Here is a 57,123-nt window from a genome sequence, read left to right as displayed (position 1 = left end):
TGTGCACTCGCCTTGGCGCAGGGCTTGCACGGCGAGGTGCACGCTCACCAGCGATGACGAACAGGCCGTGTCGACAGTGAGAGCCGGCCCCTCGAAGCCGAAAGCGTAGGCGACCCGGCCCGACAGGACGCTGCCCGCGGAGCCGATGCCCCAGTAACCCTCCAACTCGCCGGGGCCGGACCGCGCCACGCTCTCGTAGTCCTGGCCGCTGCTGCCCACGTACACGCCGGTCCGCGACTTCTTCAGGCCGCCGGGGTCGATGCCCGCGTTCTCCAGGGTCTCCCAGACGGTTTGCAGGAGCAGCCGCTGCTGGGGGTCCATCGCCAGGGCCTCGCGGCGCGCGATGCCGAAGAACTCCGCGTCGAAGTCGGCGACCGGGTCGAGGAATCCGCCGGTGCGGGCGTAACTGGTGCCGGGCTGCTCGGGGTCGGTGGAGAAGAGGTTGTCGAGGTCCCAGCCCCGGTCGCGGGGGAAGTCCGCGACGACGTCGCGCCCGGCGGCCACCAGGTCCCACAGGTCGTCGGGGGAGGTCACGCCGCCCGGATAGCGGCAGGCCATGCCCACGACGGCGATGGGGTCATCGTCGGGGTCCGGGCCCGCGCCGGCGTCCGCTGCTTCCGCCGCCGGGGCGTCGTCCTCGGGGTGCGCGAAGCCGAGCAGGCCGAGCAGGTGCTCCGCCACGGCGGCCGCCGTCGGGTGGTCGAAGAGCAGGGTGAGCGGCAGTTCCAGGCCGGTGGCCTGGCTCAGCCGACTGGTCAGCTCCACGGCCGCCAGGGAGTTGTAGCCGTAGTCGCGGTAGGCCATCTCCGGGTCGATGCCGAGCGGGTCCGTGCCCGCCAGGCCCGCGGTCTCCTCGCGGACCAGGTCGAGCAGGGCCGCCGAGCGGCGGTCGGCCGGCAGCCCGGCGAGGCGCCCCGCCACGCCCTCGGCAGCCCCGGACTCCCCGGCCCGCAGGTCCTGGTCCGGCTCTGATCGCCGGGTCCGCTCGTCCATCGGGTCAGCCATGCCGTCCTCCACGTCGTCTCCCTGCGCCCCCGCGCCTCGCCGCCGCTCCCGTATACGGGATACGGCCACAGAGTTCCGTCGTCCGCCCTGGTGGGAGGCCGTCCTCCCGCTGGGAGGCACTCCTTCGGGGAGCCTCCTACGAGGAGGTGGCCTTGCCCGTCAGCAGGAAGGACCGGATGTGCGCGCTGAGCTGTTCCGGCTGGTCCTCGGGAATGAGGGTGTAGCTGTCTTCGATTTCGACGAGCTGGCCCTTGGGCAGCAGCTCGGCGAGCTTGCGTCCGTGCTCGGGCGGCATCACCTTGTCCTCGGCGGCCCACACCACGAGAGCGGGCCGGTCGAAGTCGCGCAACTTTTCGGCCCAGCCGAGAAGTTCACTCTTCGACGGCACTCCGAGCACGTACTTGCGCAGGTCGCGGCGGACCTCCTTGGAGGTCCACAGCGGTTCGAACCAGCCGTTCATCACTTCGTGCGGGACCGGCCGCTTGCTCATCCAGCCCCAGGTCATGGGCAGCCGGCGCATCGGCTTCCACTTCAGCAGCTTGAAGGCGAGGTTTATGCCGCCCGGCAGCTTCGCCGAGGTGAAGAGGTTGCTTCCGGGTACGCCCGGCGGGAAGTTGTCGAACGCCTCGCACGAGGTGATGACGAGGCGCCCGATTCGCTCGTCCCTGCCCTCGGAGACCAGGGCCTGCGCACCGCCCCAGTCGCTCATCACCAGCGTGACGTCGCGCAGGTCGAGCTGGTCGAGGAACTCCGCGACCAGCCGGGCCACGCCCGCGATCGACAGGTCCGCGTCCGGCTTCATCGGCCGGCGGTGACCACCCAGCGGCAACGTCGGTACCACGCACCGGAAGTCGGAACGCAGAGGCGCCACCACGTTCCGCCACAGAGAGCCGTCCATCGCGACACCGTGCAGCAGAACCACGACCGGCCCCTCACCGCCGGTGTCCTGATACTCCACCGTGCCAGCCGAAAGGTCTACCTCAGCCATTTCACATCTCCTCGGAGCTGTACGGGTTCGGGAGGTCGCGAAGGGATGCTCGCACCGGACGCAACACACGATGCCCAGTTGCGCGGTGCGGCAGCCGCCGGACAGGTGAGCCGGGGCAAGCAAAACATCTCGGACTCATTTTCGCCAGCAACAACCAGGCCGAGAACGATCATTGCCCTTAAGGGCAATAGTCGGCCGGCGGACGTCTGGGTACTGTGGCAACTCCCGTGCCGGAGCCGTCCGCCGCAAGATGAAGGACGAGTGCACGGACGAGATACGCCGTGCGGCTTCAGCCCGCGCCCCAGAGGTCATTACTCCGGAATCTCGCCCCCGATTTCCTGGCGCAGCGGCCGGATCGTGGGCTCACAGAACCCCGGTCATCCCATCACCGTACACCGGAAAGGCTGTTCCGTGATCACTGCTGAAGAAGTGTGCGTCCGCATTGCCAAGAAGCTCGGCAGCAAGGCGAATTCGTACACCCTCAACGAGGACACCGCGTTTGACTCCGTGGGCCTGTCGAGCCTGCAGATCGCCGACATCGTCTACACCATCGAGGACGACTTGGAGATCGAATTCGACGAGAGCAAGGCCGCGAGCGTGAAGACGGTTGCGGACCTGGTGAAGCTCGCCGAGGAAACCCAGCAGGGCAGCGCCGCCGCGTGACGGCCATCGATTACCAGGGCGCCACCGCGGAGTCCATCAAGCATCATTACGACGTCTCCAACGACTTCTTCGCGCTGTGGCTGGACACGGACCTCACGTACACATGTGCGCTGTGGGACGAGGGCGACACGCTCGAAAGCGCCCAGAAGCGCAAGCTCGACTACCTCATCGACGGTGCGCGGGCGGCCGGCGCGCGCCGCGTCCTCGACGTCGGCTGCGGCTGGGGAAGCCTGCTCGAACGGCTGGTCCGCGCGCACGGCGTGCAGCAGGCCGTCGGCCTCACCCTCAGCGACAGCCAGGCGGAACGCCTGCGTGAGCTGGCACTTGAGCGCACCGAGGTGCGGGTGGAGAACTGGCTCGACCACGAGCCCGCCGAGCGGTACGACGCGATCATCTCCATTGGCGCCTTCGAGCACTTCGCGCGCACCGGCCTGTCCCGTGCCGAACGGGTCGCCGCGTACCGCGAGTTCTTCGAGCGCTGCCGCGCCTGGCTGCCCAAGGGCGGCAGGATCGCGCTGCAGACGAACATCAAGGGAAACAACGTCCAGATGGACAAGCAGACCGTGCGGGACCTGCTTTTCATTGTCGACATCATTTTCCCGGAGTCTGAGATTCCGGCGCTCTCCGAGGTTCTCGAATCGAGCGAGAAGCGCTTTGACGTCGTCCATCTGCGCAATGACCCGGATCACTACAGCCGCACCTGCCAGGAATGGTTCGACCGGTTGCGGGCCAACCGCGATCAGGCCGTGAAGGTGGCCGGCGAGGAAAACGTCGCCAACTACGAGCGGTATCTGAGTTCCACGGTCGGCCATTTCAGGAACCGTCATCTGGGCCTGTCGAGGATCGTCCTCGAAGCCGTGTGACCGACAGCTCCACCGGCGGGTCCTCTTGAGGAGCACTCATTTGAACGCGTACAAGCATGTCGTCTATTGGCACGACACCGAAAAAGTCACCATCGAGGCTCCTCTCCGGGAACGCGTCGACTGCGACGTCTGTATTGTCGGCGGCGGTTTCACGGGACTCTGGACCGCCTACTTCCTCAAAGAGGCAGAGCCCGCGCTCGACATCCGCATCGTCGAGGCGAACCACTCCGGCTACGGCGCCTCGGGCCGCGCCGACGGATTCGTCACGCCAACCATCGGCAAAGACATCCAAGCTTTGGTGAAGGAATTCGGGCTCCAGCGCGCGCTCGAGGCATCGCAGGCGGTCGGCCGCTCGATCCTGGAAATCGGCCGGTTCGCCCGCAAGAACCGCGTCGACGCGGAGTACGAGGCCAACGACTACCTGATGGTGGCCACCGACGCCGCCCAGCTCAAGCGGCTGGAACACGACCGCGCTCTCGCCGAGCGGATGGGCGCCGCGCAGGCGGAGATCCTCCCGCGCGAGGAGTCCCGGGCCGTCATCGGCTCACCCGCGGTGCTCGGCAGCATGCGCACCGGCGGCGCGCTCGTGAACCCCTTCAAACTCTCCCGCGGCATCGCCCGCGTGGTGCGGGAGAAGGGCGTGACGATCTACGACAAATCGCCCTGCCTGCGCGTGGAACCGGGAGTGCGGCCGACCGTCGTGACCGCCGGCGGGCAGGTCAAGGCCGACAAGGTCGTCCTGGCCACCAACGTCCACATGGACGCCTTCCCGCCGTTCCGCAGGAAGGTCATCCCGATCTGGACGTACGCGATGGTGAGCGAGCCGCTCTCCGACGCGCAGCTGGGACGCGTGAACTGGGAGGGGCGCGAGGGCCTGGTCGAGGCCAAGTCACTGCTGACCTGCGCCCGCTTCACGCACGGCAACCGCATCATGTTCGCCGGCGGCCCGACCCCGTACTACTACGGCAGGGACAAGCGGCAGCGGAACATGAACCGGCCCGAGGTCTACCGGGAGATCCACCGGGAGTTCTTGCGGTTCTTCCCGATGTGGGGCGACGTGGAGTTCAGCTACGCGTACGGCGGGACCGCCGATGTCGTCCGCGACTTCGCCCCGCACTTCGGCAGGCTCGGCGGCGGCAACATCCTGTACGGATACGGCTATTGCGGCAACGGCATCGCGGCCACCCACACCGGTGGCAAGGTCCTGCGCGACCTCACGCTCGGCAAGGACACGGACTTCTCGCGGCTGCTCTTCGTGGACGACGAGCGGCGTAAGCCGCCCGCCGCCTTCCCGCCCGACCCGGTCCTGTTCGCCGGCGCCCGTGCCGTGGCACGGCTGATGGACTGGAAGGACTCCCGCGCATGAGCCGTACCGTGAGCGGCGCGGAAGCTCGCCCCACCGTCCTCCTGACCGGCGCGTCCGGGGTCGTCGGACGCTCCCTCCTGCGGGAGCCGGACGGCCCGCGGTTCGTCGTCGCCACCCACAGCACGCCGGTGCCCGAGGCCGGGGACGCGCGGTCGGTGCGCCTGGACATGACCGCGGAGCGCTTCGGCCTCTGCGAGGACAGCTACGCCGCCCTCGTCGCCGAGGTCGATGTCGTCATCCACTCCGCGGGCCTGACGGAGTGGGGCCTGCCCGCCGAGGACTACCGCCCGATCAACATCGAGGGCACCCGACGGGTTGCGGAGTTCGCCGAACGGGCGGACGCCACCGTCCACTTCATCAGCACGGCGTTCGTCGCCGCGCTCGCGGACACCGCGCCCGTGCCGCTCGGCCCGGACAACGTCTGCCGCAACTACATCAGCTCCAAGCGGGAGGCGGAGCGCGTCCTGCGCGACAGTGGGGTGAGGCACACCGTCTTCCGTCCCACCAACCTCATCGGCGACTCCACCACGGGCTGGACCTCGCAGGGCCAGATCGTGCAGCTGATGTCGGACTGGCTGAGCCGCGGCAGGGCGCCCTTCGTCCCCGCGCACCCGGGCATCCGGATGGACTTCGTCCCGCAGGACCTGCTGTCCAAGGCGGTCCTGCGCGCCATCGAACTGGGCGACGACGCGGGCGAGTTCTGGGTGACGTACGGTCCGGAGGCCATGGACCTGGAGTCCTGCCTGCGGGTGCTGGCCGAGCACGCCGCCGGGCGCGGGCGTTCGCTGAAGCCGCCGCCGGTGGTGAACGCCGACGAGCTCGCCCCGGACGCCATCGAGAACACCGCCCCGCGGACCCGCTCCTACCTGTCCGTCCTGCGCGACGTCAGCGAGGTCACCCGGTGCAGCGGCGGTGTGCTGCCCACCTCCATGCCCGAGCTGCGCGAACGCTATGGCATTCCACAAGTCGACGACACGACGGCTTATTCGAAGAGCTTGGAGTACGCGGCGGAGCACCTCGGCTAGACCGGACGGCCGGGTCACGCGGCCGGAGTGAGCGGCCGGTCCAAGCGGCCGGACGAACGGAAGGACATGCTGTGAACGAGGACTGGAACTCGCCTGACCTGCGCGGCAAGGTGGCCGTGGTCACCGGCGCCAGCCGTGGCGTGGGCCGCGGCATCGCGCTCGCGCTCGGCGCTGCGGGCGCCACCGTGTACGTCACGGGCCGCAGCACTCGGGACGGCGCGCGCACCGAAGGACTGCCCGGCACGGTGGACGACACCGCCGAGGAGGTCACCGGGCGCGGCGGCAAGGGCATCGCTGTGCGCTGCGATCACGGAGCGGCCGCGGACAACGAGGCGCTCGCCGCCCGTGTCCAGGCCGACCACGGCAAGCTGGACCTGCTGGTCAACAACGCCTGGGGAGGCTACGAACGCTCCTCCGAGGTCCGCTTCGACGCGCCCTTCTGGGACCAGCCGATGTGGCGCTACGAACTTTTCGAGACGTCGCTGCGCGCGCAGTACGACGTCACTCGCAGGCTCGTCCCGCTGATGCTGCCGCAGCGGAGCGGCCTGATCGTCGGCATCAGCTTCTCCGACGGCGACATCTACCTCGGCCAGGCCGGCTACGACGTCTTCAAATCGGCGTCCGACCGCCTGTGCCGGGGCTTCGCCGCCGACCTGCGCAAGAAGGGCGTTACGGCGCTCTCCCTGCACCCGGGCTTCGTCCGTACGGAGCGGGTGGAGGCGGCCTGGGAGGCGATGGGCGACGGCCCCGCGTCGGTGGTGCACTCCCCGGAGTACGTGGGGCGGGCGATCGCGGCCCTGCTTGCGGACCCCGAGGTGGTGGAGCGCACGGGCAAGGTGCTCAGCACCGGTGACCTGGCGGTCGAGTACGGCTTTGCCGACGTGGACGGACGGCAGCCGCCGGCGTTCCGCCTGGAGGGCCGGATGAGCCTGGCGACCCGGATGCACCGGTTGAACAAGGTGGTCAAGTCGGCGGCGGAGCGGTAGAGCGGCCGACTCGAAGGTGTCCTGCCCGGCACGCTGTTCATCCCGTCCATCTCTGCCGGGCTCCGCGGCCACGTCTCCCACGCCGGCCAGTCGTCCGGACGTGAGCCGCGCGCTCCAGTCATTCCATCAGCAGTCGGGAGGTACGTATGGTGGGGATCCGTCCCCGTCCCGCGGGACCCTGGAGACGCAGGGCGACGGCCGCGTGACAGCCGTCGGGCGCGGGCACGTCGAGGAGGGCCCAGCCGTCGGGCCCGGGCGGTGCCCAGGCTGGGGCCAGTGCCGCGGCGAGGCCGACGTGGTGGGCGCCGACCCCGCCGGGCAGTCCGGTGCCCATCCCTTTGAGGAACGCTTCCTTGCGCACCCAGCAACCCAGCAGCGCCTCCTGACGCACCGTCGGATGCAGGGTGTCGAGGGCGCGCCGCTCGTCGGGATGCAGGCGCCGGGCCATCCGTTCGAGGCCGCCGCCGACCAGATCCAGGGACTCGATGTCGGCCCCGACCGGCGAGGCGGCCAGCGCGTAGAGCGCGATGTCCCCGGCGTGCGAGAGCGAGAAGTGCACCCCGGGGTGACCGGCGGCGGCGGGACGCCCGTGCGGCTTCTCGCAGCCGGGCATCCCGCACCGCTCGCGGACGAGGGTGACGTCCTGTGGCGCGGTGCCGAGACGGACACCGAGCAGCACGCGCAGCCCCACATGGGAGGTGACGAAGCGCCTGCGCGCCGCTGGGTCCTGGAACCCGGCGGCACGCTTCGCCTCTTCGGGGTCGAGGATCCCGGAGCGCGCGGCGGCTGCCGCGGCGTGGTCCGGAATCCACAGCGTCCACACGTCGACCGCGTCGGTGCTGTCCGCCGTGCCGAGCGGATCGTCCGTGTCGGTGTCGTGAGGTCCGGGCGGCCCGCCTGCCGCCCCTGCCGGAAGGGACTCAGTCATGAAGGTGCCACTACGGTCTGTCGAGGTCCTTCGGATCGGGCCGGAGGTCGTCCGACCACTCCGCGGAGAGGAGTGCGGCCTCCACCCGGGACCGCAGCCCCAGCTTCCTCGTGATGCTGGTCAGATGGGCCTTGACGGTCCGCTCTGCGATGCCGAGCCGGCGGGCGAGCTCCCGGTTCCCCTCACCGTCCGGCAGCACGCTGAACACTTCGAGCTCCCGCGGCGTCAGCACCTGCAGGACGGACCCTTCCACCGATGCCGGGCGGCCGCCACCGCCCCCTATTCGTCTACCGACGCCCCCGCCGACCTGAAGCCTCTCCCCGTGCATGCGTTCTCCAACTCCTTGAGGAAGTCGTCACCGCGGGAGGAACGGGACCGATCTATTGCACACAACCGCTATTCCCCCTTCGACCCGACAGGAAATAAGACAGCACCCGAACCGGCCGACCGCTGTTGTGACGTGCATCACTCGCACTGTACCCCCATGGTGAGGGCCGCCAGTCGGAACTGGATTCCACGCACATGCGCGTCGGTGCGTCCAGGGAGCGTAAGGCGAGGTGGTGCTCCGTTCAAGCCTTCTTCGATGAATTCGGTGGTCGCCATCATAATTGGTCAAGCGCTCAACTGCCACTGCTGACATGCGGGTTCGCCGTGGCGGGTGGCTCGGTCCGGCCCCGCGGTGGTGGTCGCCGAGGGGCGGACGCGCGCCTTTCGGCCTTCGTGCGGAATTCTCCGCAGGGGTGGCGAAAGGCAATCCGCACCGCAATCCGGCCCTTCAATCAGTCCTCCCTCCTCTGGTTCGCGGCCGGGTGCGGAGTCGGATGCGGGTAAGGAAAACTCTTCGTCAAGTGGAATTGACGGCTCCGTGCAAAAAACGCCGCCTGTATTCAGGGTCCCGGAGGGTCGAATTTTTGATGCCCGACGGACCATCCGCCGTCGCAGACAGCTAGAGGTGACCGTATGTCGTCCAATTCATCCGCTCTGACCGGTTTCGGCGCCGCGGCTGGTTCCCGGATCGCGGCCGTCGCCGGCGTCCGCCCCGAACGGGTCGTCGGCAATGAAGAGCTGGGCAGGGGCCTCGGCGTCACGGCCGAGTGGATCGAGCGACGGGTGGGCGTCCGTGAGAGGCGGTTCGCCGGAGCGGAGGAGACCGTCACGGGGATGGCGGCCGGCGCGGCGGCCAAAGCGCTCTCGACGGCGGGTCTCGCTCCCGCCGACATCGATCTGCTGGTCCTGGCCACCTGCTCCATGCCGTCGCCCATGCCGGGCGGCGCGGCATCCGTCGCGGCGCTCCTCGGCGTCCCGCGCATCGCGGCCTTCGACGTCAACGCGGCCTGCGCGGGCTTCTGTTACGCCCTCGGCGTCGCCGACGGCCTCATCCGCTCCCGCACCAGCCGCCGTGCCCTGGTCATCGGGGCCGAGCGGATGACCGACTGGGTGGACCAGGGAGACGTGGACACCGCCACCGTCTTCGCCGACGGGGCCGGTGCCGCGGTCGTCGTCGCCGCGGAGCGGGCGGGGATCCACCCGGTGGAGTGGGGCGGGGATGGCGACAAGGCCGGGCTGGTCGCCATCCCCGACCGGCACGGCAGCGTGACCATGCAGGGCCAGGCCGTCTACCGCTGGGTGACCTCGGAGCTGGCCGCGGTGGCGGCAGCGGCCTGCGCACGCGCCGGGATCGCCCCGGCCGACCTCAAGGGTTTCGTAACGCACCAGGCGAACCTGCGGATGATCGAACGCCTGGCGACGAGCCTCGGCGCCACGAACGCCGCCGTGGCCCGGGACATCGTGGAGACCGGCAACACCTCGGCGGCCTCCGTGCCGTTGGCGCTGTCCCGGCTGATCGACCTCGGCCAGGTCCGGCCCGGGGACGCGATCCTGCTGATGGGCTTCGGTGCGGGCCTCAGCTACGCGGCACAGGTCATCGCCTGCCCCTGACGGGAAGCGAGGCGGCGCGGGCTCGTGCGCGTTTCGCGGAGTGAGCCGTCCAAGAGGTCGGATCACGGCGACCGCACAGAGCCGCGGCAGGCGGCACCCGGCGAACCTTCACCGCCTCCGCCCGCTTCGTGCTCTGCCGCGGAGGGGACTCGCCTCCAGCTTCGCCGTGGCGACCCTCGCCTCCTGGATTCGCCGGGTTCCTGGCCGGCGCTCCGATCGCCGTGGTCTCCCGCCCCCAGCAACGCCCCCCTACCCCCTCACCGCCGCACGTACCGGAGCCAGCAAGGCGATGTCGTCGGTGGTGACGGTGAGGTGGGTGGCGCCGGCGGCGTGCCAGGCGTGGGCGAGGGTGCGCCAGGTGGCCGGTTGGCCGGGGGTGGGGTGGAGGCGGGCTTCGATGCCGAAGGTGGACCAGTCGCGGCCGGCTTCGGTGACCGCCGTGCGCAGGTCGGCGATGAGTGCGCCGCCGCGGTTGACCCGGTTGGCCAGCAGGCCGGACATGGTGAAGCCGTCGGCGAGGGTGGCGATCCGGTGCAGGGAGCGGGGTCTGCCGCCGGTGCGCAGGGTGCCGCCGCCCAGCCAGAGGGGGATCGGGCGCGGCCGGGGGGTGAGGGTGACGCCGGAGAACGCGATGTGCTCGCCGGCGAAATCCGCCGCCGGCCGGGTCCACAGCAGGCGCAGTGCGTGGATCTGTTCCTCGAACAGTGCCGTGCGGGCGCCCGGGGCGACGCCGAGGGCGGCGGACTCGGCGGGATCGGAGCCGATGGCGATGCCCAGCCGCAGCCGGTCGCCGCTGAGGTGGGCCAGTTGAGCTGCCTGTTTGGCGGCGAGCACCACCGGGCGGTGCGGCAGGATCGTCATCGCGGTCGCCAGCTCGATGCGGGTGGTGACCGCGGCCAGGAACGCCACCAGCGTCAGGCTCTCGTAGGCGGGGGCGCTGGACACCAGGTGTTCCGGGACGGACAGGTGGTCGTACCCGAGGCTCTCCGCGGTCACCGCGAACTCGCGGAGTCCGGCGGGTGTCAGGGTCGTCGGGACGGTCCAGCCGAGGCGGAGGGTCATTTGCGGAAGCTCTCCGGGTCGGCGGCGGAGATGAAGACCGCGCGCGGGCGTTCGGCGGGCAGCAGCTGGGAGTTGAGGAGGCGGCGTACCGCTTTCTCTCCGCCGGGGAGGGAGTCGGTGACCGACAGATGGACGTCGAGGACTTGGGTGCCGCCCTCGTCCACCACCTTGGGCACGCAGTGCACCACCCCCGGGATGGCGTGCGCGGCCTGCCGGACGGTGTTCAGCGAGACCTTCTCGCCGCGCAGCACCACGAAGTCCGACAGCCGTCCGTGGAAGGTCAGATAGCCGTCGTCGATCGAGAAGGCGTCCCCGGTGGCGATGGTCCGCGGTCCCAGCAGGACGCGCTCGCTGTGCTGCCCGACTCGTCGCAGCAGTACGGTGCCGGATTCGACCAGCAGCTCGCCCACCTGGTCCCGTACCTCGCGCAGCGACACGCGCACCCCGGGCAGCGGGCGGCCGACCGATCCGTACCGGTGCGCGGGTTCGGCGTGCGCGGCCAGTGTCGACACGCGGGGCCCGGCCTCGGTGAGCCCGTAGGTCAGGTACAGCTCCGCGGACGGCCGCGCGGCCAGCAGGTCCGCGACCTCCGCGGGCGCGAGCCGGTCCCCGCCGACCGCCAGCGCCCGCAGCCCGCGGGGGAGGTGCCCGGGGTCGGCCAGCAGCCGGCGGGCGATCGTCGGGGTCACCGCCGAGTGGGTGATCCCGCGGGCGGTGACCGTGTCGCGGTAGGCGGCCGGCGAGAACGGCGGTCCGTCGAGCACCAGCCGCGCCTTGGTCACGTACGCGGCGAACGCCTGCGCCACGAGCGCGTAGGAGTAGTACAGCGGCAGGTTCACCAGCAGTGTGTCGGCGGAGGTGATGCCGGTGGCCCCGGCGTGCAGGCGGGCGTTGTGCAGCAGCGAGGACACCCGGTGCACGCACGCGCTGAACATCCCCGAGGTGCCGGAGGTGGACAGCAGGATCTCGCCCGGCCGGTAGCGGGTGGCGGGGTGCCCGGTCGGTACGGCGGACGCACCGCCCACCGGCACCCGCGGCCCCGTCCCGGTCAGCCGGGTGGTCACCACCACGCCGGCCCCGATGTGCCCGGCCAGTGCGCGGACCCGCTGCCACGGCGTGCCCGGCGGTACGGCCAGCGGCACCAGGCCCAGCAGCAACGACGCGAGCTGCACGCGCAGCAGCTCGACTCCGTTGGCCAGGCAGAGCACGACCGCGGCGCCCGGTGCCAGGCCCAGTCCGGCGAGGTCCGCCAGCACGTCGTCCACCCCGGCCGGTGCGCGGTCGTCCCGGCCGGCCGGGACACCGTCGACCCGGGTCAGGAAGCCGGCCACCCCGGAGGGGGTGAGGCCGTTCACCGGTCCGCCCCGGCGCCGGTCAGGACCAGGCAGCGGCACATCTGCCCGTCTCCCGCGGTGGCGTACAGGCCGGCCAGGAGCACGTGCCGGGCGTGGCCGTCCGCGAGCCATCCGCCGATCACCGTGAACGCCACGGGGGCGGCCTCGTCCGGGTGCGCCGCCAGCAGCAGCGACGGGCCGCGCAGCCCGTGGCGCAGCGCGGGCAGCCCGGCCAGCACCCCCGGATTGGCGCCGGCGAAGCGCAGCGGCGACACCCGGGACCTCGGCACCGAGGCGGCGATGCGGCGCATCGTCCGCTCGCTCCCGGTCGCGCTCATGACCACGATCCCGGTGTCGTCGGCGGCGTCGAGCACGGGCTCGGCGCAGTCCGCCAGCGCCCGGTCCACGGTCTCGGCGACCAGCCAGGCCGCCGGGTCGGCGTAGAAGGACGGTTTGTTCACCGCGTGGTCGGCCGGGTCCTCGGCGACCACCGTCGCCGAACCCAGCACCCGTGTGCCCGGCGGCACCTGCGTCACGCCCTCACCCCTTCGAACAGCAGACACGTGTTGAACCCGCCGAACCCCAGCGTCAGGCTCAACCCGGCGCCGTCGCCCACGGGTTGCGCCGAGCCCGCGGCCAGCCGCAGCGGTGCCGCGGGGTCGCGCAGCCCGAGGACCGGTGGCACCCGCCGGTGGCGCAGTGCCAGTACGGTCGCCACGGCCTCGATGGCCCCGGTCGCGCCCAGGCTGTGCCCGAACGCCCCCTTGGTGGCGAACATCAACGGACCGTCGTCCCCGAACAGTTCCAGCAGGCTGCGCGCCTCGACCTCGTCGTTGAGCGGGGTCCCGGTCGCGTGTGCGCTGACCACCGCGACATCCGCGGGTGCCAGGCCCGCCGAGGCCAGGCAGCGTTGCATCGCGCGCACCACGGCGCGCCCGGACGGGTCCGGGGCGGTGAGCCCGGCGGCGTCGTTGGCCGCGCCGGCGCCGCGCAGCCGGGCGTACACCCGGGCGCCGCGCTCCCGGGCGGAGTCGGGGTGCTCGATCACCAGGAAGGCCGCGCCCTCGCCGAGCAGCATCCCGTCGTGTGTCCGGTCGAACGCCCGCATACCGGTGGGACTCATGGTGCTCAGCGCGGAATGCCCGAGCCGCTTGGCCTCGGTGACCACGTCCACCCCGCCCGCCACGCAGATGCGCCGCTCGCCCGAGCGCACCAGGGCGTGCGCGACGGCGATCGCGTCCGACCCCGCGGAGCACGCGGTCATGACGCACACCGGTGTACCCGGATGCCCGATGCCCGCCGCCGCGTCGTCGGCCCAGGCGTGCAGCGTCGGCTCCGCCTCGTCCAGGGAGGCGCCGAAGCTGGTGCCCAGCACCAGGCCGACGCCGGGGTCGGCCGTGGCCAGACCGGCGTCCGCGAACGCGGCGGCGAGCGCCCGCCCGGCGAGCACCCGCTGGCGTTCGCCGGGCGGAGTCGCGTACGGCACCGAATCGATGACGGCCGCGACCGTGTTGCGCAGTGGATGCGGCGAGCCGACGGGCGCCAGACCCGAGTCGCCCGCGCACAGCCGTTCCCACACCGCCTCCCGGTCCCGGCCCAGCGGAGTGTCCCAGGCCAGTCCGGTGATCACCGGGGTCACCACGGCCGGGCCCCCGCGGGATCGACCTTCGCCCGGCTCATCGCACCGCGGAACCCGGCGACCGACCGGCCCTCCACGGTCACCGCGGCGGAGAAGGTGAAGGTGTGCCCGGACAGCCGGTCCGCGCGTACATCGAGAACGACCTGGTCGCCGGGCACGACCGGGGCGAGGAAGCGGGACTTGACCGTGCCGACCAGGGTCACCTCGTCGTCGGCGAGCGGGGCGCTGCTCAACTGGTAGAGCAGCACGCCGGACTGGGCGAAAGCCTGCATGGTGTGGCTGCCGGGCAGGATCACCCCCGGGGTCAGACCGCGCTCGGGCAGATGCCCGGACAGCGCGCCCATCTCCGCGGAGACGGCGAACATACTGCGCAGGAACACACCGGGCTCATGGTCCAGCACCCGGTCGATGAACAGCCGGGGATGGCGTCCGCGCACCAGGGCGGCGATCGCCGAGATCCCCAGCGGCCGGGCCGCGCGGACCGCTGCGGGAGGGGGTGCCGATTCGTTCGTGTGCCGCATCCGGGACGATTCCTCTCAGGGCCTGTCGCAGCGGCGCCGGCAGGGGCACCGCGCGCCGGGTGTCGGGGTCGACGGCGGCGAAGACGAGGGTGCCGGTCACCAGCGGGGTGCGGTCGCCGTCCCCCTCCTCGCGCAGCAGATCCACCGCGAGCGTGAACCAGGCCGCGCCGACGTGGCCGACCCGGGTGTCCGCGACGATCACGTCGCGGTACACGGCGCTGTGGAGATAGGTCACCCGCAGGTCGGCGGCGACCAGGTCGACGCCCGCCGCGCCGAAGGCGGTCAGACCCGCGCCGTGCGCTTCGAGGTGCTCGGTGCCCGCGGTCTCCATCAGGGAGGTGTAGCGGGAGAAGTGCACGATCCCGGTCGCGTCGGTGTCGACGTGCTCGACCCGGGTGCGGAACTCCGCGCTCACCACAGCGACCGGGCGCCCGCCGCCACCCGCTCCGCGATCTCGGTGGCCTGCGCCCCGTCGGCGATCAGCGGCAGCACGATCCGCAGGGTGGGATGGACGTAGCGCCGGCCGCCGGATCGTTTCCCCGCGCCCGCCATGAACTCCGCGTACACACCCGCCTCGATCAGTGCCCTGCGCAGCGCGCCGATCCGGTCCGCCGCCGCGGCGGTCAGTTCCACGCCGAGCATGACCCCGGTCCCGCGGACCTCGGTGAACACGTCCGGGTGGCGGTCCACCAAGGCGGTGCGGAGGAGTTCGGCCAGGTCCACGCCGACGTCGGCCGACCGCCGCAGCAGCCCTTCGGCCTCGATGTGCTCGATACCGTCACGGATCACCGCGCAGTTCAGCGGCCGCAGATCGGAGGTGGTCACGGCGCCGGAGGAGCGGACGGCCAGATCCTCGCGGGCGATCACCATCGAGGTGGACACCGCGCCCATGCCCAGGTATTTGCCGATGACGGTGATGTCGGTGGGCACCGGCCCGTCCGCGTCGCGCATGGCGAACCAGCTGCCGGTCTTGGCGAACGTCAGCACCTCGTCGGCGACGAGCAGCACCCCGTCGGCCGCGCACCGCCGCGCGAGGTTGCGCAGGTAGCCGGGTGGCGGCAGGAGGATGCCCGCGTCGCCCTGGATCGGCTCGACCACCACGGCCAGCAGCCGGTCGGCGGACGCGGCGAAGTACTCGGCCAGGGCGTCCGGGTCGCCGAACGGGATGTGCTCGACCCGGACGCCGTACGGGCCGGCGGTGTCCGTCGCGGGCAGTCCGGCCCGGTAGTGCCTGCGGTTGAGCAGCTGCACCAGCCCACCGGTCCAGCCGTGCCAGGCGCCCTGGAACGCCAGGATGGTGTCGCGCCGCTCCTTGCCCGGACGGTGGCGCAGCCGCCGGCCGTCGAACCGGGACTCCAGTACGAGCCGCAGCGCCAACTCGTTCCCCTCGGAGCCGGAGTTGCGTCCGCTGACGTGGTACCGCCCCGTGGGGAAGTGGCCGGTCCACAGCCCGCCGGGGCCGAAGAGCCGGTCGAGGAGTTCCGCGCGTTCCAGTGAGCCGAGTTCGTCGGTGACGTTGCCGACCCCGGTGCCGCGCGCCAGCGCCGCTCGCACGACCGGGTGGGCGCCGCCCAGGGCCGCGCTGGCGTAGCCGGCGCCGGCGTCCAGCAGCCGCAGCCGCCTGCCCCGGTGTTCCGGGCTCAGGTCGACCACGTCGAGCTCCAGGCCGCGCCCGCCCACGCAGGCGAACGGCAGCCGCGCCGCCCCGTAGTGGTTGAGGTGCAGGTCCGTGCCGCGCGCCAGCACACCGGCCGGGTCCCCGGTGCGGTCGTCGCGGGTGACCGGGACCGTGCTCACGCGGTGGTCGGGGACTGGTCGGCCCCCGACAGCCGCTCGACCAGGGCGAGTACATCGCCGAGGGTGGACAACTCCCCGGCGGCGACGGCCTCGTCGGGGATGTCGATGCCGAACGCCTCCTCGCACTGCACGCGCAGCTCCACGAAGCCGAGCGAGTCCATGCCGTAGCTCTCGCGCAGGCTGTCGTCGAGCTGCATCTGGTCGACCGGCACCTCCACGAGGACATCGGTACGCAGAATTCGTTTGATGGTCTGCAAAGAGTTCACCAGAACTTTCCCCTCTGGGTGGGTTCATCTCTGGGTGGGTTCATCCGAAAGGCCACGGCCGGACGTTCGGTGCGTGGAAGAGGCGGATGGGATCGCGGCAGCAATGGGGCCGGAAGCGAGCCGGTGCCCGCCGGAAAAAGGCGGCGCCAGCCATTCATGCCTATCGACGTTAGGTGAGGTTTTATCGCCTGTCAACGTGGCCTCCGATTTTACTTATCATTCTCCTTTCGGTGTTGGTGCCGAAGGCGTTTGTGCGTGAGTTCGCGGTATTCCGGCCGTTTGTGGACCATGGCGGAAATGGCCGGGGGAGAGATTCCCACAGACTGCCGCTTTGCGCCCGTGAACTGGCCTTTCGGGCACTTCCCGGGGGTGGCCGAATCAATTTTTCCGGTCGACCGATTTGTGCCTTTTGTTCCATTTGACCAACATCTCCGTCTGGCGAAGATGTTGCTTGTGGTGCCGAATCGCCCCGGCCTAGCCTTGGCTCGTCTATTTGCCTGCCGGGTGGACGCGGAGTGCGGGACGAGCAGGCAACCGGGTGCCCGACACCGTCGCTCCCCGTACCCGGAATCCCCTGCGATTCACTGCAAGCGCATTATGTGATTGCGCTGCCTTTTCCCTCTTTCCGGTGACCGAAGTCCGCCCGAATGTACGGTCGTCGGCAGACTCTTTCGAAGGAGCCTCGAAAAGTCATGAGTGTCACCCCGGACGCCCTGCGCGGCGTCACCCTGTTCGTCGGCGGCCCGATCCAGCACGCCCTGGTGCCCGGCGGGATGGCGGCACCGATCCGCGACTGCCTGAGCCTGGCCATCGACCAGGCGCGGCGGGCCGGCGCCACCGTGCTGTCCGCGCACGTGGCCGAGCGCTTCGGCGCCGACACCGCGCTGTTCACCCCCGAGGAGGTGTCCGTGCGCGACTACACATGGATGCGCGAGTGCGATGTGTTCGTGCCGGTACTGCCGGTGCTCGACGGCACCCTGCTGCGCACGGACGGCACGCACATCGAACTGGGGTGGGCCAGCGCGCTGGGCCGCCCCATCGTGGGCATCACCGACCAGCCCTTCGCCGAATCGGCCAGCCACCTCCTCAAGGGGCTCGCCCAGGTCGCCGTCGCCACGTTCCTGTCCGCCACGGAGCTCGCCGCGGGCCCGGAACCGCTGGTCGACGGTGTGCTCACGGCGCTGGGCCGGACCAGGACAGCGGTCTGACGTGGCGGCCGCGACACAGGTGCTGGGGCTGGACCTGGCCAATCCGGTCGTGGTCGGCTCCGGTCTGCTCACCGACCAGGAGCGCAACATCCGCAAACTGCTGACCACCGGAGCGGGCGCGGTGGTCACCAAGACCATCCACCCCAACCCGCCAGCCGGCCTGGACGAGCGCATCATCCGGCTGCCCACCGGCATGATCAACAGCACCACCTACTCCAAACGGTCCGTCAGCCACTGGATGGACATCCTGCGCGGCCTGGCACGGGACCGGCTGCCGGTCATCGCGTCGCTGCACGCCGACACCCCGGCGGAACTGGCCGAGTTGGCGGCCCGCGCGGCGGCGGCCGGCAGCCGGGCGCTGGAACTGGGCATCTCCTGCCTCAATGAGGAGGACGGCCTCCACGACACCCCCGAGCGGGTGCACGCCTACACCGAGGCGACCCGCGCCGCGGTCCGGGTGCCGTTCTCGGTCAAGCTGGCCAGTGGTGAGGGCCTGCACGACCGGGCGTTCGCCGCCGCACGGGCCGGCGCGGACGCGGTGACCATCAGCGACACCCTGCCCGCCGCCGTCGTACACCCGGAGACCGGCGACCTCCGGCTCGGCGGCGTCTTCGGCTACTCCGGACCGGGCATCAAACCGCTCGTGCTGGCCTCGCTGTGGCAACTGCGCCGAACCGGGTTCACACTGCCCGTACTGGCCTCCGGCGGTGTGCAGTCGGGCCGGGACGTGCACGACTACCTGGGGGTCGGCGCGGTGGCGGCCCAGGTGTACACCGCGCTGCACACCGACATGTACCTCACGCTCGCCCGGATCGTGACCGAGACCGCGGGCCCCGGGAGCACCGGCCGCGGCGCCGGACCCGTCACCGAAGCGGGCCGGTCCGAGCGGGTGCGGTCATGACCCCCCGGTCGGCCGGGCCGCAGCTGTGCGACCTGAGCAGCGCCGAGATCCTGGCGGCCACCGCCGGGCGGACCGTGGTGTGGCCGGTCGGGTCCATAGAGCAGCACGGCCCGCACCTGCCGCTGTCCGTGGACACCGTCCTGGCCGACGCATTCGCCCGGCAGATCGCCTACGAACTGACCGCCCTGACCCTGCCGGCGCAGTCCATCGCGGCACGGTCGCTGCCGCAGAGCGGAGGCGGACTGGCCTTCCCCGGCACCGTCCATGTGCGCGGCCAGTCCCTGCTGGCCTTCCTGGTGGACGTGCTGGAGTCGCTGTGCGCCCTGCCGTGGCACCAGTTGCTGGTCGTCAACGGCCACTTCGAGAACGAACCGTTCCTGTTCGAGGCCCTCGACGAGGTGGGCCGGCGGCCGGCGGCCGCGGGCAAGGAGTTCATCGCGCTGAGCTGGTGGAGCCTGGTCGACACGGAGTGGCTGGCCGGGCGGGTGCCCCTCTTTCCGGGGTGGCACGCCGAGCACGCGGGGATCACCGAGACCAGCCTGATGCTCTACCTCCGTCCGGACCTGGTCTCGGCCGCCCGTCCCGACCACACCGACCCGCCCCGCCCCGGGGTCTACCTGCACCCCGTCGACGTGACCCGCACCACCAACCAAGGCGTCCTGTCCAGCACTTCGGGTGCCACCGCCGCACTGGGCCAGGACCTCTTCTGGCACGTCGTCTCGGCCGCGGTCGACCTGGTGACAGAGGGCAGCGGACTGCTGCGCGAGGAGCGAACATGACCACACCCACCCTCTGCGTGAGCAACGCCGTGGACACCCTGCGCGACTTCGCCGTCCGCGCCGACGGCGTCGAGGAACTGCTGTCGGAGTGCTACGCCCAGCAGGACCAGGCCCTGTACTGGGGGCCGTTGGACAAAATGCTCATCACCTACGAGCCGATCGGCGACCTGGACTGGCAGCGGAAGTTCCTGGAGATCGACGGCGTGGTGAACCTCAGCCCGGCGGGCCGGACCGGCTCACTCTTCGCCGACACGCTCGCCGATCCCGGGCTGATGGCCGCCGTGGCCGCCCACGCGGGGCCGGGGCGCAGGCTTCGGCTGATCCCGCACACCACCACCGCCGACCTGTGGCGGTTCGCCGAGACCCTGCGCACCCGGTACGGCATCGTCGTCGAACTACCGGAGAGCCCGCCGCGGCAGGACGTGCGCGACCTGCTGGACACCAAGACCGGCCTGCGCGACCTGGCCACCGACCTCGGTATGACCGACGGGCCCTGCCGCATCCCGCCCGGTACGCACTGCACCGGGATGCGGGAGGTGCCGGCGGCGGTGCGGAGCATGCTCGCGACGGGCACGCCGTGCATCGTCAAGGCGGACCGCGGGGAGGCGAGCCTCGGACTGCTGATCTTCCGCCCCGGCGCCGACGACATCACCGAACGCCTGGCCGCGAGCACGTTCTACGGCGAGGAGCCGGTGGTGGTCGAGGAGTTCCTCGACGGCGACATCACCTTCCCGTCCGTGGAGTACATGGTTCCCGAGGACGCCCCGCCCCACCTCTGCTACACGACCGACATGCTGTTCGAGGGCGCCACCCACCTGCGCGGCAACGTCACCGCGCGGGAACTGCGCGACGAGTGGTGGTACCGCCCGCTGACCAGGGGCGGACTCCGGCTGGCCGGGGAGATGCAACGGCGCGGCTACCGCGGGCGCTTCGGCATCGACGCCATCGCCCGCGACGGCGTCGTCTACATGCACGACCTCAACGCCCGCCGCACCGGGTCGAGTCATGTGCACGAATTCGGCGCCCACCTCATCGGCCCCGGCTACCTCGACACCCACGCGGTCGGCAACTACGACTTCTACGGCCTGCCGGCCGGGCTGGAGCTGCCGGAAGTGCTGCGCCTGCTCGGACGGTTGGTGGCCTCACCCCGGCACGCCGACCGGGGTGTGGTGCCGACCGAGCTGACAGACCTGCGAACTGGCAGACTGAGCTGCATGTTCTACGCCCCGAGCCTGGCCGAGTTGCACGAACTGATCGTCGGAGCCAGGGCGGCTCTGGACCTCGGCCGGTGACCAGCACGCTGCCCGTGGTCGGGGCGGCCCGGCGCTGGCTGGTACTGACCGTGGTGCTGCTGTGCTTCCTGCCGGCCGCCATGGACGTCACCATCCTCACCATCACCGTCCCGACCCTCGCCGACGAACTGCACGCGTCCCCGACCGAACTGCTGTGGACAGTGGACGTGTACTCGCTGCTGATGGTCGGACTGGTGCTGGTCAGCGGGCCGTTGGGCGACCGGATCGGACACAAGCGGCTGCTGCTTGCCGGGCTCGCGGTCTTCGGCGCGGCTTCGGTGCTGTGCGCGACGGCACCGGGACCGCAGGCCCTGATCGGCGCGCGGGCGGTGCTGGCCGTCGGCGCGTCGATGATCATCCCCGCCACGCTGGCCCTCATTCGGCAGACCTTCGGCGACGGCCGCGACCACGCGGTGGCCATCGGGGCGTGGAGCGCGGTCGCCGCCGGGGCGTCGGCGCTGGGACCGGTGGCGGGCGGCTTCCTGCTCCAGCATTTCTGGTGGGGCTCGATCTTCCTCGTCAACCTGCCGGTCGTGGCGCTGGCCATCCCCACCGTGGCGCTGCTGCTGCGCAACGAGGTCGAGTCCGAACGGCAGCCCTGGGAAGCCACCTCGCCGCTCCTGTCGATCGTGGGGTTCCTGAGCAGCGCCTACGCCATCATCGCCTTCACCCACGACGACGTCGAACCGCCGGAGGTGGTGCTGCCGGCCGCGCTGGGCCTGACCGCACTGGTCCTGTTCGTCCGGCGGCAGCGGCGTATGACGCACCCGATGCTGGACCTGTCCCTGTTCCGGCTGCCCCCGCTGCGCGCCGGGGTGGTGGCCTCGGTGCTGCCGGTGCTGGTGATGGTCGGCTTCGAACTTCAGCTGGTGCAGTACCTCCAGTTCGCCGAGGGCCTGTCGGCGGAGGCCGCCGCGCTGTACCTGATCCCGATGCCGGTGGCCGCGACGGTGGCGGGACCGGCGGGCGGATTCATCCTCTCCCGGCTGGGACGACCGGGCGCGGGCGTGCCCGCCGGTCTGCTGCTCGCGGTGGCCGGGTACGTCCTGGTCGCGTCCGGCACGGTGGTCCCGCTCGGCCTGGCCCTGATCGGGTTCGGCCACGGCCTGGTCCAGATGGTCGCCTCGAACCTGATCATGGCCACCGCGCCCTCCGCCCAGGCGGGCGCGGCGGCGGGCATCGAGTCCGTCGCCTACGAGGCCGGCGCCGGCCTGGGAATCGCCGTCTTCGGCACGGTCACCACCGTGGCCTACCGGCTGTTTCTCCCCCCGGGCACGTCGTCCTCCCCGCTGAAAGCGGGTGACTCCCCGGAAACGGCCCAGGCACTGACCGAGGCGTTCCACACCATCACCTGGCTGGCCGCCGCCCTCACCCTGGCCACGATCTTCCTGGCCGCCCAGAAAGCTCCGGCTGTTGACGCTCCGCCTGCGGGGGTCTGAGGAGGTTTCCGGGGGCGGCCTGGGTTTTCGTCATGCGGGTGACGGTGACGGTGACGGTGACGGTGACGGTGGCGGGGGAGCGGGCGGGGTGTACGAGTTCCGTTAGTGCTGTGACCGGGAAGGTTCGCCGGGGTGGTGGCTCGCCTCGATAGCCTGCACGGCGTGATCAACTCATACGCGAGTTCTGACGATGCTGCAGTCGCGATAGCCGGGGCGCAGGCCGGCGCGGATGTGGTCCGTGACATGTACGGCCAGTGGCTCAGCCGCATCGAAAAGGGTGCCGGGGACTTTGCCACCGCCGCCGATGTCGAGGCCGAGAAGGCGATCCTCGGTGTCATCCGTGCCGCGCGGCCCGAAGACGCGGTGCTCGGCGAAGAAGGCGGGCAGCAGGGTGCCGCCGACGCTGTGCGCCAGTGGTTGGTGGATCCCCTGTGCGGCACGCTGAACTACGCCGTCGGCAACATGCTGGTGGCCGTCAACGTGGCGCTGCGCGATGGGCCGGCCGCAGTGGCCGATCCGTTCAGCGGCGAGGTTTTCTTCACCGACGGGGAGACCGCCCGGGTGCGGCATGACGGGGCCGACGACGCACTACTGACGCCCACGCCCGCTACGCGGTTGGTGGACGTCAACCTGGATCCGCCGTTCCCGGGTGCGCCGGGATTCCGGGCGGTGGATCTGCTGGCCCACCCTGAGTTCGTCGAGCGTTTCCGGCCGCGGGTCGTGTCCACGACGCTGGCGCTGGCCTGGGTGGCTGCCGGCAAGCGGGCCGCGTATGTCACCGATGGCGGCAACCTCTCCAGGAGTGTGCATTTCGCGGCCGGCATCGCTCTGTGCCGGGCTGCCGGCTGCGTTGTCACCGGCATCGACGGCACCCCGATCGGTGCGGCAGGCCGCGGGCTTGTGGTCGCCGCCGACGACGAGACCCACGGGCTGCTGATGTCGATGATCCGCAGCCGAAGCTAGCGCTGTGCTCGCATGGGTTTCGCCGGGCTGGGTCAGGCTGCGACTTGGAGGGGCTTGCCGCCCCGGCGGATGCCCTTCTCGCTGCGGATCCGGGCACGTTCACGGCGTTGAGTAGCGAGGACGTCTGGGTGGCGGGGCGTTGGCGTTGCGCCAGCGCAGGCAGGCGTGGAGGGCTTGCGTCCGGGCGGTGTGGCTGCGGTGGTGGGAGTTGGCGACGGTGAACTGCCGCAGCGGTCCGAAGTGAGCCTCGATCGGGTTAACCCAGGACGCGTAGGCCGGGGTGAAGCACAGGTTGACGTTGTTCTTCTTCGCCCAGCGGCGGATGTCGGCGCCTCTGTGCGCGGACAGGTTGTCCAGGATCACGTAGATCGGGGCGCCGTCGGGCCGGGTGGTCCGGATCGACTTCAGCGCGGCCGGGGTGTTCGCGGCACCCTTCTTGCGGCGGTTGACGTCCTACCGGGTGTCGTCGCCGATCGAGTAGCAGCCGTGGAAGTAGCGCACCCCGTGGGTGCGGTGGTAGGGCGCGGGATGCCGCTCCGGGTGGCCTTGCTCGGACCGGCACGACCCGGCAGTCGGTCGGATTCCGAGCGGCCCGAACTCGTCGAACGCGAACAACCGGTCCGGGAAACGTTCCCGCACCTCCTCGATGCGGTCCAGCTTGGTGCCGCGCTCGGGGTTGGGCGATTCCTTTCAGGTCTTGGTCCGTTGGAAGGTGACGCCGCGGCGGGCGAGCAGGCACCGTAACGCCTCGCGGCCGATCCGGATCGCGCGGTCGTGCGCTTTCCGCAGGCAGACGGCGAGTTTGCGCATGGACCAGCGGGTGAAGGGCCGGCCGAGTTTGGTCGGGCAGGTGGTAGCCGCGAGGAAATCCGCTACCGCTACGACGCCGACGGCGACAAACTCCGCACTCACGGCAGTACCACCTTCTACCTTCCGGGCGACAACGAACTCTGTGATAATTACGGCGGCTAATGCCACCTGCACTCATGGAGGCAAGCTGAGACTGTGCACTCTCGCCCTCGCCGCAGTGCAAGCTCTTGCCTGTGCGTGCCCGATGAATAACCGGATAAATGGAGCATGCGATATGAGAAATATGCCGCCATGGCGATACCTGTTACCCGGTATAGCCCTCACTCTGGCGGTCTTCTTCCTGTGCAGGTCGCTGCCGAGTCCACTCAATGTCGTTGTCCCGATCTTCTGCGCAGTAACCCTTGGGATCGCGACCCGAGAAATCTGGAGGTAACGCTGGGATGCTCCCAGCTCCGCCCCTGTTTCCGGTCGAAGGCATCGCGCACTCTTCCTTGTCGGTGGACTTTACGAGATGATGGGGGAGAGGGGTGAGGTTTTGTTTCTTATTTTTACAGGAACGGCCGCGTTTATTGCCGGCCTGGCGCTACTCGTGAACTTCAAGGGAGTGTCCGACCGGCTGTTTGAATTCATTTCGCAAACCTACTGGACAGGTTCGGGCGGGCCCGGGGTGCTTCGGGTGGTTGGCGGTGGGGGCGTGCTTGTGGGTGTCGTTCATATCGCGGGAGGGGTTTCTGCGGTCCTTTGAAAAGGTGGGCAGAAGAGGGGCGGTTCGCCATCGACAGCATCACGTCCCTGCCGCGGTGGCCTGCGGCGTCTGGGCGGCAATCAATAGCTCGGCTGGATGAAGTTGCCGAATATGGAATGGGTTCCGACCGCCGCCTACCTCAAAAATGCCGTCTGCGCCGGCGCCGCTGGCGGTTTTAGCTCCTTCCTGAATTCGAAAGCCGGGTGCTGCTCATGATTCCTCAGCCAAGGTCGGCTAAAAGGGGCGGCGGTGGGATTATCGTCGCACGCCGTCGCTCAGGCGAGAGGCACCTCCGCAGGGCCGGTACCGTGGTCGTGGCCTGGTTGGCGATGGCTTTCTTCGTGCCGCTCCTTGTTCTGGTGGGGCTCGGAATTTCGGATCAAGGGGTGTCGGCTCAAGCTTTTGCGCTCTCGTTCGCGGCTACCTTCTGCGGGATATGCGCAAGAGCCTCTCTGCATCCGCGACTGATCTTGCGGGCGGACGGCACGCTGGAGAATGTGGGAGTTGTCGTTTCACAGACGACCAGCTGCGCCGGCATCCATAAGGTTTCCTTGCAGCGTGGAGGCGTCGTGCTGCACATGGATGAGGGGGAGCAATGGGTTTGGTCATTCTCGCCGAGCCTCTTCGGCAGGAGGTCGGGAAGGCAGGCGAGGAGCGAGATCCTGCACTGGGCGCAATCGCGTGAAGTTACCGCACACCGCACCGTAGTTACACGCCGTTCTCACGCCTTCTATTTTAGTGACATTCTGCTTGTTGCGTTTCCGCTTTGCTTCATCGCAGCGGCCCTCGTCGGCGGCATCTGAGGGGAGGCCCCGGAGAGCGCGGCGGCTCCGGGGATGAGGGTTCGCAGGGGAAGCCGGTACGGAGCAGGTCTTGGTGTTTCGCGCCGTCGGGGATGGCCTCACCGAGTGCGGATTCCCCGCCTGTGCGTGCCCATTGGCCCCGTCGCTCGGCGAAGGGGCCCGCCCGCGACCGGACGGTCGTGAGCGGGCCCCTGTGGGTGGCGGATCCGGCTACTTCTTGAAGCCGTAGTCCATCAGCTTCTTCGCGTCCGCCGTGCGGTGGGCCACCGTGGAGGCGGTGAGGACGGTGCCGATGACGGTTTTGCCGTGCCGGGTGGCGGCGAAGACCAGGCAGTACTTGGCCTGCGGGCCGGAGCCGGTCTTGACGCCGATGGCGCCCGGGTAACTGCCCAGCAGTGTGTCGGTGTTGGTCCACGACATGTAGCGGTAGCCGCCGTTCTTCGTCGTGACCTTTTGCTTGGTCGACTTCGTCTTCACGACCGCACGGAACGTGGCGTACCGCATCGCGCTGCTGGCGAGCTTCGTCAGGTCACGCGGCGTCGAGTAGTTCGTGCCGTGGCCGATGCCGTCGAACGAGTCGAAGTGCGTGTTCTTCAGACCGAGGCTCTTGGCCGTGGAGTTCATCTTGCCGATGAACGACTTCACGCGCGCGGCGCGCGTGGACCCGGAGCCGAAGTGGTCGGCCAGCGCGTACGCGGCGTCGCAGCCGGACGGGAGCATCAGCCCGTACAGCAGCTGGCGGACGGTGACCTTGTCGCCGACGATCAGGCGGGCCGACGACGCGGTCTTCGAGACGATGTAGTCGCTGTACGCCTTCTGGATCGTGACCTTGGAATCGAGTTTGAGGTTCTTCTGCGCGAGCACCACCCGGGCCGTCATGATCTTGGTGGTGGAGCCGGTCGAACGACGGGTGTCCGCGGCCTTGGTGAAGAGGGCTTTCCCGGTGCCGTTGTTCATCACGAAGCCGCCCTTGGCTTCGATCGTAGGGGCCTTGAGCGTGGCGGCCTGCGCCGGAGCGGTGAACGCCCCCGCCGTCAGGACGGCTCCCGCGGTGACGACGACCGCGGACGCGCGGCGGATGCCCGTAATGCCGATTTTCAAGATGAAAGCTCCAAATACCCTTGCTGTGCGGGGACATGAGAGTGCGGAGACATGAGAGTGCCGCTTGCCCATGAGACACCTGAAACGGGTCCGCGGATGTACATCGGGGGGCGTATTTTCATCTGAACCGGTGAATGTGGCGGCTTGGCCGAACGGGTGCTCGGTGGGCCGGTCGGTCGGTGTCCGTGGCGACGACCGCCCCGGGTCGCGGCCCCGGGGTGAGGGCGCCGAGTTCCTCGCGCGGCGCGGGGGGTGAGGGTGAAGCGGGTGGTATGCCGGAACTGCCCCGTAATGCACCGGAGTTGCTCGATCGCTCGGGGCTGCCCTCGGGCGGTCCCGTGGCGGAGGGCTTGCGGTCCCGGCCATGCGAGGCGGGGCCGACCGAGGCAGGAAATCGAGGCCGGCTCGATCGAGGCAGTGGGCGCAGGCATCGCGACCGACGCGTGCTCCGAGACGCCAGACGGTGCACGTACCGTCACCACTCAGTCGCGCTGAGCGTCCGCCCCACGCGAGAAAAATGCGCAAAAAAATGGACAATAAGGTCTTTTCCTCGGGCGTGCTCGGGAGTAGCGTATGAAGCAGCCTGCGGGGCGAGCGAGGGAGCTCAATCGGAGCGGCGTGTTCGCACCAGGGGACAGCGGTTCCCTTGAGCACGAACGGAGATTGGGCTGAGAGGCCAGAAGGTCGGGGAGACCGGATGGCGACCTCCACCACCTGATACGGACAATGCCGTCGAAGGAAGCCCACCTCGCAGGTTTCGTGCTGTTCGGCAGTGAATCCGGACAACTGCCCTCGTCTTCGGTGCGGCGCACCGAGGACGGGGCAGTTTTTTGTGTGCCGCGACCAGTCGGGGCCGTTCCGCCGCTGCCTAGGGTTCCCTCACTCGGCGGCGGTGTGCCGCTCCCTCGGAGGTGACCATGCCCAGCACCCCAGGCACGGAGACGAGACGGTCGCGAGCCGGCACGGCACGGCCGGCGCTCGCCGCGGCCACGGCGCTCGGCCTGGTCGCCGCCGTGGCCGGCTGCGGCGGCGGGCAGGCGGCCGCCGGTGGCGCGGCGACGGTGGTCGTGGCCATCGCCACCGATCCGGGCACTCTCAGTCCCACCACGGCGCTGGCCAGTACCGCGCTGGCGATGAACGCCTTCGCCTACGACACGCTCGTGCACCTCGGCGCCGACGGTTCGCTGATTCCCGGGGTGGCCGAGAAATGGTCGAGCACGTCCCACAGCGCGCGGTTCACCCTCCGTTCCGGGGTGACCTGCCAGGACGGTTCGGCGCTCACCGCGACCGATGTGGCCGCCGAGTACAACCACATCGCCGATCCGCGCAACCAGTCGCCGATGCGCGGTATCTCCGTCCCCGTCACCGCGGTGGCGAAGGCCGACGAGGCGACCCGGACGGTCACCGTCACCACGACGAAGCCCGCGCCGTTCCTCGTGCAGATGACCCGGCTGCTGCCGCTGGTCTGCAAGGAGAGCCTGGCGAAACCGGCCGCGCTGGCCAAGGCCACTAACGGCAGCGGGCCCTACCGGCTGACCGAGGCGGTGCCGGGCGACCACTACACCTACGTCAAACGGGACGACTACTCCTGGGGCCCCGGGGGAGCCACCGCCGCGGACCTCCCCGGCAAACTGCTCTTCAAGGTCGTCGCCAACGAGTCCACCGCGGCCAATCTCCTGATGGCCGGGCAGATCAATCTGACCGCGGTCAACGGTGCCGACCGGGAGCGGCTGGACGCGGCCAGGGTGCCGAGCCGGAGTATCGAGATGCTCTTCGGGCAGTTCCTGTTCAACGAGGCCGCCGGCCGTCCCACCGCGGAGACGGCGGTACGCAAGGCGCTGGTCGCCGTACTGGATCTGCAGCAGCTCGGGAACGTCGCCATCGGCGGCCGCGGCAAGCCCGCCACCGGGATCGGCGAGACCGGCCCCACCCCCTGCACCGGCGACTCGGTGACCGGAAACCTCCCCGCCCATGACCCCGCACAGGCCGCGGCCGCCCTCACGGCCGCCGGCTGGGCGAAGCGCGACGGCACCTGGACCAAGGACGGCCGGCCGCTCACCGTCCGGCTCACCTACCCGACCGCGCAGGGGCCGCAGGTCGCCGCGGCGATCGAACTGGCCGTCCAGCGGTGGACCTCCTTCGGGGTGAGCGCCTCGGCCCGGCCCACGGACTCCGCCAGTACGGTCAGCACCCTCAGCGGCGGGGACTGGGAGGCGGCCTGGGCCCCCATCGCGGTCAACCTCCCCGACCAGCTCACCCAGTTCTACGACGGGCCGCCACCGCCGCGCGGCAACAACTTCGGCGCCGTCGACAACCCCGACTACCGCCGCCTCGCCGCACAGGCCGCGGCCCGGCCCGGCGCCTCGGGCTGCGCCCTGTGGAACGCCGCCGACGCCGCCCTGGTCAAACGGGCCGACGTGGTGCCGTTCGTCAACAGGCCGGCCCGGTACTACGGAAAGGGCGTCACCTTCCAGGTGGACGGCGGCGGTATCGTCCCCAGCTCGCTGCGGCGGAGCGCCGGCTGATGGCCGCTGCCGCTCCGCGCCCCCTGCGCCTGCTGCGGGCGGCGGTCCGCAGCCCCTGGTGCGGATTCGCGCTGCGCCGCACCTGGCGGCTGGTGGTGTCGCTGGCCGCGCTGGTCACGGCCGCGTTCGCGATGATCCACCTGATCCCCGGCGACCCCGTACGGGCGGCGCTCGGCACCACCGCCGATCCGGCTCTGGTCGCCGCCCGACGGCATGCGCTCGGCCTGGACCAGCCGCTGCTGCACCAGTACGGCGATTTCGTCGGCCATCTCCTCCAGGGCCGGCTCGGTGACTCCATCGGCGCCCAGATGCCGGTCTCCCAGATCATCGCGACCCGCCTGCCGGCGACCCTGGAGATCGCCGTCCCCGCCTTCTGGCTGATCCTGCTGCTCGCGATCCCGGTCGGGATGACGGCGGCCGTGCTGACCAAGGACGGCCGGCGCCGCCGCGGCGAGCTGGCGTTCACCACCGTCACCGGTGTGCTGGGCGCGGTGCCCGAGTTCCTGCTGGCGGTCGGCCTGGTCGCGGCGTTCGCCGTGGCGCTGCCCGTCTTCCCGGTGGCCTCGCAGAGCGGCCCGGCCTCCTACGTCCTGCCGGTGCTGGCCCTCACCGTCGTCCCGGCGGCGACCCTGTCGCGCATCGTCCGGGTGGAGACCCTGCGGGTGCTCGGCGAGGACTACATGCGCACCGCGCGGGCGAAGCGGCTGCCGGCCCGGCTGCGCTATCTGCGGCACGCGCTGCCCAATCTGCTGACCTCCTCGCTCACCCTCGGCGGTCTGCTGTTCAGCTCACTGCTGGCCGGCACGGTGCTGGTCGAGCACGTCTTCGCCTGGCCAGGACTCGGCACCACCATCGTGCAGGCCATCACCGAGAAGGACTATCCGCTGGTCCAGGGCGTGGTGCTGGTCTACGGGACGGCCGCGCTGCTGATCACCTTCGCCGTCGACGTGGCCGTGGCCGTCGCCGACCCCCAGTCCACCGTCCGCGGGAGTTGACGATGTCCCAGGAAACGCGGTCCCCGCAAGCGCGGCCCCGGGAAGCGGGCACCGCGCCACGGCACCGACGCGCGCACACGCTGCGGACCCCGGTCGGCGTCACCGCCCTGACCGGCTGCCTGCTGGTGGCGCTGGTCGCGGTGCTCGGACCGGTCCTGCTCGGCACCCGGGCCGCCCGGATCGACACCGACGCGATCAACCAGGCGAGCAGCGCCGCCCATCTGCTCGGCACCGACAACCTCGGCCGCGACATCGCCGCCCGGGTGGTGGTGGCGACCCGGCTGACACTGGAACTCACCCTGCTGGCCACCGCGATCGGGACCGTCGGCGGTCTGTTGCTCGGCGTCGCACCGGCGGTGCTGGGCCGCCGCGCCGGCCGGCTGATCACCGCGACGGTCGGGGTGCTGGTGGCGTTCCCCGGGCTGCTGTTCCTGCTCTTCCTCGCCACGGTCTTCGGCGTGGGGAGCACCGGCGCGGTCTGGGCCGTCGGGCTGGCGATGGTCCCGCCGACGGCGCGGCTGGTGCAGAACCTGACGGCGTCGGTCGCCGGCGCCGACTACGTCGCGGCGGCGCGGATCCTCGGCGTCGGCCGGTGCCGGCTGGTGGTCCGGCATCTGCTGCCCAACATCGCCGAACCGTCGGTGCTGTACGCCACCCAGGCGGCCGGCGGCATTCTGGTCGCCTTCTCGGGGCTCTCGTTCCTGGGACTCGGCGTGCAGCCACCGCAGTACGACTGGGGGCGGCTGCTCAACGAGCAGCTGAACCGGATCTATGTGAACCCGGTCGCGGCACTCGCACCCGGCCTGGCCGTGGTGCTGACGGGGCTGATGTTCGGCCTGGTCGGCGAGGCACTCGCACAGGCCGGCGGCCGGCGGGCGCCCCGGCCGCGGCCGGCGGCGCCGCGACGAGCGGTGACCCCCGCCCGGGAAGCCGCCGCGGACACCGTCCCGGACGCCGCCGACGGGTCCCTGGTCCAGGTCCGCGATCTGCGGGTGACCTTCCCCGGCGGCCGGCACGCAGTCCGCGGGATCTCGCTGGGCATCGGCGCGGGCGAGGCCGTCGGCCTGGTCGGCGAGTCCGGCTCCGGGAAGAGCCTGAGCGCGCTGGCGCTGGCGGATCTCGTCCCCCACCCGGGCCGCACCGGCGCCCGCACCCTCCGCTTCGACGGGCACGATCTGCGGGCGGACCCGCGGCTGGGCACCTCCCTGGCCATGGTCTTCCAGGACCCGATGGCCGCGCTGAACCCGGCCCTGCGGGTGGGCCGCCAGCTCGCCGAGGTGGCCGAGGTCCACCTGGGCGCGACCCGCGCACAGGCCGCGGCGCGCGCCGCCGACCGGCTCGGCGCCGTCCGCATTCCCGCGCCCGAACGCCGGGCCCGGCAGCGGCCGCACGAGTACTCCGGCGGGATGCGGCAGCGAGCCGTCATCGCGATGGGGCTGATGGGGCAGCCGAAACTGATCATCGCCGACGAGCCGACCACGGCACTCGACGTGGCGGTGCAGCAGCAGGTGCTCGACCTGCTCGCCGAGGTCCGTGCCGACTCCGGCGCGGCGCTGCTGCTGATCTCCCACGACCTCGCCGTCGTCGCCCAGGTCTGCGAGCGGGTCCTGGTGATGTACGCGGGGCTGATCGTCGAGGACCTCCCGGTCACGGAACTGGCCCGCGGCGCGGCCCATCCGTACACCCGGGCGCTGGTGGGCGCGGTCCCGACGATGACCACGGACCCCGGCACGCCCCTCGCGACCATCCCGGGCCGCCCGCCGGAACCGGGCGAGGACGGCGGCGGCTGCTCCTTCGCACCGCGCTGCGACCGGGCCCGCGAACGCTGCCACGCCGCCGCCCCCGAACTGGCCGGCTTCGGCACCGGCCGCCGGGTCGCCTGCTGGTACCCGGTGGGCACCACGGCGGGCGCGTCCGCCGTCACCACGTCACCGGAAGGGGAGACGGCGTCATGAGCTCACTGGAACTGCGCGGAATCACCGTGCGCTACGGCCGGTTCACCGCCGTCCAGGACGTCGATCTGCTGGTGCCGGAGGGCACGGTGACCGGTCTGGTGGGCGGGTCGGGCTCCGGCAAGTCGACCCTCGGCAAGGCCGTCGTCGGGCTGGCCCCGCGGACCGCCGGCCGCGTACTGGTGGCCGGCCGCGAGACGGACCGGCGGCGCGGCCGAGGCCCCGTACAGCTGGTGTTCCAGAACCCGTACGCCTCGCTCGACCCCCGTATGGGCATCGGCGCAGCGGTCGCCGAGGCGCTGCCCGGACCGGCGGCGCCCCGATCCCGGCCGTTCCGCGGCACCCCCGCCCGCGCCCGGCGCGCGGCCCGGGACGCGGAGGTGGCGCGCTACCTGGAACTGGTCGGGATCGACCCCTCGCGGGCGGCGCTGACCCCGGACGCGCTCTCCGGCGGCCAGCGGCAGCGGGTGGCCCTGGCGCGGGCCCTGGCCGCCCGGCCCGCCGTGCTGATCGCCGACGAGATCACCTCGGCGCTGGACGTCTCCGTCCAGGGCGCGGTGCTCAACCTGCTCCGCCGGCTCCAGCGCGAACTGGGCTTCGCGATGCTCTTCATCTCCCACAACCTCGCGGTCGTCCGCTATCTGTCCGACCAGGTCGCCGTGCTGGACGGCGGCCGCCTCGTCGAATGCGGCCCCACCGACCGGGTGCTGCGGCGGCCGGCCCACCCCACGACCCGGACCCTGCTCTCCTGCGTACCCACCCTTGCCCCGACCGAGGACGCTTCATGACCAGACCGCTGACGATCGACGACATCCACCGGTTCGAGATACCCGGCGATCCCGCGCTCTCCCCCGACGGCACCCGCATCGCCTACACCCTGACCACCCAGGACGCCGCGCACGACCGCCCGGCCGGCGCGATCTGGGAGGTACCCGGGGACGGCGGCCCGGCCCGGCGGCTCACCCACGGGCCCGACGACGCCGCGCCGCGCTGGTCCCCGGACGGCACCCGGCTGGCGTTCCTGCGCGCGGGCCAGCTGTATCTGCTGCCCGCCGGGGCGGGCGAGCCCGTGGCACTGACCACGTCCGACCGGTGTCCGGCCGGGGCGGGGGTGCCGGTGTGGAGTCCGGACGGTTCACGGATCGCGTTCTCGGCCCCCGCGTCCCGGCGCCCCGGGACGGAACCGGTGGTCATCGACACGCTCGGCTGGAAGGCGGACGGCACCGGCCTGCTCGGTCCGGTGCGTAACCAACTGTTCGTGGTGGAGCCGGCGTCGGGCGAGATCCGGCAGCTCACGTCGGGCGGGCACCACGCCGGCCAGCCCGCCTGGTCGCCCGACGGCGCCGCACTCGCCTACCCCTCCGCAGTAGGCGACGACGCGGACCTGACCGGGGCCTCGGCCGCGTATGTCGTCGCCGTCGCGGCCGACGAGCCCGCGCCCCGCCGGATCGGCCCGGCCACCGGACGGACCGGCGCGGTGGTCTGGTTCCCCGACGGGACCGCGCTGCTGACCGTCGGCCGGACGACGACCGGTATCGGCCACTTCGAGCTGCTGCGCCAGCCGCTCGACGGATCCGCGCCGGAACCGCTCAGCGCCGCCCTGGACCGCAACGTCATGCCCGGCGGCCCCGGCTACCCGGGCGCGCTGCCGCAGTTCCACGGCGATGACATCGTGTTCTGCGCCCGCGACCGGGGCGCCACCCGCCTCTACCGGCGGACCGCCGCCGGGATCACCGAACTCCCGCTGCCCGCCGGCACCGCCGTCGGCGGCTGCTCGGTCGCGACCGCGGCCGGCCGGGCCGCGCTGCTGGTCTCGGACGCGGCGAGCTTCGGCGAGATCGCCCTGCTCGGCCTCGACGCCGGCATCCCCGGACCGCCGCCCGAGCGGCTGACCGCGCATATGGCGCGGTCGCTGCCCGATGTCGCCCTCCACCCGGTCACCGAGCGGGAGTTCACCATCGCGGACGGCACGGTGGTGCACGCCCTGATCGTCCGCGATCCGCAGGCGCCCGCGGGCGGACCTCTGCTGGTGGATGTACACGGCGGCCCGCACAACGCCTGGGCACCGCAGGCCGATCCGGTCCACCTCTACCACCAGGAGCTGGCCTCCCGGGGCTGGACGATCCTGCTGCCCAACGTCCGCGGCAGCGACGGCTACGGCGAGTCCTTCTACACCGCTGCCGTCGGCGCCTGGGGCGAGGCGGACGAGCGGGACGTCCTCGATCCGGTCGCCACCCTGGTCGCCGAGGGGCTGGTGGACCCGGCGCGGATCGCCCTCACCGGCTACAGCTACGGCGGGTACCTCACCTGCTGGCTCACCGCCCGCAGCGAGGTCTTCGCCGCCGCCGTGCCCGGCGGGGTGGTCACCGACCTGACCAGCATGGCCGGGACCTCCGACGAGGGACAGGCACTCACCGTCCACGAGATCGGCACCCCGGAACGGCTGACGGAACTCTCCCCGCTCCACCACGCGGACGCGGTGCGCGCACCCACGCTCATCCTGCACGGCACCGCGGACGACACCTGCCCGGCCGGCCAGGCCGAGCAGTGGTTCCACGCGCTGCGCTCCCGGGACGTACCGGCCCGCCTGGTGCTCTACCCGGGCGGCTCACACCTGTTCATCCTCAACGGCCGGCCCTCGCACCGGGCGGACTACGCCCGACGCCTCATCGACTGGGTCACCGCACACACCACCACCCGGACTCCACTGAAGGGGAACTGACATGACCGACAGCACCATCAGCGCTGACAACACCGGCAGCGCCGACAGCACCGCCGCCACCGAGCACTGGGCCGCCCGCCTCGCCGAACTGAGCGCCCGCCACTCCGTCCCCGGCGCGAACCTGGGCATCCTGCACCGCGGCCGGCTGATCGTCGAGACCGCCACCGGCTGGGCCAACTCCGGCGCCGGCATCGAGGCGACCACCGAGACCCTCTTCCAGATCGGCTCCATCTCCAAGGTGTGGACCACCACGGTGGCCATGACCCTGGTCGACGAGGGCCTGCTCGACCTGGACGCGCCGATCGTCTCCGTCCTGCCCGAACTGCGCCTCGCGGACGAGTCGTTGACCCAGGGCGTGACACTCCGCCACCTCCTGACCCACACCAGCGGCATCGACGGCGACATCTTCACCGACACCGGCCGCGGCGACGACTGCCTGGAGAAGTTCACCGCCCTGCTGGCCGACGTCGCCCCCAACCACCCGGTGGACGCGACCATGTCGTACTGCAACGCGGGCTTCACCCTGCTGGGCCGGGTACTGGAGTACGTCACCGGCGTCCAGTGGGACGAGCTGATGCGCGAGCGCCTGTTCCGGCCGCTGGGGCTCACCCACACCGTGACCCTGCCGGAGGAGGCGCTCCGCTTCCGCGCCGCCCTCGGACACCTGGGCGAGCCGCCGGCCCCGTCGCCGCAGTGGGGCCTGATGCGCTCCGCCGGACCGGCCGGACTGATCTCCTCGATCCCGCGCGACGTCCTCGCCTTCGCCCGGCTCCATCTGCGCGGCGGCACCACCGAGGAGGGCACCGCGCTCCTCTCGGACAAGAGCGTCACCGCCATGCAGACCCGGCAGGTGGCGCTCCCCGACCCGTACCTGCTGGGCGACCACTGGGGCCTGGGCTGGATGCTCGACACCTGGGACGGCCACCCGGTGTACGGCCACGACGGCGGCACCATCGGCCAGTCGGCGTTCCTGCGTGTGCTGCCCGACGCCGACCTCGCGATCTGCCTGCTCACCAACGGCGGCGACACCATGGGCCTGTACCGGGCGCTGTTCGGCGAGATCGCCCAGGAACTGGCCGGTGTGACGATGCGCCCCGGGATCGAGCCCGCGACGGACCCGGCACCGGCGGACCACGACGGGTACCTCGGCGTGTACGAGCGGCGCAGCGTGCGGATGGAGGTCGTGACGCGCGACGGCGGACTGGCGCTGCGCCAGCGGAACACCGGACCGCTGGCGGCGGCACTGGACGCCGACGCCGAGGCGGAGTTCGCGATGCACCCGGTCGAGCCGGGCGTGTTCGCGGTCCGGCGCCCGGGATCAGCGGTGTGGCTCCCGACCGTCTTCTACACGCTCGCCGACGGCACGCCCTATCTGCACTTCGGCGGCCGCGCCACCCCGAAGGTGGGCTGACGTGCCCGGATTCGCCACCGCGTCGGCGGCCGGGCTGCCCCGCCTGATCGCCGACATCGGGGACCTGGTCCGCGCGGAGTCGCCCAGCGCCGATCCGGCGGCCGTCGCCGCCTGCGCGCGGGTCGCCGCCGGGATCGGCACCCGGCTGACCGGTACGGCGCCCGAGTGGCTCGACAGCTCGGGACGGCCGCAGCTGCGCTGGCGCTTCGGCGCCGGCGACCGGGTGCTGCTGCTCGGCCACTTCGACACGGTCTGGCCGGTGGGCTCACTGGCCACCCACCCCTTCGAGGTGGCCGGGGGCCGGCTCACCGGACCCGGCTGCTTCGACATGAAGGCCGGGGTGGCGCAGCTGTTCCACGCCCTGTCCCTGCTGGACGACCTGAGCGGGGTCTCGGTCCTGCTCACCGGTGACGAGGAGATCGGCGCGCCCGCCTCGCGCGGCCTGATCGAGGCCGAGGCCCGCCGCACACAGGCGGTCCTGGTCCTGGAGGCGAGCGAGGGCGGCGCGCTGAAGACCGCCCGCAAGGGCGTCTCCGGCTACGAGCTGGAGATCACCGGGCGGGCCGCGCACGCCGGACTCGAACCCGAGCGCGGCGTCAACACCACCACCGAGCTGGCCCACCAGGTGCTCGCCCTGTCCGCCCTCGCCGACCCGGCGGCCGGCACCACGGTGACCCCGACCGTGGCCGCCTCCGGCACCACCCGCAACACGGTGCCCGACACGGCGCGGCTGCAGGTCGACGTCCGGGTGGCGACCGCCGCGGAACAGGCCCGGGTGGACGGCGCCGTACGCGCTCTCGCACCCGTGCTCGCGGGCGCCTCGGTCGAACTCTCCGGCGGCCCGGACCGGCCGCCGCTGCCGGCGAGCGCCTCGGCGGAGCTGTTCCGGCGCGCCCGCGGCCACTACGCCGAGCTGGGCTTCGGGACCCTGCGCGGGGTGGCGGTCGGCGGCGGCTCCGACGGCAACCTCACCGCCGGTGTGGGCACGCCCACGCTGGACGGGCTCGGCGCGGTGGGCGGCGGGGCGCACGCCGACGACGAACACGTCATCGTCTCCGAACTGCCGCGCCGTACCGCCCTGGTGGCCGCGCTGGTCGCCTCGCTGACCGGTGCACCGCCGACCGGACCGGACCGGGGGCGCGGGTGAACGCTCCGGAGACCGCCGACGCGGCCGCCGCCCTGGCGGAGCTGACCGCGCGCGAGGCGGGGGTGACCATCTCCGAGCTGCACGAGCTGGACGAGATGCACGACGCCTGCCGGCTGCTGGACCGGGTCTGGCGGCCCGACCCCGGCAACCCGCTGATCACCCCGGAGCTGCTGCGGGTCTTCGCGCACTCCGGCAGCTATGTCGTCGGCGTCCGCCACGGCGGCCGGCTGGCCGGCGCCTGCCTGGGCTTCCTGGCCACCGCCGGGCTGCACTCGCATATCGCCGGGGTGGTCGACGACGTCCGCGGCCGCAATGTCGGCTACGCCGTCAAACTGCACCAGCGGGCCTGGGCGCTGGCCCGCGGCATCACCACGGTGACCTGGACCTTCGACCCACTGGTCAGCCGCAACGCCTATTTCAACCTGGCCAAACTGGGCGCGGTGCCCAGCGAGTACCTGGCCGACTTCTACGGCGCGATGCGCGACGAGGTCAACGCCGGCACCGAGACCGACCGGCTGCTGGTCCGCTGGGAGCTGACCGCCGCGCCCCCCGACCGCTCCGCCGCGCCCCCGCCGGACCGCGGCCCCGACCCGGCGGCCGCGCACACCGTGATCGGCCTGGACGCCGGGCCCGACGGCCGGCCCACCGCCGGGCGGCTGGACGGCGACACCGTCCTCGTCCGGATCCCGCCGGACATCGAGGCGCTGCGCCGCACCGACCCGTCCCTCGCCCGCGCGTGGCGCCACGCGCTGCGCGAGGTGCTCGGCGGTCTGATGGCCGACGGGCGCACCGTCACCGGCTTCACCCGGGACGGCTGGTACGTGACCGAACAACCTCAGGAGAACCCCGCATGAAACTCGCCGGTGTGGAACTGCGCCGGATCGCGATGCCCCTGGTGGCACCGTTCCGGACGTCCTTCGCCACCCTGACCGACCGAGAGGTCCTGCTGCTCAGGGTCGAGACCGAACACCACGAGGGCTACGGCGAATGCGTCACCATGGCCGATCCGCTGTACTCCTCGGAGTACACCGCGGCGGCCGTCGATGTCCTGCGCAGCCATCTGATCCCCGCGCTCACCGCGCTGCCCTCGCTGGACCCCTGGGCGGTCGCCCCGGCACTGGCCGCGTTCAAGGGCCACAGGATGGCCAAGGCCGCGCTGGAGACCGCCGTGCTCGACGCCTGGCTGCGCGCCCACGACCTGTCGCTGGGCCAGTGGCTGGGCGCGACCGCGGAGCGGGTACCGGCCGGGGTGTCGGTGGGCATCATGGACTCGGTCCCCGCCCTCCTCGACGCGGTCGAGGGCTATCTGTCCGAGGGCTACTTGCGGATCAAGCTGAAGATCGAGCCCGGCTGGGACGTGGCGCCCGTCCGCGCCGTCCGCGAGCGCTTCGGCGACGATCTGCTCCTCCAGGTGGACGCCAACACCGCCTACACCCTGGCCGACGCCCCCCAGCTGGCCCGGCTCGACCCGTACGACCTGCTGCTGATCGAACAGCCCCTGGACGAGGAGGACATCCGGGGCCACGCGGCACTGGCCGCCCGGGTGCGCACCCCGATCTGCCTGGACGAGTCCATCGTCTCGGCCCGCTCGGCCGCCGACGCGATCGCCCTGGGCGCCTGCTCGGTCGTCAACATCAAACCGGGCCGGGTCGGCGGCTATCTGGAGGCCCGGCGGATCCACGACGTGTGCGCCGCGCACGGCGTCCCGGTCTGGTGCGGCGGGATGCTGGAGACCGGGCTCGGCCGGGCCGCCAATGTCGCGCTCGCCGCGCTGCCGGGCTTCACGCTGCCCGGCGACACCTCCGCCTCCGGCCGCTACTACCGGACCGACATCACCGAGCCCTTCGTGCTGGCGGACGGCCATCTCGACGTCCCGCGCGGGCCGGGGCTCGGGCTCACCCCGGTCCCCGAACGGCTCGCCGCCGTGACCACCTCGACCGAATGGATCAGCTCATGACCCAGGCCGCCACCGCCGAAGCCCGGATCCAGGAGGCGTTCGACGCCGCCGGCGTACGGGGGTACTTCTTCGCCCGCGAGATCGACGGCGACCGCACGCTCGGCGTCGCCGCGGACGAACCGGTCTGCCTCGCCTCCGTGTTCAAGATCCCCGTCGCCCTCGCCTACGCCCGCGAGGCCGCCGCCGGACGGCTGGTGCGGACCGAGCGCCTCGCGGTGGACCCGCGCTACCGCGACGGCGGCATCGGCACCGCGGGCTGCGCCGACCCGGTCGAGATGAGCCTGCGCGACCTGGTCCACATGATGCTGACGATGAGCGACAACGCCGCCACCGACGTGGTGCTGGAGCGGGTCGGACTCGACACGGTCAACGGGCTCCTGCGCGAACTGGGCCGGGACCGCACCCACTTGGTCGGCGGCTGCCTGGAGCTGACCGGTTCGCTCTTCGCCGAGCTCGGCGCGGCCACCGAGATCGAGGCGCACGCGAAGCTGGCCGAACTGTTCCGGCGGGCGGAGGCGTTCCCCGAACTGACGGTGTGCGTCCCGGAGCGCACCACGCGCGGGACGGCCCGCGACATCGCCGAACTGCTCGCCCAGATCTGGCGCGACGAGGCCGGCCCCGCCGAGGCGTGCGCCGAGGTCCGCGAGGTGATGTCCCATCAGATCTGGCCGCACCGGATGGGTTCCGGCTTCGACGACGGCTACCGCCTGGCCGGCAAGACCGGGACGCTGCCGGGCTGGCGCAACGAGGCGGGCGTGGTCGAGCACACCGACGGTGGACGCTGGGCGGTGTCCGTCTTCACCTGGTCCCGCACCCCCGACTTCCGCAACCCCGCGGCGGACCGGGTGATCGGCACGGTCGCACGACTGGCGGTGGACGAGCTGCGATCAACTACCGTGTGATCATGAGCGACCAGCCGCGGGCCGTGCTCGGCCGGATCCTCTCGGACCTGGGAACGACGCTGATCGAGGTGGTGGCCGGGGAAGCAGACCCGGCCCGCGCCATCAGCGGCGTACTGATCCAGGACCCGCTGGACGAACCGGCCCGGCTGCCCGGCGCGGTGGTCCTCGGCGTCGGGGTCTACGGCGCCGAGCCGGTCGCCGCGCTCGTCGAACGGGCCGCCGGACTCGGCGCCGCCGCCGTGGTGGTCCGCTCCCCGGTCCCGGTGGACGGACCGGTCGCGCGGGCCGCCGAGCGCACCGGCCTCACCGTGCTCGGCCTGACCCGCGGCGCGTCCTGGGCACAGGTCGCCGCGCTGCTGCGGTCGCTGCTCGCGGTCGACGAACTGGGGACGGTGGGCGGCGTCGGGGAGGCCGGCGGCGGCGAGCCGCTGGCCGGCGACCTGTTCGCGCTGGCCAACGCGACGGCCGGACTGCTGGGCGGCCCGGTCACCGTGGAGGACCGCAGCGGCCGGGTACTGGCCTTCTCCAACTGGCAGGAAGAGGGCGACGACGACCGGATCGCGACCATCCTGGACCGCCAGGTGTCCGCCGAGAAGCTGCGCCTGCTGGAGGTCCGCGGCGCCTTCCACGCCCTCTACCGCAGCGAGGGCCCCGTCTACCTGGACGGCCTCTCCGCCAAGCCCCGGGTCGCCATCGCCGTCCGCGCGGGCGGCGAGATACTCGGCTCGATCTGGGTCGTGGTCGACGGCCCGCTGAGCGAGGACCGCACCCAGGCCCTGCACGAGGCCGCGAAGGTCGCCGCCCTGCACCTGCTGCGGCAGCGCACGGGCCTGGACGCCGAACGCCGGCTGCGCGCGGACCTGCTCGCCACGGTCCTGGAGGGCGGTGCGCACGCCCCCCAGGCCGCCGTCCGGCTGGGCCTGTCGGCACAGCCCGCCTGCGTCCTGGCCCTCGCGGTGACGGGCGAACCGTCCGCCCCCGACCGGGTGGCCGCCGGCCACCGCGTCGCCGAGGCGCTGTCCCTGCACCTGTCCGCGATCCACCCCCGCACGGCCGCGGCCGCACTGGGCGGCGCCACCTACGCGGTGCTGCCCACGAGTTCGGACGAGCAGGCGCTGCGGGTGGCCGAAGCCTTCCTCGGCCGCATCGGCAGCCGCGTCCCCGCCGTCATCGGCATCGGCCGGCTCGCGGCCCGCCCCGGTGAACTGCGCCGCTCCCGCGCCGACGCCGACCGGGCGCTGCGGGTGCTCGGCTCCGGCCGCTCCCCGCGCCGGGCCGCGCGGCTCTCGGACGTCTACGCCGCCTCGCTGCTGGAGGAACTCACCGACCGGATGGCCGCCGAGGACGACCTCCCCGACGGCCCGGTCGTCCGGCTGCGCGCCTACGACGCCCAGCACCACACCGCCCTCACCGAGACCCTCGCCGCCTGGCTGAGCACCTTCGGCGACGTGATCGCCGCCTCCGCCGCCGTACACGTCCACCCCAACACCTTCCGCTACCGCCTCAAGCGCCTGGCCGTGGTGGCCGGCCTCGACCTCAACGACCCGGAGGCCCGGTTCGAGGCGATGCTGCAACTGCGGTTGCGGGCACCGGGGGCCTGAGTCCGGGATGCGGCGCGGGGGCGGGCGATCCGCGGGGCGCCGGACTCTCCGGTCCCGCCGGGAGGCGGGCTATCAGCGCACGGGCCGCCGACGACGGGGGCGCCCGCCCCGGAACTGCCCCCCGATCCCGCTACGGCTCCACCGGTACCGGCGGTTGGGGCTCCCGTTCGGGCTGCGGCGTCCGGTCGTGCCGGGGGAGCAGGAACGGGGTGGCCAGCATGAGGAGACCGGCGATCGCGATCGCGGGGCGGGCGCCGGTGAGGCCGGCCAGCAGGCCCCACAGCGCGGTCAGCGCGGCGATGGTGGCCTTGCTGGTGACCGACCACGCGGACAGGGTGCGGGCGACCCGGTCCGCCGGGGTCCGGTCGAGCCGGTAGGCGGACAGCACCGGGTTGAAGACTCCGCAGCAGGTGATCAGCCCGAGTTCGACGGCCATGACGAGTACGAGCCCGGCGGTGCCGGGGCCGACGAAGGCCAGCCCGAGCACCCAGCACGCCCGCAGCGCCCCGGCGGTGACCAGGACCCGGTGCCGCCCGAACCGGGCGACGAGCCGGGGGGCCAGGCGGGAGCCGATCAGGCCGCCCACGCAGGGCACGGCGAAGGCGATCATGTACTGCCAGGGCGCGAACCCGAGGCGGTCGAGCATCAGGACGGCGAGCACCGGCGAGGCCGCCATGATCAGGCCGTTGACCAGGATCGTGTTGGCGAACAGCGGCCGCAGCGCGGAGTCGGCCAGGATGTACCGCCACCCGTCGAGCAGATCGCCGGCCCGCAGCCGTGGCGGTGCTTCGGCAGGCGTGGGGCGCGGCTCCCGCCCGCCGATCGCGCGGATCCCCACCGCCGAGAGCAGGAAGCTCACCGCGTTGGCCAGCACCGTCAGCACCGGGCCGAACAGCCCGATCGCGGCCCCGCCGAGCGGGGGTCCGAGCATGGTGGCGGTCCAGGCCGTGGACTCGAACCGCCCGTTCGCGACGAGCAGGTCCGCCGGCCTCACCAGCGTCTTCAGATAGGCGCCGCTGGCCGCCGTGAAGGCGATGTCGGCCGCCCCGACGACGACCGACACGACCAGGAGCTGGGCGAAGCTGAGCCGGCCGAGCGCGAACGCCGCGGGGACGCTCAGCAGCGCCGCGCACCGGACCAGGTCCATCGTGACCATCACCGGCCGCTTGCGGCGGAACTCCATCCACGGGCCGAGCGGCACCGCCACCACCGCGCCGACCGCCAGCCCCGCGGCCGCCAGCCCCGACACCGCGGCCGTCCCGGCGTGCAGCACGAGGATCGCGATCAAGGGGAACGCGTCGAACGCGAGCCACGTGCCGAGGGCGCTGACCGCGTACGCCGCCCAGAGCCATCTGAACTGCCGCCCCAGCGACCTCCTGCCCACCATGTCCGGTGTCCCCTCCCCGTCCGCGCCACCGCACGGTGACCTGCGACATCAAAACGAGCGGCGGGGTCCGGAATCAAACAACCGCCCGGCCGCCGAGCCACAACCCGTCGTTGTGCACCTAGAATCTGCCGCCGTGGATCTCGATGCCGTACGCACCTTCGTCGCCGTCGCGGAAGCGGGCCAGTTCAAGGAAGCCGCCGCCGATCTGGCGATCACCCAGCAGGCCGTCTCCAAACGCGTCGCCGCGCTGGAGAAGAACCTCGGGGTACGGCTGTTCACCCGCACCGCGCGCGGCGCCCGGCTCACCATCGACGGGCGGGCGTTTCTGCCGCACGCCCGCGATCTCCTCCGGGCCGCGGAGCGGGCGGCCGCCTCCGTACGCCCCGGCCGCCGCGCACTGCGCGTCGATGTGATCAACCCGCGGATCGCCCCGGCCCACCTGCTGCGCGACTTCCACCGCGCGCACCCCGGGGCCGAACTCGACGTCGTGACCCTCTTCGACGCCGACACGGCGATCGAGGCCGTCCGGTCCGGCGCGATCGACGCGTCCTTCCGCGCCGTCATCAGGTCCCCGCAGCAGCTCCCCGACGGCATCGAAACGGCCCGGGTCCTCGACGAACCCCACGAGCTCCTCACCGGACCGGCCCACGAATTCGCCACCGCCCGCACGATCACCCCCGACCGGCTCGCCGGGCACCGGATCTGGATCCCCGGCATGGTCACCGGAACCGAGTGGGCCGCCTACTACACCGAACTCGCCGCCGCGTTCGGGCTCACCATCGACGCGATCGGCCCCAACTTCGGCACCGAGGCCCTGCTCGACGCGCTCGCCGACTCCCCGGCGCTGGCGACCCTCGTCGGTGAAGGGACCCGGCTCCTGTGGCCCGCCGAGTACGACCTGCGGCGCATCCCCGTGCACCACCCGACACCGGTCTACCCGCACTCCCTGATCTGGCGCGCCGACAACCCGCACCCCGCGCTCACCGCACTCCGCGACCACCTCGGCTCCACACCGCGCGGCCCCCGCGACACCGAGACCTGGACACCGGCCTGGGCGCAACGCCCGCCGGTGACGCGTCCACCCGGCGGCGCGACGCCCTGAGCCCGGCAGCCCGTCGAGCCCGGCAGCCTCCCCGCGGCCCGGTCGTCGCCGTGACTCAGCCGCCGTGGCCCTGGTGGGCGTCGCGGGCCGCGTCCACGAAGTTCTCCAGGGCCTTCCAGAACGGGTGGTAGGCGTCGTCGAAGTCCGTCCGGCCGTCCGCCTCGCCGGACAGTTCGGCCTGGAGGGCCGAGAAGAACGGGCCGGTCTTCTTCTGCAGGGTGAGCGCCGTGGCGGCGGCCGGGGGCGGGCCCTCCAGTTCGACGACGCGGGCGCAGCGACGGATCTTCGCGTACTCGGCGATCTCCCGGTCGTGCAGTCCGGTGAGCGCTTCGGTGCGCGCGGCGGAGGCGGGCAGTCGCAGCGCGCCGGAGATCTCCCAGTACAACTCGCCCATCGTGTGGGCCTGTTCGATCAGATCGAGGTAGGCCGTACGGCGGCTCTCCCGCAGCCGCTCCGCCCGCTGCGCGCGGGCGCCGGTCTCCGCCTGGATCCGGGCGGCCTGTGCGCTGCCGCGGCCGGTGACCCAACTGGCGAGCACCGCGGTGCCACCGGTGAGCGCCGCGATCGCCAGAGTCCACACCGTGCTGTCGCCCATGCGGCGGCACGATACCGAGCGTGCGGCCGCGGGGCACCGCCGGACCGACCGGACCGACCAGACCTGCGGACCTGTGGCCGCCCGGTGAACTGGCCGTCGCCCTCTGCCTCGTGGCCGGTTTTCCACTCTCCATATGTCATGGAATAAATGGATTGGTCCCATTCATCCCCTCCGCTGTGCACCTGTACATCGATCACCCGAATGTATGTAGAGTTCCTGTCATGGCAGCACTCAGTGAGCTTCTTCCTGTGGAGGCCGTACGCCTGGACGTCCCGGCGGCGGACTGGCGCGAGGCGATCCGGGAGGTGGGCGGACTGCTGGTGGCGACGGGTGTCACCACCGACACGTATACCGCGGAGATGATCCGGAACGTCGAGGAGAACGGGCCGTACATCGTCATCGCGCCCGGCTTCGCGTTCGCCCACGCCCGCCCTTCGCCCGCGGTACTCAAGACCGGACTGTCCTGGGTCCGGCTGGCGCAACCGGTGGAATTCGGCCATGAGGCGAACGACCCGGTGACGCTGGTGGTGGGGCTCGCCGCGCAGGACTCGGCCGCGCACACGGCCGCGATGGCCTCCCTGGCGAAGCTGCTCGGCGACCCCGATACGGCGCGCGCGTTGCAGGAGGCCCCCGATCCGGCGGCGCTGCACGCGGTGCTCGCCGGACAGGGCACGGCAAGCAGCGCGGGGCAGGGCGAAGGCCAGGCCGAGCCGGCCCGGCCGCAGGTGCGCCGCGGACCCGCCGTGCACAAGATCCTTACCGTGTGCGGCAACGGCGTGGGCACCAGCCTGTTCCTCAAGAACACGCTGGAGCAGGTGCTGGACCGCTGGGGCTGGTCCCGCTACGTCACGGTGGAGGCCACCGACACCATCTCCGCCAAGGGCAAGGCGTCCGAGGCCGTCGTGATCCTCACCTCCCGCGAGATCGCCAGGACCCTGGGTGATGTCGGCGTCCCGGTGCGGGTCATCGAGGACTTCACCAGCGGCTCCGAGGTCGATCGCGCACTCCGGGAAACGTACGACGTCTGAGACGCACGGGTACGACGTCTGCGGCTCGTGCGCGCCCCGGGGACCACGCGTGGTCGGGGACATGGACGACCTCTGTGGTACCGGCGCCGCCCGCGGCACCGGCGACCGCTGTGGCACCAATGAAATTCTGAGACGGAAGGGCAGCTCATGAGCTGGCTCGTATCCATCGCCAAGTTTCTCGTCAACGAGATCCTCAGCCAACCGGCGTATCTGATCGGGCTGATCACGGCGGCGGGACTGATCGCGCTGAAGAAGAGCGCCGGGCAGATCGTCGGCGGCGCGATCAAGGCGACGCTCGGCTTCCTGCTGATCGGCGCGGGCGCGGGGCTGGTCGTCAATGCTCTGGCGCCGCTGGGCGGCATGATCCAGGGCGCGACCGGCGCACACGGCGTGATCCCGACGAACGAGGCGATCGCCGGCATCGCCCAGGAGCAGTTCGGCGCCCGGGTCGCCTGGCTGATGATCCTGGGCTTCGGTGTCAGCCTGCTGCTGGCCCGCTTCACACCGTTGCGCTATGTGTTCCTGACCGGCCATCACATGCTGTTCATGGCAACGATGCTGACCATGGTGCTGGCGATATCCGGCCAGTCCTCGGTGATCGTGGTGGTCGTCGGAGGCGTGCTGCTCGGCATCCTGCTGGTCTCCCTCCCGGCCTTCGCGCACCCCTGGACGAAGCGGGTCACCGGTAACAACAGCATCGCCATCGGTCACTTCGGCACCGCCGGCTACATCGTGTCGGGCGCCGCGGGACAGCTGGTCGGCAAGCGCAGCCGCAGCACCGAGGACATGAAGCTGCCGGAGGGCCTGCGCTTTCTGCGCGACTCCATGGTCGCCACCGCGCTGTCGATGGTGCTGATCTACGTCATCATGTCGCTCGTCTTCCTGGCCAAGGTCGGCAAGGAGACCGCCTTCAAGGCGTTCGCGGCCGACGGCGGGGCCGCGGCCGCCGATGTCGGCAACTACCTCATGAAGTCCGTCATGCAGGGCCTCCAGTTCGGTATCGCGGTCGCCGTCATCCTCTTCGGCGTCCGCACGATCCTGGGCGAACTGGTCCCGGCCTTCCAGGGCATCGCCGGCAAGCTCGTCCCGGGCGCGGTGCCGTCGCTGGACGCGCCGATCGTCTTCCCGTACGCGCAGAACGCCGTGCTCATCGGCTTCATCTCCAGCTTCATCGGCGGTCTGGTCAGCCTCGGCCTGCTCACCTGGGTCTTCAATCCGGCCTTCGGCCTGGCGCTGGTGCTCCCCGGCCTCGTACCGCACTTCTTCACCGGTGGCGCCGCGGGTGTCTACGGCAACGCGACGGGCGGCCGGCGCGGTGCGGTCGTCGGCTCCTTCCTCAACGGTGTGCTGATCACGTTCCTGCCCGCCCTGCTGCTGAAGGTGCTCGGCGCGTTCGGCGAGGAGAACACCACGTTCGGTGACGCGGACTTCGGCTGGTTCGGCACGCTGATCGGCAACGCCGCCAAGGTGAACGGCGGTGGCGGTGTCATGGTGATGCTGGCGATCGGCGCCGTCATCCTCGGCGGCGCGATCCTGGTCCAGAAGCGCGTCGTGGACACCGGCTGGGACCCGGGCGCCCGCCGCGACGCCTTCCTGCCGCGGGAGACGCCCCTGGCGGCGGCTGCCGATGCGGCCACCGACGGCGGTACGGGCACGGCCCGGACCTACCCGAAGCTCGCCCCTCCGCAGGGAGCGCCGGCCCCGCCGGCCCCCGTCCGCGACTGAGGCGAACCGCACCACACGACGCCTTCCCCCTCTCCCTTCCCTCTGTCCCCCCACCCGGTCAGGTGGGGGAGCAGGGGGAAGACGTCGTTATATGCCCTGCCGGCGCGCGGAACGCGAGGCGGGTACGAGGTTGGTACGCCCTGGGCGGTACCTCTCCGTGAGCCGCCCGGTACCGCACGGTACGAGCCCGCCGGTATCTCTCACTCAGAGCTAAAATTGGGGTATGGCCTCGGACGAGTTCCCCGACTCGCTCGCCGATGTGCTGGCGGGCGTCCAACGGCTGATCCGGCGGCGGCTGCGCAGCTCGATGGCCGACCCGCGGCTGCGCGGCGCGCAGATCGAACTCCTCCGGCTGGTCGTCACCCGGCCCGGAATCCGGGTCTCGGCCGCGGCCAAGGAGCTCTATCTGGCGGGCAACTCCGTCTCCACGCTCGTCAACCAGCTCACCCGGGTCGGCTACCTGCGCCGCGAGACGGCCCCGGACGACCGCCGCTCGGGCCTGCTGTTCCCCACCCCCGAGGCCCGCGCACGGCTGCGCGACTGGGACGCCCGCCGCAGCGCACTGATCCATGAGCAGGTGGCGCGGCTGGCCGAGGCCGACCGGGCGGCGCTGGCCGCGGCCCTCCCGGCGCTGCGCAGGCTCGGCCGGCAGCTGCACGAGGAAGCGGAGGGAACATGACCGACGACATACCCGACGCCGTACGCGACGCCGCACCCGGCGACGTGACCGGTACCGCGGCCCGTGACCTGCCCCGCGATACGGCCCCCGCGGAACCCGACGCCGTCACCTGCCGCGCGCTGGCGTACGCGTTCGGTGACACCAAGGCCGTCGACGGCCTGGATCTGTCGGTCCACGCCGGCGAGGTCTTCGGCCTGCTCGGCCCGAACGGTGCGGGCAAGACCACCGCGATCCGCTGCATCACCACCCTGCTGCCCGTTCCGGCGGGCATGGTGCGGGTGTTCGGCTGCGACCCGGCCAGGGAGCGGATGGCGGTGCGCCGCCTGCTGGGCTACGTACCGCAGCAACTGTCCGCCGACGCCGCGCTGACCGGCCGGGAGAACGTCTCCCTGTTCGCCCGCGTCTTCGACGTCTCCCGCCGCGAACGCGCCGCCCGGGTCGCCCAGGCGCTGGCGGCCGTCGGTCTCGCCGACGCGGCCGGCCGGCTCGCCAAAACGTACTCCGGCGGCATGATCCGCCGCCTCGAACTGGCCCAGGCGCTGGTCAGCGCCCCCCGGCTGCTGATCCTCGACGAGCCGACGATCGGCCTCGACCCGATCGCCCGCACCACCGTGTGGCAGCACATCAACGCCGTACGGGCCGCCACCGGCATGACCGTCCTGGTGACCACGCACTCCATGGACGAGGCCGATCAGTACTGCGACCGGGTCGCGCTGATGCACCGCGGCCGGATCCACGCGCTCGGTACGCCCGACGAACTACGGGCCGAGCTGCGCGAGCGCCGCCGCGCCTCGGGGGAAGCCGGCAGGGGGGAAGCGGAGCCGACGCTGGAGGACGTCTTCCGGGATGTCGCCGGCCGCGGCCTCGACGAGCAATCTGGAGGCTTCCGCGATGTCCGAAGCACCCGCCGCACCGCGTCCCGCGTCGGCTGACACCACGAACCCCGTCCGGCTCGACCTGCTCCTGGTCCCGCCGCGCCCGCGCACCGGCTGGCGGGTACTGCCCGCCCGGGTCGTCGCGATGTGCGTGGTCGAGATCCAGAAGCTGGCCCACGACCGCACCGAGCTGTACACCCGCGCCGTCCAGCCCGCCCTCTGGCTGCTGATCTTCGGCGAGACGTTCACCCGGATCAAGGCGATCCCGACCGGCGGCATCCCGTACATCGACTATCTGGCGCCCGGCATCATCGCCCAGTCCGCGATGTTCATCGCGATCTTCTACGGCATCATGATCATCTGGGAGCGAGACGCCGGCATCCTCACCAAACTGCTGGTCACCCCGACCCCGCGCGCCGCCCTGATCTCCGGCAAGTCGTTCGCCGCCGGGGTGAAGGCGCTGATCCAGGCCGTCGTGGTGATCGTCATCGCCGCGCTCCTCAGCGTGGGCATGACCTGGAACCCGCTACGGCTGCTCGGCGTGGCCGTCGCGGTCGTCCTGGGCTCGGCCTTCTTCTCCTGCCTGTCGATGTCGATCGCCGGCATCGTGCTGACCCGCGACCGCCTGATGGGCATCGGCCAGGCCATCACCATGCCGCTCTTCTTCGGCTCCAACGCCCTCTACCCGGTGGCCGTCATGCCCGGCTGGGTCCAGGCCGTCAGCAAGGCCAACCCGCTGAGCTACCAGGTCGACGCCCTCCGCGGCCTGCTCCTGGGCACCCCCTCCCACCTCGCCCTGGACTACGCGGTCCTGGCCGTCGCCGCCGTCCTGGGCATCACGGCGGCCTCGTCTTTGCTGGGGCGGCTGGCGCGTTGAAGGGGGGCGGCCGCCGTCGCTTCGCGCCCGTGGGGTGCCACGACAGCGGCCGTGGTCGTGGTCGTGGCCTGGTCGGGCGAGGGGGTGTCCTCCCGCCGCGAACTCCGTGCGCTCGGTCAGCGTACGGACACACACGGTGGGCATCGCGCGCATCTCTCCCTCACCCCGGGCCAGTTGAGCGGGGGAAGATCCCGCGCAGGTACCCGGAGGTGTCCGCGTATGGCGACCGGCGATGTCGGTGTGACGGCAGGCGACTCGGAACGGGAGCCGGACCCGTCGGGCAGTCTGCGGACGTTCGGAGCCGTCGTTCAGGCGCTGCGCGAGCACGCGGGGCTCAGCCGGGAGGAGTTCGGCGCCCTGGTCCGTTTCTCGAAACGTCATTCCAATGGCCGCTCCCGTAAACCGGCCCGCAGATATCAGGGGAGTTCGCTACTTCTTCGAGACCATGGAAATTCCGCCCATTGCAAGGGAAACCAATCGGGCCAGCACCTTCCGGACATCCAAGTCCCGATCAATCCGCTCCAGCGATTCGAACCTCGCCGGATCGAGATCGATCGTGGTGACTCCGCCAGCATCTCCGCCATCCACGGTCGAGAACAGGACAAGGCATCGATAGGCCCGCACGCCTCCATCTCTCTCTTCACGCATCAGCGACTTCAGGACGACGTTTCCGTTCTTGACCTGGCTACGGAGGGCATCGACCGAAGTCCACCGAGTCGCCCAACCTCGCTCCTCCGCCTCCAGTTGGATTTCGAGCAGCGTACTGAAACTGACCTGACACACACGGAAGTCGGAGTCAGTCGCACGAATCACAGACATCAGAACGTCAGTCCTCACCCAAGACGTCGATACGGATTGGCGTGTCCCGCCGTGAAGGCCGGCAGAGTAAGAGGTTCGGGGACGGTGGTCACGTGGTACTCGCGGAATCGGTAGCGCCCCGTGCACAGTCGTGGACCGGTGCATCGATGTCCGCGGAGTCAGGCACCCTCGTGCGCCTCTTCCTCTTCAGGATCCGGGAGGCGCTGCCCGCGCGAGTCGGCTACTCGGAGCGCGTCCGTCAGGGCCTCGGTCAACCGGCATGCCAGCCAACGGTATTCGATGGCCGCCAATGTTGGCCCTTGGGGAGCCGTGGCTTCTCGGGCGTACTCCAGCAGCTCCTGGCCCATGCTGAGCTGTACCGTCTCGATGCTGTCGGCGAGGGTGGAGAGGTAGCCCCGGCCGTCGGTGCTCAGGTAGCAGGGCTTCCCCTCCGGGCTGGTCCATGGCAGTAAGCGGGGGCCTCCCCCACCCGACGCGACGTCGTACAGGTCTCTGCGCCGCATACGGTCGGCATCGCTCCTGGGTTGGTTCACTGGGCACCCCGGCCTGGGTCACTGATGGTGGACACACCGACCGTAGGTACTGACCAATCGTCACCCCAGGCGAGGGTCATGGCAGTTCGCGACGCTTGGTTCGCGAGCTGCCACGGTGCGTGGCAGCTACCCGATAACGCCCAGGTAGTCGGCCATTTCGCGCATCTCCGTCGTGAGGGTGCGCTTGCGCTTGCCCAGGATCTCCTGCATGGTCTCGGCTGCACCGTTCTGATGCCGCAGCCACTGCGGGGCGGCTTCCCTGGCACGGGTCAACTCGTCCATGGCGGCGGACAGGTCGCCGGTCCGGGTGTGGGCGCGCGCCACTTCGAGGGTGAAGCGGTTCCCGTCGTTGGGGCTGGGCCTGCCCAGGCGCTTCCATGCCTTGGGCGACAACTCCTCCTGCTCGCCTGCCTTGCGCACCGCCGCGCGGGCGTCGCCGATGATCATGGAGTCTTCGAGTGCCTTGACCGCGACGGTGACTGGTCCGAAGACGGACCAGTGCCGGGAAAGGTTGCGATGCGCCGTCCCGATAGCGGTACCCGCGACCCGGGCTGCCTGACGGTACTCCTTCGCCTCGTCGGGACGGTTGTTCCTCGCGGCTGCGGCGGCGGCCTCCATCGCCAGGCCGCCCCACACCGCGTAGTGGTCCGGCTCGGCCCCGGTGATCTTCGGCTCCACCACGTCCATGCTCTGGGCGGCGACCTGTTCCGCCTCGTCCAACCGTCCCTGCCTCACCAGCAGCCAGCACAGGCAGCCGACACCTGAGCCCGCCGCAAGCATGTCTCCGGCCTGGCGGGCATCCATGATGGCGCCGTGCACAGCGGCGTACGCGATGTCGTACTGCCGTACCTGGGTGAGGTAGCTGCCGGCCAGACGCAGCGCCTCGGCGCGGGCCAGCAGGGCCTGCCGGTGCTCGTCTCCGCTGTCGTAGTAGGTGACGGCTTGTGCGGCATCACGCAGCAGGCCCGGCAGTTGGGCCGCGACGCTCTTGTAGCTGTCGGAGAAGTACAGCACCCGTGCGTCTTGCACCGTCCGCCGAAAGGTGCGCAGGTTCGGTTCCTCGCCCACGACTTCGGCGTCCTGGTCCACGAGCCCGACGGCTGGGGTGAGGGCGGCGCGGAGCTGGATCAGATTGACCCGGTTCGGCTCCTCGGTCCTCCCGACGGGCTCCGGGGCGTCGGGCGCCATCAAGGCGGCCGTGGTCACCCCAAGCGCTCGGGCGAGCATGTGCAGGGTCTCCATGCGGAGAGTGCCGCCCTGCTCGGCCTTGCGTACCGTGCCCGGCGATACGCCTGCGGCGTGGGCCAGTTCCTCCTGGCTCATGCCCGCGCGACGCCGGTACTTGCGGACGTTGTCGGCCAGCTCCGTAATCATCAACTCACCACCTCCCACTCCACGGTACGCCCGGCGGCACGTCAGCCGGGGCGATCCGGCAGACCCCTCCCACAGGGGTGCCCCACCACGTGGCGGGCCGGAACTCCGGCGGGATCGGGGCTTGAACGGGAGGGGTCCCTCGTGGGTCGGACAGCTACGCCGTGCCAGGGTTCCCCGGGGGCCGCCAAGGCTCACACCGTGAGGCGTGCGCTCTATTTTGGTGGCCCTCGGGGGCTCCTGGTAAGCCTCCGGCGACCGGACGGCGAGGGCCCCCTCCCGCGGCCTCGACCTCACACCGCGACGAAGCCGCACCCTGGCCAAACCGCCGGACTGGCCATCAAGGAGACCACTGCGGCCTCCGCCGCATCCCAGCGACGCTGCTCCTGAAGCAAGCCGTCGAACTTGTCGCCATAAAGGAGCCCCTCGGCCACGCCCACATCGGCGTCACCGCCGCCGTCTACGCCCATGTGCGACTCCGCCTCCAGCGCCAGGTCATCGACACTCTCGACACCGCCATCGGCCCGACCGACGCCCTCCGACGACCCACCCACCACAGCCGTCGCCCGCTGACGTTGCCGTCACCGTTGCCGTCAAACGGCGGCAGGGGCCCCACCGGAGATCACTCCGGTGGGGCCCCTTTCCCCGCCTTCTTTCCCTAGGAATTACACCGCCCAGGAATCAGAAAAGCCGAAACGTGAACCCTGGGCGCATCGAACCATGCACCCCGATGCAATCTATCCGCACGAAGAAGTGGCGCTCGCCGGGATCTTGTACGTGACCGAAAGAATCTTATCGAAGATCACGAGCAGAGCATCAGGCATATACGTGAATCCCGCACCCTCAGCCTCACCTAGTGCAATGACTAGGCTCGACTCATCAGAGAACCCGAAGTTGTAGGCCCAAGGAATCTCAGGGCATCCCTCATTAGGAATATGCCAGGCGATACCGATACTTGCGATCGGCATACCCAAGAACCCCTCCCAATCGGCGTGGTCACTCACGTCGATGGGCTCCCCGGGCAGACTGGTGCCCGCCTCTCCAGGACTCCTGAATTCAACCGCCATGCCTTCGTCGATGCCATCCATCGCCCAGGACAGAACCAGCGCGGCCCCGCTGTCCATGACCAGCTCAACGGCCATGTCGACTTCGTGGGCGTGATCTTCCCTGTGACCTTGGGGCCAGATTTCACCCCGCGGCACTACGTAGCGGACCGTTCTCACGGTCTCTCCTACGAGAGCGTCCTGAAGGTCAATAAGACCGGCGCCACCATGTGCCCGAGCAGCCCACGGCTGAATTTCCAACACGCCTAATACCGCCCAAAGTACTGGAACTGACCATTAGTGTCGAAGGTCGCCCCGATCTCGCGCCCACCAGCCGGATCCGGCATGATGTACCACGTCCCGCCGGCGAAGTTGCCAGAATTTACCGGAGACGTAGCAGTTCTCGGGTTGGTCAGAATGCCATCCAACAGATCCTGACCAGCCGATTTCAACTGCTTCCCTGGAACCACGGGCAGATCCCCACGATTCATATGCTTCTGATATCGGCGTCCCGCATGAGTCGTATTCCCCTTAGCCGGAAGCATCCCACTCTGCGAAAGAGCATCCAGGTCGGGACCACACGGAGTGGAATTGTGCACGAGGACCGGCGTGGCCCCCGCCAGCACATAGTACGCGTGCTCGCCAGGCGGGCTTCACCTGCATTTTCGCTGGTCAGCGAATTCCGGCCGGTCCGTGGGCGTACGCGGAAGTGCCGTGCTGTGCACTTGCGTTGCCGTCAGACGGCTGCGCGCGTGAGGGCGGTGGAGTGGGCTTTGGCCGGTGTCCCGGGGAGGTGGGTAAAGCCCACGGAGCCGACCGGCCCCACCTCCGGGCCTTCGTCCCGGTCAACCACCCGCCGTCGCCTCGCCCCTCGGCCTGGCGTTCGCCGTGTTGGCGCGTCCGGCTTCCTTCGCGCTTCCGGCGGGGCGCCTCAGTGTTCCTCGGGCCCTGGATAGGTTACGGACTATCACTCCCCGCCCTTATGCCTCATCTCCGTCGGCCGAGAGTAATGCACTCTCAATTGCATCACGAAGATACGACCGCGCGTTTCCTGCATCAGCCTTCCCAAGCAGGATCGAGAGGAATTCAGAATCCGGGTAGCCATTCACCCCTTCATCTTTCATGGCCCTCACTTGCGACCAAATAGCGATCATCATCTCGTTGCAGGCTCGGGCTTGCCGTAGTCCGTCCGAACTCTCCTCGGAGAAAATAAAGCGTGCCGAGATCCCCAGCCGATGCCCCAAGAGCAGCAGGAATGCCTCTTTGGACTCCGATTCCAGGATCGCAAGGACTTGCTCTCGAATGTTCATTGATCCATGCCCCGGAAATCCTCGTCCGTCATCCGCCGACCGCCACCATAGGACTCACGGGGCAATGAATCGACATCGTATCCACGTGACCGCAGAACCGCGACCCTGGTGTTTCCATTCATGATCGTTCCGTCCGGCTTGACGATCAGTGGTTCATGCGCTCCCGGCCGAAAGGAGAAGGCGATGTCGTCTGTATCTTGCTTGTGCCAGAAGTCCAATGAACTCTTATCCAGCGAACTGTCTGGGTGTAGTGACTTCAGCGGGGGATCACACGGACCTGAATTGTGAACGAGGACTGGCGTCTGCCCCGCCAGCACATAGTGCGTGTGCTACGAGCCACGGCTCTACCTGCTTCCTCGCAGCTCAGCGCGTGTTTTGCTTTCCGCTGGTGTCCATTGATGTGCGGGGAAATCCGTGGGTGTTGCCGTGGCTACTGAACTTGATTGAGTGATGTCGGGCCGTTCGCCTGACATCGGCTGAGTCGGGTCGGTAGCTGTGGGGTGTGAGATATGCGCAAGGCGGCGGTTTGACCGATGCCAAGAGGGCTGCAAGAGAGCGGATCCGGCTGGAAGCGGTCGGTCGCTTCGAGAGCGGCGCGAAGAACCGGGAGATCGCGGCCGCGTTGCGGGTGAGTGAGCGGTCGGTGGAGCGCTGGCGCCGTCAGTGGCGTGAGCGGGGTGAAGAGGGTGTCCGGTCGAAGGGATCGCCAGGGCGTCCGAGGCTTTCGGTAGACCAAATTGCCAAATTGGAGCGGGAGTTGGAGCGTGGCCCGCTCGCCCATGGCTGGGCTGACCAGCGGTGGACGCTGGCCCGGGTGAAGACTCTGATCGGACGGTTGTTCCACGTCGGCTACACGGTGGAGGGGACATGGCGGCTGCTGAAGCGCCATGGCTGGTCGTGGCAGCAGCCGGCCCGCCGGGCGATCGAACGTGATGACGGAGCTGTGGAGTTGTGGAAGAAGGAGGTGCGGCCGCAGGTAAAAGTACGGCGGCGGCCCGCGGGGCCTGGATCGTCTGTGAGGACGAGGCCGGCCAGTCGCTGAGGCCGCCACGCGCGAGGTCCTGGGGCCGCATCGGCCGGACGCCGGTCGTCCGTGTCCGGGGACGGGGTTCCGGACGGGTTTCGATGGCGGGAATGGTCTGCTTCCGACGCGGAGACCGGTCGAGGCTGATCTACAGCTTTCGGGTCCACCGGGGCCGAAAGGGCGAACCCACGGGATTCACCTGGCAGGACTACCGCGACCTCATCGTGCGGGCGCACAACCAGCTCAAAGGCCCCATCGTCCTGGTCTGGGACAACCTGCGCACCCATCTCATGCCGCAGATGAAGGACTTCATCGCTGCGAACGAGGACTGGCTGACCGTCTTCCATTTCCCGTCCTACGCACCCGACCTCAACCCGCAGGAGGGCATCTGGTCCCTGGTGAAACGGGCCATCGGCAACCTCGCCGCCGCGAACCTCGACCAGCTCGCCGTCGCCGTGAAGCGCAGCCTCAAGAAGACCCAGTACCGACCGCATCTCATCGACGGCTGCCTCATAGGCACCGGTCTGACCTTGACCGACTGACACGATCAGGCCGACATCACACATTCAAATTCAGTACTGCCGTCAGGCGGTTCAGCCCAGGTAGGGGCTTTCGCGGTGTTCCAGGAAGTGCTGAAGCCGGAGCCGTTGGGTGTGGTGCATCGGCAGCTGCTCGATCTCTTCCGGCGGTACATACCGGAGTTCGGTGGACTCGTCGGAGATCTCCAGCCGGCCGCCGGTGATGCGGGCGGTGAAGCAAACGTTGAACTGGCGGCGGACTTCGCCGTCGGTGTAGGCGATGACGTGCTTCGGGTCGGTGTAAGTGCCAACCAGGCCGGTGATCTCTACGTCCAGGCCGGTCTCTTCCTTGACCTCGCGGACGGCCGTGCCTGGCAGGGAGTCGGTGAGGTCCATGCCTCCGCCAGGCAGCGCCCACAGGTCGTTGTCACGGCGACGCTGGAGGAGGATGCGCCCGTGATCGTCGGTGACGACGGCGGATGCGGCGACGACCATGTTGTTCGGCTTAGTACTGCAACGACACTCCGTGACTCGATGCGGTCGTCGTCGTTGCTTGCTTCGTGGTGGATGAGATAGCTGATGGTTGGTCAGATCTGTTCGGTG

General features: G+C 70.9%; 50 protein-coding genes and 5 pseudogenes. 33 read left to right on the top strand and 22 right to left on the bottom strand.

Annotation, left to right across the window (positions count from 1 at the left end; genetic code table 11):
* Positions 1-885 (bottom strand): annotated as a pseudogene (locus IH09_RS28110) (beta-ketoacyl synthase N-terminal-like domain-containing protein); the annotation flags it as partial.
* 256 nt (positions 886-1,141) lie between these two features.
* Entirely contained in the window at positions 1,142-1,993 is an 852-nt protein-coding gene (locus tag IH09_RS28105) for an alpha/beta fold hydrolase (protein WP_052860300.1), read from the bottom strand.
* Positions 1,994-2,404: 411 nt separating this feature from the next.
* On the opposite strand from IH09_RS28105, the gene IH09_RS28100 reads away from it, so the two are divergent.
* The 5 genes from IH09_RS28100 to IH09_RS28080 all read left to right on the top strand — a co-directional run bounded on the left by IH09_RS28100 (position 2,405) and on the right by IH09_RS28080 (position 6,896).
* Positions 2,405-2,656 carry an acyl carrier protein gene (locus IH09_RS28100; protein WP_052860299.1) on the top strand — a complete coding sequence of 84 codons (252 nt, stop codon included), beginning with the start codon at positions 2,405-2,407 and terminating at the stop codon, positions 2,654-2,656.
* Positions 2,653-3,519: an SAM-dependent methyltransferase gene (locus IH09_RS28095; RefSeq protein ID WP_052860298.1), complete on the top strand. Its 867-nt coding sequence runs from the start codon at positions 2,653-2,655 to the stop codon at positions 3,517-3,519. The genes IH09_RS28100 and IH09_RS28095 overlap by 4 nt, the downstream gene beginning before the upstream one ends.
* Positions 3,520-3,559: 40 nt before the next feature.
* On the top strand, positions 3,560-4,885 hold the full coding sequence (locus IH09_RS28090; protein ID WP_052860297.1) for an NAD(P)/FAD-dependent oxidoreductase: 1,326 nt from the start codon (positions 3,560-3,562) through the stop codon (positions 4,883-4,885).
* Entirely contained in the window at positions 4,882-5,910 is a 1,029-nt protein-coding gene (locus IH09_RS28085; protein ID WP_052860296.1) for an SDR family oxidoreductase, read from the top strand. Before IH09_RS28090 ends, IH09_RS28085 begins: the two co-directional genes overlap by 4 nt.
* 71 nt (positions 5,911-5,981) lie before the next feature.
* Positions 5,982-6,896: an SDR family NAD(P)-dependent oxidoreductase gene (locus IH09_RS28080; RefSeq protein ID WP_052860295.1), complete on the top strand. Its 915-nt coding sequence runs from the start codon at positions 5,982-5,984 to the stop codon at positions 6,894-6,896.
* Between the two features lie 118 nt (positions 6,897-7,014).
* Here IH09_RS28080 and IH09_RS28075 read toward each other — a convergent pair whose 3' ends face one another.
* Together IH09_RS28075 and IH09_RS28070 are read right to left on the bottom strand one after the other, a co-directional pair.
* Positions 7,015-7,824, bottom strand: coding sequence for a 4'-phosphopantetheinyl transferase family protein (locus IH09_RS28075; protein ID WP_094792101.1), 810 nt, complete (start codon positions 7,822-7,824; stop codon positions 7,015-7,017).
* Between the two features lie 10 nt (positions 7,825-7,834).
* Positions 7,835-8,152, bottom strand: a complete 318-nt coding sequence (locus tag IH09_RS28070) for a helix-turn-helix domain-containing protein (RefSeq protein ID WP_094792102.1) — start codon at positions 8,150-8,152, stop codon at positions 7,835-7,837.
* Between the two features lie 632 nt (positions 8,153-8,784).
* On the opposite strand from IH09_RS28070, the gene IH09_RS28065 reads away from it, so the two are divergent.
* A complete protein-coding gene (locus IH09_RS28065) occupies positions 8,785-9,762 on the top strand; it encodes a beta-ketoacyl-ACP synthase 3 (protein ID WP_052860294.1) in 978 nt (325 codons plus the stop codon).
* Between the two features lie 249 nt (positions 9,763-10,011).
* Here the strand turns inward: IH09_RS28065 and IH09_RS28060 are convergent, their stop codons facing one another.
* From IH09_RS28060 to IH09_RS28025, 8 genes are read right to left on the bottom strand one after another with little or no spacing between them, the layout of a single operon-like run.
* Positions 10,012-10,824, bottom strand: a complete 813-nt coding sequence (locus IH09_RS28060) for a TIGR03619 family F420-dependent LLM class oxidoreductase (protein ID WP_052860293.1) — start codon at positions 10,822-10,824, stop codon at positions 10,012-10,014.
* Positions 10,821-12,179 (bottom strand): class I adenylate-forming enzyme family protein, encoded by a 1,359-nt coding sequence (locus tag IH09_RS28055; protein ID WP_052860307.1) that lies wholly within the window; start codon positions 12,177-12,179, stop codon positions 10,821-10,823. Before IH09_RS28055 ends, IH09_RS28060 begins: the two co-directional genes overlap by 4 nt.
* Complete coding sequence (locus IH09_RS28050; protein WP_052860292.1) at positions 12,176-12,694, bottom strand: beta-ketoacyl-[acyl-carrier-protein] synthase family protein; 519 nt, start codon at positions 12,692-12,694, stop codon at positions 12,176-12,178. The genes IH09_RS28055 and IH09_RS28050 overlap by 4 nt, the downstream gene beginning before the upstream one ends.
* Positions 12,691-13,788, bottom strand: a complete 1,098-nt coding sequence (locus tag IH09_RS28045; RefSeq protein WP_318279574.1) for a beta-ketoacyl synthase N-terminal-like domain-containing protein — start codon at positions 13,786-13,788, stop codon at positions 12,691-12,693. The genes IH09_RS28050 and IH09_RS28045 overlap by 4 nt, the downstream gene beginning before the upstream one ends.
* A gap of 5 nt (positions 13,789-13,793) precedes the next feature.
* Positions 13,794-14,177: a polyketide dehydratase gene (locus tag IH09_RS28040; protein WP_052860306.1), complete on the bottom strand. Its 384-nt coding sequence runs from the start codon at positions 14,175-14,177 to the stop codon at positions 13,794-13,796.
* A gap of 7 nt (positions 14,178-14,184) precedes the next feature.
* Entirely contained in the window at positions 14,185-14,733 is a 549-nt protein-coding gene (locus IH09_RS28035; RefSeq protein ID WP_052860305.1) for an acyl-CoA thioesterase, read from the bottom strand.
* Positions 14,730-16,115 (bottom strand): aminotransferase class III-fold pyridoxal phosphate-dependent enzyme, encoded by a 1,386-nt coding sequence (locus IH09_RS28030; RefSeq protein WP_052860290.1) that lies wholly within the window; start codon positions 16,113-16,115, stop codon positions 14,730-14,732. The genes IH09_RS28035 and IH09_RS28030 overlap by 4 nt, the downstream gene beginning before the upstream one ends.
* A complete protein-coding gene (locus IH09_RS28025; RefSeq protein WP_242641000.1) occupies positions 16,112-16,381 on the bottom strand; it encodes an acyl carrier protein in 270 nt (89 codons plus the stop codon). The genes IH09_RS28030 and IH09_RS28025 overlap by 4 nt, the downstream gene beginning before the upstream one ends.
* A gap of 692 nt (positions 16,382-17,073) precedes the next feature.
* On the opposite strand from IH09_RS28025, the gene IH09_RS28020 reads away from it, so the two are divergent.
* The 6 genes from IH09_RS28020 to IH09_RS27995 all read left to right on the top strand — a co-directional run bounded on the left by IH09_RS28020 (position 17,074) and on the right by IH09_RS27995 (position 22,963).
* Positions 17,074-17,589 (top strand): TIR domain-containing protein, encoded by a 516-nt coding sequence (locus IH09_RS28020; RefSeq protein WP_052860288.1) that lies wholly within the window; start codon positions 17,074-17,076, stop codon positions 17,587-17,589.
* A 1-nt stretch (position 17,590) separates the two neighbouring features.
* On the top strand, positions 17,591-18,490 hold the full coding sequence (locus IH09_RS28015) for a beta/alpha barrel domain-containing protein (protein ID WP_052860287.1): 900 nt from the start codon (positions 17,591-17,593) through the stop codon (positions 18,488-18,490).
* Positions 18,487-19,269, top strand: coding sequence for a creatininase family protein (locus IH09_RS28010; RefSeq protein WP_052860286.1), 783 nt, complete (start codon positions 18,487-18,489; stop codon positions 19,267-19,269). The genes IH09_RS28015 and IH09_RS28010 overlap by 4 nt, the downstream gene beginning before the upstream one ends.
* A complete protein-coding gene (locus IH09_RS28005; protein ID WP_052860285.1) occupies positions 19,266-20,561 on the top strand; it encodes a hypothetical protein in 1,296 nt (431 codons plus the stop codon). The genes IH09_RS28010 and IH09_RS28005 overlap by 4 nt, the downstream gene beginning before the upstream one ends.
* Complete coding sequence (locus IH09_RS28000; RefSeq protein WP_052860284.1) at positions 20,558-22,000, top strand: MFS transporter; 1,443 nt, start codon at positions 20,558-20,560, stop codon at positions 21,998-22,000. The genes IH09_RS28005 and IH09_RS28000 overlap by 4 nt, the downstream gene beginning before the upstream one ends.
* Positions 22,001-22,162: 162 nt before the next feature.
* Positions 22,163-22,963, top strand: coding sequence for an inositol monophosphatase family protein (locus IH09_RS27995; protein WP_052860304.1), 801 nt, complete (start codon positions 22,163-22,165; stop codon positions 22,961-22,963).
* Positions 22,964-22,995: 32 nt separating this feature from the next.
* Here IH09_RS27995 and IH09_RS38025 read toward each other — a convergent pair.
* Positions 22,996-23,821: pseudogene (locus IH09_RS38025) on the bottom strand (IS630 family transposase); the annotation flags it as partial.
* A 1,026-nt stretch (positions 23,822-24,847) separates the two neighbouring features.
* Here IH09_RS38025 and IH09_RS27980 point away from each other — a divergent pair.
* Positions 24,848-25,321, top strand: a complete 474-nt coding sequence (locus IH09_RS27980; RefSeq protein WP_190233436.1) for a hypothetical protein — start codon at positions 24,848-24,850, stop codon at positions 25,319-25,321.
* 210 nt (positions 25,322-25,531) lie between these two features.
* On the opposite strand, the gene IH09_RS27975 is transcribed toward IH09_RS27980, so the two are convergent.
* Positions 25,532-26,422 (bottom strand): D-alanyl-D-alanine carboxypeptidase family protein, encoded by an 891-nt coding sequence (locus IH09_RS27975; protein ID WP_052860282.1) that lies wholly within the window; start codon positions 26,420-26,422, stop codon positions 25,532-25,534.
* Between the two features lie 917 nt (positions 26,423-27,339).
* On the opposite strand from IH09_RS27975, the gene IH09_RS27970 reads away from it, so the two are divergent.
* From IH09_RS27970 to IH09_RS27925, 11 genes are read left to right on the top strand one after another with little or no spacing between them, the layout of a single operon-like run.
* A complete protein-coding gene (locus IH09_RS27970) occupies positions 27,340-28,947 on the top strand; it encodes an ABC transporter substrate-binding protein (RefSeq protein ID WP_052860281.1) in 1,608 nt (535 codons plus the stop codon).
* Positions 28,947-29,942, top strand: a complete 996-nt coding sequence (locus IH09_RS27965) for an ABC transporter permease (protein WP_052860280.1) — start codon at positions 28,947-28,949, stop codon at positions 29,940-29,942. Before IH09_RS27970 ends, IH09_RS27965 begins: the two co-directional genes overlap by 1 nt.
* Before the next feature lie 2 nt (positions 29,943-29,944).
* Complete coding sequence (locus tag IH09_RS27960) at positions 29,945-31,897, top strand: dipeptide/oligopeptide/nickel ABC transporter permease/ATP-binding protein (protein WP_110952633.1); 1,953 nt, start codon at positions 29,945-29,947, stop codon at positions 31,895-31,897.
* Positions 31,894-32,682 (top strand): ABC transporter ATP-binding protein, encoded by a 789-nt coding sequence (locus tag IH09_RS27955; RefSeq protein ID WP_052860279.1) that lies wholly within the window; start codon positions 31,894-31,896, stop codon positions 32,680-32,682. Before IH09_RS27960 ends, IH09_RS27955 begins: the two co-directional genes overlap by 4 nt.
* A complete protein-coding gene (locus tag IH09_RS40280) occupies positions 32,679-34,616 on the top strand; it encodes a S9 family peptidase (RefSeq protein ID WP_205379477.1) in 1,938 nt (645 codons plus the stop codon). Before IH09_RS27955 ends, IH09_RS40280 begins: the two co-directional genes overlap by 4 nt.
* 1 nt (position 34,617) lies before the next feature.
* A complete protein-coding gene (locus IH09_RS40275; RefSeq protein WP_205379476.1) occupies positions 34,618-36,027 on the top strand; it encodes a serine hydrolase domain-containing protein in 1,410 nt (469 codons plus the stop codon).
* A 1-nt stretch (position 36,028) separates the two neighbouring features.
* Complete coding sequence (locus tag IH09_RS27945; protein ID WP_052860278.1) at positions 36,029-37,174, top strand: M20 family metallopeptidase; 1,146 nt, start codon at positions 36,029-36,031, stop codon at positions 37,172-37,174.
* Positions 37,171-38,028, top strand: a complete 858-nt coding sequence (locus IH09_RS27940; protein WP_052860277.1) for a hypothetical protein — start codon at positions 37,171-37,173, stop codon at positions 38,026-38,028. The genes IH09_RS27945 and IH09_RS27940 overlap by 4 nt, the downstream gene beginning before the upstream one ends.
* Positions 38,025-39,131 (top strand): o-succinylbenzoate synthase, encoded by a 1,107-nt coding sequence (gene menC / locus IH09_RS27935; protein ID WP_052860276.1) that lies wholly within the window; start codon positions 38,025-38,027, stop codon positions 39,129-39,131. Before IH09_RS27940 ends, menC begins: the two co-directional genes overlap by 4 nt.
* Entirely contained in the window at positions 39,128-40,033 is a 906-nt protein-coding gene (locus tag IH09_RS27930) for a serine hydrolase (RefSeq protein WP_052860275.1), read from the top strand. The genes menC and IH09_RS27930 overlap by 4 nt, the downstream gene beginning before the upstream one ends.
* A 2-nt stretch (positions 40,034-40,035) precedes the next feature.
* Positions 40,036-41,634 (top strand): PucR family transcriptional regulator, encoded by a 1,599-nt coding sequence (locus tag IH09_RS27925; protein WP_052860274.1) that lies wholly within the window; start codon positions 40,036-40,038, stop codon positions 41,632-41,634.
* Between the two features lie 130 nt (positions 41,635-41,764).
* Here the strand turns inward: IH09_RS27925 and IH09_RS27920 are convergent, their stop codons facing one another.
* A complete protein-coding gene (locus IH09_RS27920; RefSeq protein WP_052860273.1) occupies positions 41,765-43,021 on the bottom strand; it encodes an MFS transporter in 1,257 nt (418 codons plus the stop codon).
* 133 nt (positions 43,022-43,154) lie between these two features.
* Here IH09_RS27920 and IH09_RS27915 point away from each other — a divergent pair, with 133 nt between their 5' ends.
* A complete protein-coding gene (locus tag IH09_RS27915; RefSeq protein ID WP_052860272.1) occupies positions 43,155-44,123 on the top strand; it encodes a LysR family transcriptional regulator in 969 nt (322 codons plus the stop codon).
* Between the two features lie 55 nt (positions 44,124-44,178).
* Here IH09_RS27915 and IH09_RS27910 read toward each other — a convergent pair whose 3' ends face one another.
* On the bottom strand, positions 44,179-44,718 hold the full coding sequence (locus tag IH09_RS27910) for a hypothetical protein (protein WP_052860271.1): 540 nt from the start codon (positions 44,716-44,718) through the stop codon (positions 44,179-44,181).
* Positions 44,719-44,939: 221 nt separating this feature from the next.
* Here IH09_RS27910 and IH09_RS27905 point away from each other — a divergent pair, with 221 nt between their 5' ends.
* The 6 genes and pseudogenes from IH09_RS27905 to IH09_RS40270 form a co-directional block, all read left to right on the top strand.
* Positions 44,940-45,746 (top strand): PTS sugar transporter subunit IIA, encoded by an 807-nt coding sequence (locus IH09_RS27905; protein WP_052860270.1) that lies wholly within the window; start codon positions 44,940-44,942, stop codon positions 45,744-45,746.
* Positions 45,747-45,893: 147 nt separating this feature from the next.
* Positions 45,894-47,471 carry a PTS ascorbate transporter subunit IIC gene (locus tag IH09_RS27900; RefSeq protein ID WP_052860269.1) on the top strand — a complete coding sequence of 526 codons (1,578 nt, stop codon included), beginning with the start codon at positions 45,894-45,896 and terminating at the stop codon, positions 47,469-47,471.
* A 223-nt stretch (positions 47,472-47,694) separates the two neighbouring features.
* A complete protein-coding gene (locus tag IH09_RS27895) occupies positions 47,695-48,150 on the top strand; it encodes a MarR family winged helix-turn-helix transcriptional regulator (RefSeq protein ID WP_052860268.1) in 456 nt (151 codons plus the stop codon).
* Positions 48,147-49,082, top strand: a complete 936-nt coding sequence (locus IH09_RS27890; protein ID WP_094792115.1) for an ABC transporter ATP-binding protein — start codon at positions 48,147-48,149, stop codon at positions 49,080-49,082. Before IH09_RS27895 ends, IH09_RS27890 begins: the two co-directional genes overlap by 4 nt.
* Positions 49,042-49,902, top strand: coding sequence for an ABC transporter permease (locus IH09_RS27885; protein WP_052860267.1), 861 nt, complete (start codon positions 49,042-49,044; stop codon positions 49,900-49,902). Before IH09_RS27890 ends, IH09_RS27885 begins: the two co-directional genes overlap by 41 nt.
* A 219-nt stretch (positions 49,903-50,121) precedes the next feature.
* Positions 50,122-50,277: pseudogene (locus IH09_RS40270) on the top strand (transcriptional regulator); the annotation flags it as partial.
* Positions 50,278-50,331: 54 nt separating this feature from the next.
* Here the strand turns inward: IH09_RS40270 and IH09_RS27880 are convergent.
* On the bottom strand, positions 50,332-50,721 hold the full coding sequence (locus IH09_RS27880) for a hypothetical protein (protein WP_052860266.1): 390 nt from the start codon (positions 50,719-50,721) through the stop codon (positions 50,332-50,334).
* Positions 50,722-51,380: 659 nt separating this feature from the next.
* Positions 51,381-52,628: a helix-turn-helix domain-containing protein gene (locus IH09_RS27870; protein ID WP_052860264.1), complete on the bottom strand. Its 1,248-nt coding sequence runs from the start codon at positions 52,626-52,628 to the stop codon at positions 51,381-51,383.
* 356 nt (positions 52,629-52,984) lie between these two features.
* Here IH09_RS27870 and IH09_RS40905 point away from each other — a divergent pair.
* Positions 52,985-53,198, top strand: a pseudogene (locus IH09_RS40905) (site-specific integrase); the annotation flags it as partial.
* 164 nt (positions 53,199-53,362) lie between these two features.
* Here IH09_RS40905 and IH09_RS27860 read toward each other — a convergent pair.
* The 3 genes and pseudogenes from IH09_RS27860 to IH09_RS39365 form a co-directional block, all read right to left on the bottom strand.
* The gene (locus tag IH09_RS27860) at positions 53,363-53,767 is read right to left on the bottom strand and encodes a hypothetical protein (protein ID WP_052860262.1); all 405 of its coding nucleotides are present in this window, start codon (positions 53,765-53,767) and stop codon (positions 53,363-53,365) included.
* A gap of 167 nt (positions 53,768-53,934) precedes the next feature.
* Positions 53,935-54,306 (bottom strand): annotated as a pseudogene (locus IH09_RS40900) (hypothetical protein); the annotation flags it as partial.
* A gap of 342 nt (positions 54,307-54,648) precedes the next feature.
* A complete protein-coding gene (locus IH09_RS39365) occupies positions 54,649-54,978 on the bottom strand; it encodes a hypothetical protein (RefSeq protein WP_190233434.1) in 330 nt (109 codons plus the stop codon).
* 502 nt (positions 54,979-55,480) lie between these two features.
* On the opposite strand from IH09_RS39365, the gene IH09_RS40895 reads away from it, so the two are divergent.
* Positions 55,481-56,544 (top strand): IS630 family transposase gene (locus IH09_RS40895; protein WP_446750516.1). Its coding sequence is split into 2 segments (ribosomal slippage): positions 55,481-55,928 and positions 55,928-56,544, totalling 1,065 coding nucleotides; the frame shifts between segments, so codons are not numbered across the junction.
* Between the two features lie 51 nt (positions 56,545-56,595).
* On the opposite strand, the gene IH09_RS27850 is transcribed toward IH09_RS40895, so the two are convergent.
* Complete coding sequence (locus IH09_RS27850) at positions 56,596-57,015, bottom strand: NUDIX domain-containing protein (RefSeq protein WP_052860260.1); 420 nt, start codon at positions 57,013-57,015, stop codon at positions 56,596-56,598.
* Between the last annotated feature and the right edge of the window lie 108 nt (positions 57,016-57,123).

The sequence above is a fragment of the Streptomyces celluloflavus genome (assembly GCA_000720995.1).
GTDB classification, from domain to species: Bacteria; Actinomycetota; Actinomycetes; order Streptomycetales; family Streptomycetaceae; genus Streptomyces; species Streptomyces celluloflavus.
Note: the sequence above shows the minus strand (reverse complement) of the source record. Positions and strands in the feature narration are given on the sequence as shown.

What these genes read in the sequence shown, in the direction of transcription:
- menC (WP_052860276.1), top strand. Translation starts at nt 38,025, where the DNA reads ATGAAACTCGCCGGTGTGGAACTGCGCCGGATCGCGATGCCCCTGGTG.
- IH09_RS27960 (WP_110952633.1), top strand. Translation starts at nt 29,945, where the DNA reads ATGTCCCAGGAAACGCGGTCCCCGCAAGCGCGGCCCCGGGAAGCGGGC.
- IH09_RS40280 (WP_205379477.1), top strand. Translation starts at nt 32,679, where the DNA reads ATGACCAGACCGCTGACGATCGACGACATCCACCGGTTCGAGATACCC.
- IH09_RS27870 (WP_052860264.1), bottom strand. Translation starts at nt 52,628, where the DNA reads ATGATTACGGAGCTGGCCGACAACGTCCGCAAGTACCGGCGTCGCGCG.
- IH09_RS39365 (WP_190233434.1), bottom strand. Translation starts at nt 54,978, where the DNA reads ATGAACATTCGAGAGCAAGTCCTTGCGATCCTGGAATCGGAGTCCAAA.
- IH09_RS28060 (WP_052860293.1), bottom strand. Translation starts at nt 10,824, where the DNA reads ATGACCCTCCGCCTCGGCTGGACCGTCCCGACGACCCTGACACCCGCC.
- IH09_RS28070 (WP_094792102.1), bottom strand. Translation starts at nt 8,152, where the DNA reads ATGCACGGGGAGAGGCTTCAGGTCGGCGGGGGCGTCGGTAGACGAATA.
- IH09_RS27930 (WP_052860275.1), top strand. Translation starts at nt 39,128, where the DNA reads ATGACCCAGGCCGCCACCGCCGAAGCCCGGATCCAGGAGGCGTTCGAC.
- IH09_RS27895 (WP_052860268.1), top strand. Translation starts at nt 47,695, where the DNA reads ATGGCCTCGGACGAGTTCCCCGACTCGCTCGCCGATGTGCTGGCGGGC.
- IH09_RS27955 (WP_052860279.1), top strand. Translation starts at nt 31,894, where the DNA reads ATGAGCTCACTGGAACTGCGCGGAATCACCGTGCGCTACGGCCGGTTC.
- IH09_RS28075 (WP_094792101.1), bottom strand. Translation starts at nt 7,824, where the DNA reads ATGACTGAGTCCCTTCCGGCAGGGGCGGCAGGCGGGCCGCCCGGACCT.
- IH09_RS27980 (WP_190233436.1), top strand. Translation starts at nt 24,848, where the DNA reads ATGGCTTTCTTCGTGCCGCTCCTTGTTCTGGTGGGGCTCGGAATTTCG.
- IH09_RS28005 (WP_052860285.1), top strand. Translation starts at nt 19,266, where the DNA reads ATGACCACACCCACCCTCTGCGTGAGCAACGCCGTGGACACCCTGCGC.
- IH09_RS27965 (WP_052860280.1), top strand. Translation starts at nt 28,947, where the DNA reads ATGGCCGCTGCCGCTCCGCGCCCCCTGCGCCTGCTGCGGGCGGCGGTC.
- IH09_RS27970 (WP_052860281.1), top strand. Translation starts at nt 27,340, where the DNA reads ATGCCCAGCACCCCAGGCACGGAGACGAGACGGTCGCGAGCCGGCACG.
- IH09_RS27890 (WP_094792115.1), top strand. Translation starts at nt 48,147, where the DNA reads ATGACCGACGACATACCCGACGCCGTACGCGACGCCGCACCCGGCGAC.
- IH09_RS27905 (WP_052860270.1), top strand. Translation starts at nt 44,940, where the DNA reads ATGGCAGCACTCAGTGAGCTTCTTCCTGTGGAGGCCGTACGCCTGGAC.
- IH09_RS27860 (WP_052860262.1), bottom strand. Translation starts at nt 53,767, where the DNA reads ATGGCCGTTGAGCTGGTCATGGACAGCGGGGCCGCGCTGGTTCTGTCC.
- IH09_RS28065 (WP_052860294.1), top strand. Translation starts at nt 8,785, where the DNA reads ATGTCGTCCAATTCATCCGCTCTGACCGGTTTCGGCGCCGCGGCTGGT.
- IH09_RS27925 (WP_052860274.1), top strand. Translation starts at nt 40,036, where the DNA reads ATGAGCGACCAGCCGCGGGCCGTGCTCGGCCGGATCCTCTCGGACCTG.
- IH09_RS28020 (WP_052860288.1), top strand. Translation starts at nt 17,074, where the DNA reads ATGAGTGTCACCCCGGACGCCCTGCGCGGCGTCACCCTGTTCGTCGGC.
- IH09_RS28105 (WP_052860300.1), bottom strand. Translation starts at nt 1,993, where the DNA reads ATGGCTGAGGTAGACCTTTCGGCTGGCACGGTGGAGTATCAGGACACC.
- IH09_RS27880 (WP_052860266.1), bottom strand. Translation starts at nt 50,721, where the DNA reads ATGTCTGTGATTCGTGCGACTGACTCCGACTTCCGTGTGTGTCAGGTC.
- IH09_RS27920 (WP_052860273.1), bottom strand. Translation starts at nt 43,021, where the DNA reads ATGGTGGGCAGGAGGTCGCTGGGGCGGCAGTTCAGATGGCTCTGGGCG.
- IH09_RS40275 (WP_205379476.1), top strand. Translation starts at nt 34,618, where the DNA reads ATGACCGACAGCACCATCAGCGCTGACAACACCGGCAGCGCCGACAGC.
- IH09_RS27900 (WP_052860269.1), top strand. Translation starts at nt 45,894, where the DNA reads ATGAGCTGGCTCGTATCCATCGCCAAGTTTCTCGTCAACGAGATCCTC.
- IH09_RS27885 (WP_052860267.1), top strand. Translation starts at nt 49,042, where the DNA reads ATGTCCGAAGCACCCGCCGCACCGCGTCCCGCGTCGGCTGACACCACG.
- IH09_RS27850 (WP_052860260.1), bottom strand. Translation starts at nt 57,015, where the DNA reads ATGGTCGTCGCCGCATCCGCCGTCGTCACCGACGATCACGGGCGCATC.
- IH09_RS27910 (WP_052860271.1), bottom strand. Translation starts at nt 44,718, where the DNA reads ATGGGCGACAGCACGGTGTGGACTCTGGCGATCGCGGCGCTCACCGGT.
- IH09_RS28085 (WP_052860296.1), top strand. Translation starts at nt 4,882, where the DNA reads ATGAGCCGTACCGTGAGCGGCGCGGAAGCTCGCCCCACCGTCCTCCTG.
- IH09_RS28010 (WP_052860286.1), top strand. Translation starts at nt 18,487, where the DNA reads ATGACCCCCCGGTCGGCCGGGCCGCAGCTGTGCGACCTGAGCAGCGCC.